Origin of the sequence: Aeromonas sp. 603757 (assembly GCF_049171255.1) — a bacterium.
GTDB classification, from domain to species: domain Bacteria; phylum Pseudomonadota; class Gammaproteobacteria; order Enterobacterales; family Aeromonadaceae; genus Aeromonas; species Aeromonas veronii_A.
In genome coordinates this window covers 171,503-228,501 of the sequence record NZ_JAAKOE010000006.1, presented here as the reverse complement: position 1 = coordinate 228,501, position 56,999 = coordinate 171,503, and the positions used below count along the sequence as shown (strand labels likewise).

50 protein-coding genes, 1 tRNA gene and 1 riboswitch (2 of these 52 running past the window's edge) are annotated in these 56,999 nt (G+C 60.7%); of the genes, 29 read left to right on the top strand and 22 right to left on the bottom strand.

What is annotated here, in order from left to right; genetic code table 11:
• Both G5332_RS08425 and G5332_RS08420 read right to left on the bottom strand, forming a co-directional pair.
• A protein-coding gene (locus G5332_RS08425) for a hypothetical protein (RefSeq protein ID WP_139406620.1) crosses the window boundary here: on the bottom strand, positions 1-120 show its start. It extends 300 nt beyond the left edge of the window; the window shows 120 of its 420 coding nt (coding positions 1-120); its start codon is at positions 118-120; its stop codon lies beyond the left edge, outside the window.
• Between the two features lie 99 nt (positions 121-219).
• On the bottom strand, positions 220-1,134 hold the full coding sequence (locus tag G5332_RS08420) for a LysR family transcriptional regulator (protein ID WP_043821788.1): 915 nt from the start codon (positions 1,132-1,134) through the stop codon (positions 220-222).
• Between the two features lie 258 nt (positions 1,135-1,392).
• Between G5332_RS08420 and G5332_RS08415 the strand changes: the two genes are divergently transcribed.
• From G5332_RS08415 to G5332_RS08380, 8 genes are all read left to right on the top strand, one after another.
• Entirely contained in the window at positions 1,393-1,725 is a 333-nt protein-coding gene (locus tag G5332_RS08415) for a hypothetical protein (RefSeq protein WP_013723379.1), read from the top strand.
• 30 nt (positions 1,726-1,755) lie between these two features.
• A complete protein-coding gene (locus G5332_RS08410) occupies positions 1,756-2,442 on the top strand; it encodes a pirin family protein (RefSeq protein WP_108541868.1) in 687 nt (228 codons plus the stop codon).
• A 39-nt stretch (positions 2,443-2,481) separates the two neighbouring features.
• Entirely contained in the window at positions 2,482-2,874 is a 393-nt protein-coding gene (locus tag G5332_RS08405) for a DoxX family protein (RefSeq protein WP_005336513.1), read from the top strand.
• A gap of 258 nt (positions 2,875-3,132) precedes the next feature.
• A complete protein-coding gene (gene recC / locus G5332_RS08400; RefSeq protein ID WP_421311222.1) occupies positions 3,133-6,486 on the top strand; it encodes an exodeoxyribonuclease V subunit gamma in 3,354 nt (1,117 codons plus the stop codon).
• Complete coding sequence (gene recB / locus G5332_RS08395; RefSeq protein ID WP_421311221.1) at positions 6,486-10,094, top strand: exodeoxyribonuclease V subunit beta; 3,609 nt, start codon at positions 6,486-6,488, stop codon at positions 10,092-10,094. Before recC ends, recB begins: the two co-directional genes overlap by 1 nt.
• Positions 10,091-12,154 (top strand): exodeoxyribonuclease V subunit alpha, encoded by a 2,064-nt coding sequence (gene recD, locus G5332_RS08390; protein WP_421311220.1) that lies wholly within the window; start codon positions 10,091-10,093, stop codon positions 12,152-12,154. Before recB ends, recD begins: the two co-directional genes overlap by 4 nt.
• A gap of 89 nt (positions 12,155-12,243) precedes the next feature.
• A complete protein-coding gene (locus G5332_RS08385; RefSeq protein ID WP_139734584.1) occupies positions 12,244-12,609 on the top strand; it encodes a hypothetical protein in 366 nt (121 codons plus the stop codon).
• Positions 12,606-13,748 carry a PcfJ domain-containing protein gene (locus G5332_RS08380; RefSeq protein ID WP_216979686.1) on the top strand — a complete coding sequence of 381 codons (1,143 nt, stop codon included), beginning with the start codon at positions 12,606-12,608 and terminating at the stop codon, positions 13,746-13,748. Before G5332_RS08385 ends, G5332_RS08380 begins: the two co-directional genes overlap by 4 nt.
• A gap of 280 nt (positions 13,749-14,028) precedes the next feature.
• Here the strand turns inward: G5332_RS08380 and G5332_RS08375 are convergent, their stop codons facing one another.
• Positions 14,029-14,427, bottom strand: coding sequence for a VOC family protein (locus G5332_RS08375; protein ID WP_016352226.1), 399 nt, complete (start codon positions 14,425-14,427; stop codon positions 14,029-14,031).
• 75 nt (positions 14,428-14,502) lie between these two features.
• On the opposite strand from G5332_RS08375, the gene G5332_RS08370 reads away from it, so the two are divergent.
• Positions 14,503-15,399: a helix-turn-helix transcriptional regulator gene (locus G5332_RS08370; RefSeq protein WP_266135480.1), complete on the top strand. Its 897-nt coding sequence runs from the start codon at positions 14,503-14,505 to the stop codon at positions 15,397-15,399.
• A 190-nt stretch (positions 15,400-15,589) separates the two neighbouring features.
• On the top strand, positions 15,590-16,588 hold the full coding sequence (locus G5332_RS08365) for a sensor domain-containing diguanylate cyclase (protein WP_216952682.1): 999 nt from the start codon (positions 15,590-15,592) through the stop codon (positions 16,586-16,588).
• Positions 16,589-16,663: 75 nt separating this feature from the next.
• Here G5332_RS08365 and G5332_RS08360 read toward each other — a convergent pair whose 3' ends face one another.
• A complete protein-coding gene (locus G5332_RS08360) occupies positions 16,664-17,290 on the bottom strand; it encodes a porin family protein (RefSeq protein ID WP_421172987.1) in 627 nt (208 codons plus the stop codon).
• Between the two features lie 1,276 nt (positions 17,291-18,566).
• On the opposite strand from G5332_RS08360, the gene G5332_RS08355 reads away from it, so the two are divergent.
• Entirely contained in the window at positions 18,567-19,331 is a 765-nt protein-coding gene (locus G5332_RS08355; RefSeq protein ID WP_005336490.1) for a helix-turn-helix domain-containing protein, read from the top strand.
• A 150-nt stretch (positions 19,332-19,481) separates the two neighbouring features.
• On the opposite strand, the gene G5332_RS08350 is transcribed toward G5332_RS08355, so the two are convergent.
• Positions 19,482-20,246, bottom strand: coding sequence for a UTRA domain-containing protein (locus G5332_RS08350; protein WP_394817999.1), 765 nt, complete (start codon positions 20,244-20,246; stop codon positions 19,482-19,484).
• Between the two features lie 264 nt (positions 20,247-20,510).
• On the opposite strand from G5332_RS08350, the gene G5332_RS08345 reads away from it, so the two are divergent.
• The 6 genes from G5332_RS08345 to G5332_RS08320 are packed head-to-tail and all read left to right on the top strand — an operon-like array spanning position 20,511 to position 25,790.
• Entirely contained in the window at positions 20,511-21,572 is a 1,062-nt protein-coding gene (locus G5332_RS08345; RefSeq protein ID WP_005355254.1) for an ABC transporter substrate-binding protein, read from the top strand.
• Positions 21,573-21,581: 9 nt separating this feature from the next.
• Positions 21,582-22,415: an alkaline phosphatase family protein gene (locus G5332_RS08340; RefSeq protein WP_421172986.1), complete on the top strand. Its 834-nt coding sequence runs from the start codon at positions 21,582-21,584 to the stop codon at positions 22,413-22,415.
• Positions 22,415-23,314, top strand: coding sequence for an ABC transporter permease (locus tag G5332_RS08335; RefSeq protein WP_216979680.1), 900 nt, complete (start codon positions 22,415-22,417; stop codon positions 23,312-23,314). The genes G5332_RS08340 and G5332_RS08335 overlap by 1 nt, the downstream gene beginning before the upstream one ends.
• Positions 23,307-24,083, top strand: a complete 777-nt coding sequence (locus G5332_RS08330) for an ABC transporter permease (protein ID WP_005355251.1) — start codon at positions 23,307-23,309, stop codon at positions 24,081-24,083. The genes G5332_RS08335 and G5332_RS08330 overlap by 8 nt, the downstream gene beginning before the upstream one ends.
• Before the next feature lie 6 nt (positions 24,084-24,089).
• Complete coding sequence (locus G5332_RS08325) at positions 24,090-25,097, top strand: ABC transporter ATP-binding protein (protein WP_421172985.1); 1,008 nt, start codon at positions 24,090-24,092, stop codon at positions 25,095-25,097.
• 39 nt (positions 25,098-25,136) lie between these two features.
• Entirely contained in the window at positions 25,137-25,790 is a 654-nt protein-coding gene (locus tag G5332_RS08320; protein WP_421172984.1) for an HAD family hydrolase, read from the top strand.
• Between the two features lie 98 nt (positions 25,791-25,888).
• Here the strand turns inward: G5332_RS08320 and G5332_RS08315 are convergent, their stop codons facing one another.
• Complete coding sequence (locus G5332_RS08315; RefSeq protein ID WP_421172983.1) at positions 25,889-27,529, bottom strand: sensor domain-containing diguanylate cyclase; 1,641 nt, start codon at positions 27,527-27,529, stop codon at positions 25,889-25,891.
• 83 nt (positions 27,530-27,612) lie between these two features.
• On the opposite strand from G5332_RS08315, the gene G5332_RS08310 reads away from it, so the two are divergent.
• Entirely contained in the window at positions 27,613-28,053 is a 441-nt protein-coding gene (locus G5332_RS08310) for a DUF2214 family protein (RefSeq protein WP_421172982.1), read from the top strand.
• Between the two features lie 72 nt (positions 28,054-28,125).
• On the top strand, positions 28,126-29,025 hold the full coding sequence (locus G5332_RS08305; protein WP_216952690.1) for a DMT family transporter: 900 nt from the start codon (positions 28,126-28,128) through the stop codon (positions 29,023-29,025).
• A 64-nt stretch (positions 29,026-29,089) separates the two neighbouring features.
• Here the strand turns inward: G5332_RS08305 and G5332_RS08300 are convergent, their stop codons facing one another.
• From G5332_RS08300 to G5332_RS08290, 3 genes are all read right to left on the bottom strand, one after another.
• Positions 29,090-29,716: a glutathione S-transferase family protein gene (locus G5332_RS08300; protein WP_216952691.1), complete on the bottom strand. Its 627-nt coding sequence runs from the start codon at positions 29,714-29,716 to the stop codon at positions 29,090-29,092.
• A 106-nt stretch (positions 29,717-29,822) separates the two neighbouring features.
• Positions 29,823-31,091: an O-acetylhomoserine aminocarboxypropyltransferase/cysteine synthase family protein gene (locus G5332_RS08295; RefSeq protein ID WP_042030177.1), complete on the bottom strand. Its 1,269-nt coding sequence runs from the start codon at positions 31,089-31,091 to the stop codon at positions 29,823-29,825.
• A gap of 150 nt (positions 31,092-31,241) precedes the next feature.
• Positions 31,242-31,418: a hypothetical protein gene (locus G5332_RS08290; RefSeq protein WP_421172981.1), complete on the bottom strand. Its 177-nt coding sequence runs from the start codon at positions 31,416-31,418 to the stop codon at positions 31,242-31,244.
• A 99-nt stretch (positions 31,419-31,517) separates the two neighbouring features.
• Between G5332_RS08290 and sgrR the strand changes: the two genes are divergently transcribed.
• Genes sgrR through G5332_RS08275 form a run of 3 tightly spaced genes read left to right on the top strand, consistent with a single transcriptional unit; the run spans position 31,518 to position 34,428 of the window.
• Positions 31,518-33,236, top strand: a complete 1,719-nt coding sequence (sgrR, locus tag G5332_RS08285; RefSeq protein ID WP_421172980.1) for an HTH-type transcriptional regulator SgrR — start codon at positions 31,518-31,520, stop codon at positions 33,234-33,236.
• A gap of 50 nt (positions 33,237-33,286) precedes the next feature.
• Positions 33,287-33,682: an acyl-CoA thioesterase gene (locus G5332_RS08280; protein WP_421172979.1), complete on the top strand. Its 396-nt coding sequence runs from the start codon at positions 33,287-33,289 to the stop codon at positions 33,680-33,682.
• 44 nt (positions 33,683-33,726) lie between these two features.
• Positions 33,727-34,428, top strand: a complete 702-nt coding sequence (locus G5332_RS08275; protein WP_421172995.1) for a hypothetical protein — start codon at positions 33,727-33,729, stop codon at positions 34,426-34,428.
• Positions 34,429-34,464: 36 nt separating this feature from the next.
• On the opposite strand, the gene G5332_RS08270 is transcribed toward G5332_RS08275, so the two are convergent.
• From G5332_RS08270 to tyrS, 3 genes are all read right to left on the bottom strand, one after another.
• The gene (locus G5332_RS08270; protein WP_421311219.1) at positions 34,465-35,214 is read right to left on the bottom strand and encodes a lipase secretion chaperone; all 750 of its coding nucleotides are present in this window, start codon (positions 35,212-35,214) and stop codon (positions 34,465-34,467) included.
• A complete protein-coding gene (locus G5332_RS08265; protein WP_216954489.1) occupies positions 35,211-36,122 on the bottom strand; it encodes a lipase family alpha/beta hydrolase in 912 nt (303 codons plus the stop codon). Before G5332_RS08265 ends, G5332_RS08270 begins: the two co-directional genes overlap by 4 nt.
• Positions 36,123-36,290: 168 nt before the next feature.
• Complete coding sequence (tyrS, locus tag G5332_RS08260; RefSeq protein WP_421172977.1) at positions 36,291-37,556, bottom strand: tyrosine--tRNA ligase; 1,266 nt, start codon at positions 37,554-37,556, stop codon at positions 36,291-36,293.
• A 145-nt stretch (positions 37,557-37,701) separates the two neighbouring features.
• Between tyrS and G5332_RS08255 the strand changes: the two genes are divergently transcribed.
• A complete protein-coding gene (locus G5332_RS08255) occupies positions 37,702-38,511 on the top strand; it encodes a helix-turn-helix transcriptional regulator (RefSeq protein ID WP_421249428.1) in 810 nt (269 codons plus the stop codon).
• Between the two features lie 7 nt (positions 38,512-38,518).
• On the opposite strand, the gene G5332_RS08250 is transcribed toward G5332_RS08255, so the two are convergent.
• Together G5332_RS08250 and G5332_RS08245 are read right to left on the bottom strand one after the other, a co-directional pair.
• Positions 38,519-39,298 (bottom strand): substrate-binding periplasmic protein, encoded by a 780-nt coding sequence (locus G5332_RS08250; protein ID WP_216952698.1) that lies wholly within the window; start codon positions 39,296-39,298, stop codon positions 38,519-38,521.
• Between the two features lie 109 nt (positions 39,299-39,407).
• The gene (locus G5332_RS08245; RefSeq protein ID WP_421249429.1) at positions 39,408-40,571 is read right to left on the bottom strand and encodes a hypothetical protein; all 1,164 of its coding nucleotides are present in this window, start codon (positions 40,569-40,571) and stop codon (positions 39,408-39,410) included.
• A 644-nt stretch (positions 40,572-41,215) separates the two neighbouring features.
• Between G5332_RS08245 and G5332_RS08240 the strand changes: the two genes are divergently transcribed.
• Together G5332_RS08240 and G5332_RS08235 are read left to right on the top strand one after the other, a co-directional pair.
• Positions 41,216-41,713 (top strand): GNAT family N-acetyltransferase, encoded by a 498-nt coding sequence (locus G5332_RS08240; RefSeq protein WP_216952700.1) that lies wholly within the window; start codon positions 41,216-41,218, stop codon positions 41,711-41,713.
• A gap of 4 nt (positions 41,714-41,717) precedes the next feature.
• Positions 41,718-42,572 (top strand): AraC family transcriptional regulator, encoded by an 855-nt coding sequence (locus tag G5332_RS08235; protein ID WP_216954490.1) that lies wholly within the window; start codon positions 41,718-41,720, stop codon positions 42,570-42,572.
• Between the two features lie 96 nt (positions 42,573-42,668).
• Here the strand turns inward: G5332_RS08235 and G5332_RS08230 are convergent, their stop codons facing one another.
• Positions 42,669-43,256, bottom strand: a complete 588-nt coding sequence (locus G5332_RS08230; protein WP_216952701.1) for a superinfection exclusion B family protein — start codon at positions 43,254-43,256, stop codon at positions 42,669-42,671.
• Between the two features lie 169 nt (positions 43,257-43,425).
• Positions 43,426-43,532, top strand: a riboswitch (yybP-ykoY riboswitch).
• Between the two features lie 88 nt (positions 43,533-43,620).
• Between G5332_RS08230 and G5332_RS08225 the strand changes: the two genes are divergently transcribed.
• Entirely contained in the window at positions 43,621-44,607 is a 987-nt protein-coding gene (locus tag G5332_RS08225; RefSeq protein WP_421311218.1) for a sodium:calcium antiporter, read from the top strand.
• A 67-nt stretch (positions 44,608-44,674) separates the two neighbouring features.
• Here G5332_RS08225 and G5332_RS08220 read toward each other — a convergent pair whose 3' ends face one another.
• The 3 genes from G5332_RS08220 to pepA all read right to left on the bottom strand — a co-directional run bounded on the left by G5332_RS08220 (position 44,675) and on the right by pepA (position 49,731).
• Positions 44,675-47,527 (bottom strand): valine--tRNA ligase, encoded by a 2,853-nt coding sequence (locus G5332_RS08220; RefSeq protein ID WP_421249431.1) that lies wholly within the window; start codon positions 47,525-47,527, stop codon positions 44,675-44,677.
• Positions 47,528-47,591: 64 nt separating this feature from the next.
• Positions 47,592-48,047, bottom strand: a complete 456-nt coding sequence (locus tag G5332_RS08215; RefSeq protein WP_005336425.1) for a DNA polymerase III subunit chi — start codon at positions 48,045-48,047, stop codon at positions 47,592-47,594.
• A gap of 175 nt (positions 48,048-48,222) precedes the next feature.
• On the bottom strand, positions 48,223-49,731 hold the full coding sequence (gene pepA, locus G5332_RS08210; RefSeq protein ID WP_005336423.1) for a leucyl aminopeptidase: 1,509 nt from the start codon (positions 49,729-49,731) through the stop codon (positions 48,223-48,225).
• 172 nt (positions 49,732-49,903) lie between these two features.
• On the opposite strand from pepA, the gene lptF reads away from it, so the two are divergent.
• Both lptF and lptG read left to right on the top strand, forming a co-directional pair.
• The gene (gene lptF, locus G5332_RS08205) at positions 49,904-51,016 is read left to right on the top strand and encodes an LPS export ABC transporter permease LptF (RefSeq protein WP_005342794.1); all 1,113 of its coding nucleotides are present in this window, start codon (positions 49,904-49,906) and stop codon (positions 51,014-51,016) included.
• 25 nt (positions 51,017-51,041) lie between these two features.
• The gene (gene lptG, locus G5332_RS08200) at positions 51,042-52,112 is read left to right on the top strand and encodes an LPS export ABC transporter permease LptG (protein ID WP_421249432.1); all 1,071 of its coding nucleotides are present in this window, start codon (positions 51,042-51,044) and stop codon (positions 52,110-52,112) included.
• A gap of 66 nt (positions 52,113-52,178) precedes the next feature.
• On the opposite strand, the gene G5332_RS08195 is transcribed toward lptG, so the two are convergent.
• Positions 52,179-52,712 carry an RDD family protein gene (locus G5332_RS08195; RefSeq protein WP_421172973.1) on the bottom strand — a complete coding sequence of 178 codons (534 nt, stop codon included), beginning with the start codon at positions 52,710-52,712 and terminating at the stop codon, positions 52,179-52,181.
• A 143-nt stretch (positions 52,713-52,855) separates the two neighbouring features.
• Between G5332_RS08195 and G5332_RS08190 the strand changes: the two genes are divergently transcribed.
• A tRNA-Leu gene (locus G5332_RS08190) sits at positions 52,856-52,941 on the top strand.
• 237 nt (positions 52,942-53,178) lie between these two features.
• Here G5332_RS08190 and G5332_RS08185 read toward each other — a convergent pair.
• The 3 genes from G5332_RS08185 to G5332_RS08175 all read right to left on the bottom strand — a co-directional run.
• Entirely contained in the window at positions 53,179-53,802 is a 624-nt protein-coding gene (locus tag G5332_RS08185; RefSeq protein ID WP_421249433.1) for a PepSY-associated TM helix domain-containing protein, read from the bottom strand.
• Between the two features lie 64 nt (positions 53,803-53,866).
• Positions 53,867-55,909, bottom strand: a complete 2,043-nt coding sequence (locus tag G5332_RS08180; protein WP_421249434.1) for a TonB-dependent receptor — start codon at positions 55,907-55,909, stop codon at positions 53,867-53,869.
• A gap of 293 nt (positions 55,910-56,202) precedes the next feature.
• Positions 56,203-56,999, bottom strand: the 3' portion of a protein-coding gene (locus G5332_RS08175) for an acyltransferase (protein ID WP_421311217.1). Its footprint extends 241 nt past the window's final position; only the last 797 of its 1,038 coding nucleotides appear in the window; its start codon lies off the right edge, out of view; it ends in the stop codon at positions 56,203-56,205.

Genomic DNA, 56,999 nt, shown 5'->3' with positions numbered 1-56,999 from the left:
TACGGCAGTGCTGGCCGCATCCTTGACGCTGCTGGTGACGCTGTCGGTCAGCGAATCCATCAGGCCGGCATTGGCAAACAGGGGCAGGGTGGTGAGGGCAACCAGCAAACTCTTTTTCATTTTCTACAGCTTCCATGGGTTCAATGAGGCGGCTATGAAATCAGCAAAGATATTGGGCGTCAAGTGAGGCATGCAATTAACATTTCTGTTAACTGGATCTCATTTCTCACCAGTTGCAAATAGTTTTGGTATCTCCCGCACCAGCCAGCTTTTGGCCTTGCCCATGGTGTCTCGCCGCCAGGCCAGCACCACCTGCAATTGATGGCGATATTCGGGGCTGATCACCTTGAGCCGACCGGCCCGGATGTCTTCCTCAATCCAGCTCTGTGGCATGGTGCCGACGCCGATCCCTGCCAGCAGGGCATCCCGTTTCTCCGTCATGGTGCTGACAGTGAGGCGCGGCTGCTTGTCCAGCAGGCGGTAGGTGAGAACCGGTTTGCGCAGGGCTGTGTCGGCCACCGCGATGGCGCGGTAGCGGCGCAGGGTCTCGTCGGCCAAGGGTTCGGGCTCCTGATGCAGCGGGTGATCGGGATGGGCGACGTAGAGCATCACCTCGTCCTTGATCACCTGATGCTTGATGCCGGTCATCATGATGTCGGGGTTGATGGAAGAGATAAGCAGGTCGGCGCGACCATCTTCCAGACACTCCCAGCTACCCGCCAGCACCTCGGCCCGCAGCCGCAGTCGGGTATCGGTCTGTTCGGCCAGCTTCTCCACCAAGGGGTAGAGGGCCTGCACCGGGACCAGCGCATCGACGGCGACTGTGATGTCGGTCTCCCAGCCACGGGCCAATGCCCGGGTCTCTCCCACCAGATGCTCGGCTGCCTCCAGCAGGACCCGGCCGCGCTCCAGCAGCATGCGCCCCGCCGGGGTGAACTTGGTGCGGTGGCCGCTGCGGTCAAACAGCATGGCATCCAGTTCGTCTTCCAGCTTCTGCACCGTATAGCTCAATGCCGAGGGCACCTTGCCCAGCTCGTCGGCCGCCGCCGCAAAGCTACCGCGGCGGTCGATGGCATCCAGCACCCGGATTGCCTCCAGGGTCAGCGCCCGCTCCTTGTTCGATTCCTTGGCCATTCCTCACCTTCAATTTTTTTGAATATGTTTGCCAGTTTATCTCGCTAACAAGTTAGGTCATGTCACTTTAATATTCAATCAACGCTTAGGCAGGAACGTCGAGCGGCCAAATATGCGGGTAGTTCCGCACTGTGACACACCAAATCGGTCTGTCTGACGTCGGTGAAAGAACAACACACTATTTGAATAACCTCTTGCATGGATGCATTGATTCTGGCCGAAAAGGCCTTGGCAATGACATATAAAACAAGAGAGTGAATGAACATGAAAAACGTAATCAAGATGCTGGCCGTTGCAGGCCTGATGACCACTGGTTTCGCCCAGGCTTCCGTACCGGCTGACTTCAATGCCATGCCCGGTGTGCTGTTTGTGAACTGGAACGCCACTGCCGCAATGGATGGCAAAGCCAATCCGATGCTTGAAGTGCGTGACGAGTCTGGCGATCTGCTGGCATCGGTCCACGCCAACCTGACAGGCACCCAGCAGGTGCGGATCCCGAGCCGTACCCAGGGCAACCTGACCGTCAGCCTGGCTGACCAGAGCAGCGAATACCGTATTCCGTTCGGTATCGGTAGCGGCAAACAGCGTTAATCAACCGTCCCGGTAGATGAGGAGCACACCATGATGCAATTGAGAGCCGCAGAAGCGCGGGGCAAGGCCAACTTTGGCTGGCTGGACGCGCGCCACAGTTTCTCCTTCGGTCACTACTATGACCCGGAGTGGATGGGGCACTCGGTACTGCGGGTGATCAATCAGGATCTGGTTGCGCCGGGTGGCGGATTCGCCACCCACCCTCACGCCAACATGGAGATCCTCACCTGCGTGCTGCAAGGCACCATAGAGCACAAGGACAGCCTCGGCCATGCCGAGCAGATCCCGGCAGGGGATTTCCAGCTGATGAGCGCAGGCAGCGGGATCCGCCACAGCGAGTACAACCCCTCGCAGACGGATCCTCTCTCCCTGTTGCAGATCTGGATCGAGCCGAACGAGTTCGGCACGCCACCCGGGTATCAGCAGAAGAAGATCGAGTCCAGACCGGGCATGACGCTGGTGGCGTCACCGGATGGCGAGGCGGGATCGCTGCGGATCCGCCAACAGGCCCGCGTATGGCGGCTGGAACTGGCCCCGGGCGAGGCGCTCGAATGGGCACTGGCTGGCCGACACGGTTACCTGCAGATGATTTCAGGGGAGTTGACCGCCAACGGTCTGGCTGCCCGACCCGGCGACGGGGTACTCAGTCGTGATGAATACCGGTGGGAGCTGGTTGCGACCAGTGCCAGCCAAGCTCTGTTATTTGACCTACCCTGAAGCAGTCAGCGGTGATGTGACACAAACGAGGAATATGAAATGGACAAGATGAAAGATGTAGCGCTGCTGGCGGGTCGTGTACTGCTGGCGCTGATGTTCGTAATGGCGGGCTGGAGCAAGATCGGCGGCTATGCCGGTACTCAGGGCTATATGGAAGCGATGGGCGTGCCGGGCTTTATGTTGCCGCTGGTGATCCTGCTTGAGCTGGGTGGTGGCCTTGCCGTCGTGCTGGGTCTCTTTACCCGCAGCCTCTCCGTGCTGCTGGCCGGTTTCACCCTGATGGCTGCCTTTATTTTCCACTATCAGCCTGCCGAACAGATGCAGATGCTGATGTTTATGAAGAACGTCTCAGTGGCCGGTGGTTTCCTGGCGCTGGCGGCGGCCGGAGCAGGGGCTTTCAGTGTGGATGCCCGTCTCGGCAAAAACTGGTAATGCCCTGAAGAGTCAAGTTTTCCAATGCCTTTTGGCCGGTGCAACTGCACCGGCTTTTTTCTGTCTGCGTTTTCCGGATAGGTGAGGCGGTGCGTCAAATCTGCGGCGCCCCTCATGGTTCAGCGGTTTACCCGCCTGCTGGCCACAAGAGCCTTTTGCATCTTCCCCCCCGATCCCTGACAATTCCCTCTCTTGTGAAGTGATGGAAATGGCTCGCCTTTTCCCTCGCCCCCTCTCATCCACAGGCGGGAATTGCTCATGTTTACCCTCTACCACTCCAATCAGCTGGATCTGCTCAAAGAGCTGCTGGTGAGCCGCATCCGGCAGGCCCCTCTCTCTCACCCCTTAGATCGGGAGCAGATCCTGGTGCAGAGTCCGGGCATGGCCCAGTGGCTCAAGCTGGAGCTGGCCAAAGCGTTCGGCATCGCAGCCAATATCGACTTTCCGCTGCCCGCCAGCTTTATCTGGGAGATGTTCACCCGGGTGCTGGCGGATGTACCGCGCCAGAGCCCCTACAACAAGGGCTCAATGAGCTGGCAGCTGATGACCATTCTGCCCGCCTTGCTGGATCGCCCCGCCTTTGCCCCGCTCGCCGCCTATCTGGGCGGGGGAGATGAGGAGGAGCCTGCCAAGGAGCCCGAGCAGGTGCGGTTGTGGCAGCTCTGCCAGAAGGTAGCGGATCTCTTTGACCAATATCTGGTCTACCGGCCGGACTGGATCGCCCGTTGGGAAGAGGGGGAAGGATTGAGTCAGGAGCTGGCCGGGGTGAGCGGTCAGGATTGGCAGCCGGAGCTGTGGCGCGAGCTGGTGGCACGCACGTTGGCGCTCTCTCCGAGTGGCTACCACCGCGCCAACCTCTACGAGGAGTTTATCCACGAGCTGGAGCGCACCGCCGATCTGCCGGGCAAGCTGCCGCAACGGGTCTTTGTGTTCGGCATCTCGGCGCTGCCGCCGCGCTATGTGGAGGCGCTGCTGGCCCTCGGCAGCCGACCGGAGGTGGAGGTGCACCTGTTCGTCACCAACCCCTGTCGCTACTACTGGGGGGATCTGCTGGATCGCAAGACGTTGGCGCGCCTCGAAAACAAGCTTAAACCCGGCACCGACATCGAGACACTGCAGGGCCCCGCCAACCCGCTGCTCGCCTCCATGGGCAAGCTGGGGCGCGACTACCTGCATCAGCTGATGGAGCTGGAGGTGCCGCAAATCGAGGCCTTCGTCGATATCGACGAGGTGGATAGCAAAGGCAATGTTAGCCTGCTGCGCGCCATCCAGAAGGATGTGCTGGAGCTGGCAGAACGGGGCGCCGGTCAGTTCGATCTCGACAGCAGCCGCCACAAGAGCCCCATCGATCCGGCGGATGGATCCTTGCAGATCCACGCCTGCCACGGCCCGATGCGCGAACTCGAGGTGCTGCACGACCGGCTGCTGGCGCTGTTCGAACAGGATCCCACCCTCACCCCGAAAGATGTGGTGGTGATGATGCCGGATGTGAACAGCTACGGCCCCTACATTCAGGCGGTGTTTGGGGCGCGCGGCCAGATCCCCTTTGCGGTTTCGGATCGGGCGGCGAGTCAGGAGAGCCCGCTCCTGCAAAGCTTCCTCGCCCTGCTCAGGCTGCCCAACGCCCGTTTCGGGGCCGGGGAGCTGCTCGCCATTCTCGAGGTGCCCGCCATGCTGCGCCGTTTCGAGCTGGATGACGACGAGTTCAACCAGCTGCGGGTCTGGGTGCAGGAGACCGGCATCCGCTGGGGGCTGGATGACGGCTATCCCGTCCGTTTCGATCTGCCGCCCATGTCCGGCAACAGCTGGCTGTTCGGCCTGCGCCGCATGCTGCTCGGCTTTGCCATGGGGGATGGCGAACCGGTGGCGGGCATTCTGCCCTACGCCGATATCGAGGGGCAACAGGGGCTGGCACTCGGCAAGCTCGCCTGGTTCGTCGACTCGCTGGCCGAATTCCTGCCCCGCCTGCAACAGGCGCAGCCGCTGGCCGAGTGGAATGCCTGCCTGCTGGCGCTGCTGGAGCGCTTCTATCTGGCCGACGAAGATGAAGAGCGTCAGCTCCAGCTGATTCGCAGCCAACTGGCCGAGTGGCAGACCCGGCTTGGTGAAGCCCGTTTCGAGCAGCCCATTACCGCTGACCTGTTGCAGGATTACCTCGGCAGCGTGCTGGGGGAGTCCCGCTCCAGCCAGCGCTTCCTCGCCGGTCAGGTCAACTTCTGTACCCTGATGCCGATGCGCTCCATCCCCTTCAAGCAGGTCTGCCTGCTCGGCATGAACGACGGCGTCTACCCGCGCACCCTGGCTCCCATGGGGTTCGATCTGATGGCGGTGGCGTCGCGGCGGGGGGATCGCTCCCGACGCGATGATGACCGTTACCTCTTCCTCGAGGCGCTGCTCAGTGCCCAGCAGGGGCTCTATATCAGTTATCAGGGCTTCAGCGCCCAGGACAACAGCGACAAGGTGCCGTCGGTGCTGCTGGCGGAGCTGATCGACTATGTACGACAGGGCTTTGTGCTGGCGGGGGATGAGGATCTCGACGACGAAACCTCCGGCAAGCGGCTGCTCAACCACCTGATGGTGGCGCACCCGCTCACCCCCTACAGCCGCAGCTACTTCTACCCGGAGGCGGGTTCGCGCCTCTTTACCTATGCCGCCGACTGGCTACCCGCCCTCAATCCGGTGCGCGGCGCGGCCAACTTCCAGAGCGGCGAGCTGCCGCTGCCCCCCGAATGGGGCAAGGAGCAGGGGCTGGAGCTGGCGGAGCTGCTGCGCTTCTATCGCCAGCCCACCAAATATTTCCTCAACCGTCGCCTCAAGGTGTGGTTTGAACTGAACGATGCCAACATCGAGGACAGCGAGCCGTTCGAGCTGGATGGCCTGCAACATTATCAGCTGAAAGATCTGCTGCTCGATGCCCATCTGGCGGAAGGGGATAGTACCGAGCGTCGCGAGCGATTGCAGCTCACCGGCCTGCTGCCGCAAGGGTGGTTCGGCAGCCTGCTGCTGGACGATCTGGATGCCGAGATGGGCAAGCTGGCGGATCGGCTGCGGCCATGGGTTGCTGCCAGTGAGTCAGAAAAGCAGGCGGTGGAGATCGATATCTCCCTCACTCAGGGTCAGCTGCAAGGGTGGATCGACACCCAGAAGGGGCGCTTGCTGGTGGTCAAACCCGGCAGCTTCAACGGCAAGGATCTGCTGCTGGGCTGGATCCAGCACCTCTGCCTCTCATTGAGCGGCGCTCCCGGCGACACCCTGCTGTTCGATGCCAAACAGAGTCTGCGGTTAGCCAAGCTCTCGGCTGACGAGGCACGCCCCAAGCTGGCGGCGCTGGTGGCGTGCTGGGCGCAGGGGATGAAGCGGCCGCTGCCCTTCTTCCCCAATACCGCCTGGGATTGGCTCAAGGCGGTCGAGAAGGATCCCGACAAGCCGGAGGCGGCCGACAAGGCGGCTCTCACCCGTTTCAACGGCGGCTGGATGATCAATGGGGAGGGGCAAGACGTTTACGTCGCCCGCTGCTTCCCCGAACTCGATGACGAGGTGCTGGGGCAGTTGCAGGCGCTGGCCCGTGAACACCTGACCCCGCTGCTCAAGACCCTGGAGGAGCTGAAATAATGGCTAACCCGCTCAATACCCTGCGTTTTCCCCTCCATGGTGAACGATTGATCGAAGCCTCCGCCGGTACCGGCAAGACCTACACCATCGCCGGTCTCTATCTGCGTCTGCTGCTGGGCCATGGCCCGCTCATCGAAGAGGGGGCTGATGCCGGTCAGCCGAGTGCACACGAGCGGCCGCTCTCGGTGACCGAAATTCTGGTGGTGACCTTTACCGAAGCGGCCACCGCCGAGCTGCGCGGGCGGATCCGCGGTCGCATTCACGAGGCGCGGCTCGCCTTTATGCGCGGCCATAGCAGTGACACCCTGCTGGCCCAACTGCTGGACGAGGTGGCGGATCACGAGTTGGCGGCCCGCCGCCTGCTGGCCGCCGAGCGGCAGATGGACGAGGCGGCGGTCTTTACCATCCACGGCTTCTGCCAGCGGATGCTCAAGCAGAACGCCTTCGAGTCAGGCGCCCTCTTCGAGACCGAATTTCTCACCGACGACAGCCAGCTCAGGCTGCAGGCGGTGAGCGACTACTGGCGTGCCGAGTTCTATCCGGTGGATAAAGCCCTCGCCAGCGCCGTGCGCGCGCTCTGGCCGAGCCCCGCCGCCCTGCTGCGGGAGATGGGCAGCTGGCTCGACAACAGCGAGCTGGAGATCCATCCCGCGCTGGGGGATGAGACCCTCGCCGCCCGCCATCAGGCGGCCATGAGCCGCATCGCTGCGGTGAAGAGCGAGTGGCTGGCGCAGACGGACGAGATCCGCCGCCAGACGGATGGGCAAGTAAGCCGCTATACCGGCAAGAACTACGAAGGCTGGCTTGCCAAGATAGCCGACTGGGCGCAAGACGAGGCCAGTGGCTATGCCATCCCCAAGGAGCTGGAGCGCTTTGGCCAGACGGTGCTGGAGGAGAACCTCAAGAAGGGGGGCGCTGTGCCGACCCAGCCGCTGTTCAGTCAGATAGACGAGCTTCTGGCCAGCCGCCCCGGTATTCGGGATCTGATCCTGCAACGGGCCGCCAAGGTAGTGCGCAGCCGGATGCAGGCCAGCAAGCGGCAGGCCCATCAGCTCTCGTTCGATGACCTGCTCAAAGATCTCGACGGGGCGCTCGGCTCCAGCCTTGGCGAGCGGCTCTGCGAGCGGATTCGCGCCACCTACCGGGTGGCGATGATCGATGAATTTCAGGATACCGACCCCCAGCAGTACCGCATCTTCCATCGCCTCTACGGCGGCCACACCGACACGGCGCTCTTGATGATCGGTGACCCCAAGCAGGCCATCTATGGCTTTCGCGGCGCCGACATCTTTACCTACATTCAGGCGCGGCGAAATGTGAGCGCCCACTACACCCTCGGGCGCAACTGGCGCTCCAGCAGTGCGCTGGTAGGGGCGGTCAATGGCCTGTTCGAGCGGGCCAAGGATCCCTTTATCTACGAAGCGGATATCCCCTTCTTGCCGGTGGAGGCGCAGGGCAAGAGCAAGGCGCTGCTGCTCGATGGCGTCACCGCCCCCGTGCTCCACTGCTGGCAGCTGACCGGCCAGCCCACCTTCAATCGGGGGGATTACCAGAGCAAGATGGCCCGCGCCACCGCCGCCGAGATCCACCGCCTGCTGACCCTGGCCCGCGAGGGCAAGGCATTGATCGGTGACAAGGCGGTGAAGGCCGGGGATATCGCCGTGCTGGTGCGAACCGGCGCCGAGGGCAAGCTGGTGCAGCAGGAGCTGGCGCGGCTCGCCATCGCCTCCGTCTATCTGTCGAACCGCGAGAGCGTGCTGGAGCAGACGGAGGCGCGGGAGATCCTGCTGATCCTGCATGCCTGCCAGAACCCGAGCGAAGAGCGCAGCCTGCGGGCGGCGCTTGCCACCGGCCTGTTTGACCTCGATGCCAAGGCGCTCGATGGATTGGCCAGCGACGAGCGGGCGTGGGAGAGCGCGGTGCAGGAGTTTATGGAGTATCGCAAGATCTGGCACCGCCGCGGCGTGCTGGCGATGTTGCGGGCCCTGTTGCACCGGCGCAATCTCGCCTCTTCGCTTTTGGCGAGCCCCTATGGCGAGCGGCGGCTGACCAACTTCCTCCATCTTGGCGAGCTGCTGCAACAGGTGAGCAGCGAGCTGGACGGGGAGTACGCCCTGCTGCGCTGGCTGGGGGAGGCGGTGAGCCGCCCCAACGGCCAGGATGCGGAGCAGGTACTGCGCCTCGAATCCGAGCGCAAATTGGTGCAGATAGTCACCATCCACAAATCCAAGGGGCTGGAGTATCCGCTGGTGTTCCTGCCCTTTATCTGCAGCCACAGAACTGCCGAGACCCCGCTCTATCACGAGGCGGATGAGGCGGGCAATCGCACCATTCTCGATCTGACCGGCGCCGAAGGGTCTTTGGCGGAGGCAGACCGCGAGCGCCTTGCCGAAGATTTGCGGCTGCTCTATGTGGCGCTGACCCGGGGCGTCTATGCCACCTGGCTGGGGTTGGCGCCGGTGCGGGCGGGGGCTGGCAAGTCGGAGAAGACCGACCTGCACCACACCGCCATCGGCTACCTGCTGCAAAAGGGCGAGGAGGGGGATGCGCAGACGCTGGCCACCGCGCTGACCGAGCTGGCACAGGCGCTGCCCGGGGTGGCCGTCGGTGAGCCCTCGCTCACCCGTCCGGCCCCGCTGCCGCCAGAGGAGGAGCAGTTGGGCGAGCCGCAGGTGCGCCACTTTAGCGGTTCCCTTGAGCGGGACTGGTGGATCAGCTCCTACTCTGGGCTGGCGGCGCAGGGCCACGGTCACAGCAAGGGGGTCTTGGCCAATCCCGGCTTCGATGACGAGGTAGTGACCGAGGCGGCCGCATTGGCTTCCGAGCAGCCGGAAGAGGCGCCCCAGCCCTCCATCTTCACCTTCCCGAAAGGGGCGCGCCCCGGCACCTTGCTGCACAGCCTGTTCGAGACCATCGACTTTCAAAGCGCCGCGGGCGAGCCGCTGGCAGAGCATATCGCCAGTCTGTTGCTGCAAGACGGCTTCGACGAGAGTTGGGCCCAAGTGCTGCAACAGCAGGTGGAGGCGGTGCTGGATACCCCGCTGGAAACGGGCTTTGGCGAGCCGGTGCGGCTGCGGGATCTGGCCCCCGAGCGCAAACAGGTGGAGCTGGAGTTCTTCCTGCCCATGGGGCGGGTGACGGCTCCGGCGCTGACGGCCCTCTGCCAGCAGCACGACCCGCTGTCGCGGGGCAACAAACCGCTCAGCTTTGCCACCGTGCAGGGGATGCTCAAGGGCTTTATCGATCTGGTGTTCGAGTGGCAGGGGCGCTGGTATCTGCTCGACTACAAATCGAACCACCTCGGCATGAGCCCCGCCGATTACAGCCGTCCGGCGCTGGAGCGGGCGATGGCCGAGCACCGCTACGACCTGCAATACCAGCTCTACTCGCTGGCGCTGCACCGGCTGCTCACCCTGCGCCTGCCGGACTACGACTTCGAGCAGCACTTTGGCGGCGTCTTCTATCTGTTCCTGCGCGGTATGCCGCAGGGGGGCATTTTCCATACCCGCCCGAGCCGTGAACTGGTGTCGGGGCTGGATAAGTTGTTTAGCGAAGGTTGTGAGACACCCACAGCAGGATCTCATCCATTGAACGAGGTAGAGGCATGAGCGGCACCATGATCAGCACCGCAGCCAGCGCAATGATGGTTGAACGGTTGAAAACACTGGCGCTGGCTGGCCGCATCCGCCAGCTGGATCTGCAATTTGCCAGGCTGGTGGCCGACCTTGGCGGCAGCCCCGAGCTGGTGCTGGGGGCGGCGCTCACCTGCTTCGAGCTGGGGCGCGGCCATGTCTGTCTGCCGCTGGAGATGCTCGCTGCCGGATCCCTGCGCCCGTTCGGACTGGATCCCCAGCAGAGCCGGGATCTGTTGCTGGATCTGGCGGATCCTGCCCGCTGGCCCGCCCTGTTTGCGGCCAGCCCCTTGGTCGGCTGTGAGCAGGATGACGGGCTCGTCCCGCGCTGGCCGCTGCGGCTGTGGCACGGGCGGCTCTACCTCACCCGCTACCACGATTTTGAACTGGGGGTGGCCCGCCATCTGCGTGCTTTGAGCGAGCGAGCCGAATGGCCGGAGATTGCCCCGGCCCTGTCGCGGCTGTTTGCCCGCGACTACGCTCTGGTGTTCCGGGCTCTGCTCAAAGCCCGCCTCTCCCCCGACTTCTCGGCCCGCCACTTTATCGAGAAGTATCTCGATCTGGTGTTCCCGAGCGAGGTGGATTGGCCCGCCATCGAGGGGCTGCTGGCCAGCGCCCAGGCGGCGAGCGACTTGAGCAAGCTGGATACGCTGGTGCCCGAGGCGCTCTGCTGCAACGGCCAGAAGCTGGCGGCGGCCACCGCGGCGGCGCGCCCCTTTGCGGTGATCTCCGGCGGCCCCGGCACCGGCAAGACCACCACGGTCGCCAAACTGCTCGCCATTCTGGTGGAGACCGGCCTGCAAACAGGCAAGGCCCCGGCGATCCGGCTGGTGGCCCCCACCGGCAAGGCGGCGGCGCGCCTCACCGAGAGTATCGGGTCTGCCCTGCAGGCCCTCGATCTGCCCCCCGAATGGGTGGAAGCGATCCCCACCGAAGCGGGCACCTTGCACCGGCTGCTCGGGGTCATTCCGGGGCGCAGCCAGTTCCGCCACCACAAAGGCAACCCGCTGCACCTCGACTTGCTGGTGGTGGATGAGGCCTCCATGGTCGATTTGCCGATGATGGCGCGCCTGCTTGATGCGCTGCCAAGCCACGCCCGCCTGATCCTGCTCGGCGACAAGGATCAGCTCGCCTCGGTGGAGGCGGGGGCCGTGCTCGGCGATATCTGCAGCTTTATCGAACAGGGCATCAGCCCGGCGCAGGCGGATTGGCTATCCCGCCAGACCGGCTACCGCCTGCAGGGCACGCCCGCGGGGGCACCGGTGCGCGACAGCCTCTGTTTGCTGGCCAAGAGCTGGCGCTTTGATCAGCATTCCGGCATCGGTCAGCTGGCGCGCGCCTGCAACAGCGGCGATGCCGCGGCGGTGGAATCGGTCTGGGGCATGGGCTTTAGCGATATCAGCCTGCACCCCTGGGCCGGAGAGGCTTACGACGCCCTGATTGCCCAGGGGGTAGCCGGTTACGGTAGCTATCTGAAGGCGGCCCGCGCGGGGGAAGCGCCCGCCGCCGTGTTCAAGGCATTCAACAGCTTCCAGATCCTCTGTGCCCTGCGAGATGGCCCGTTCGGGGTGCTGGGTCTTAACGAGCGGCTCGAACTGGCCCTGTCACGGGCTGGCCTGATTGCCCGCGACGGCGACTGGTATGCCGGTCGCCCGGTGATGGTGGTGCGCAACGACCACGGGGTCGGTCTCTACAACGGCGATATGGGGCTCTGCCTGCCCGACGAAAGTGGCCGGCTCAAGGTCTGGTTTGAGCAGCCGGACGGCACCTTGCGGGCGCTGTTGCCCAGCCGTCTGCCACCCCACGAGACGGTCTACGCCATGACCATCCACAAATCCCAAGGCTCCGAGTTTGCCCATACCGTGCTGGTGCTGCCCGACAGCCCGAGCCCGCTGCTGACCCGCGAGCTGGTCTATACCGGCATCACCCGCGCCAAGGCGAAACTCGATCTCTACGGCGATCGCGCCCTGCTGGCACAAGCGGTTCGGAAAAAGACCGAGCGTTATTCTGGATTGGCGGAGAGGTTGGGGGAGTGATGGATTGGACGGCGGTAAGGGGAGATTGCCGCAGAATGTAATGAGTTACGAGTTTTTATTGCCAATGCTTTAAATAAAGAGGAATGTTTATGCAAACAGAGTATATAGATGTTCTTAAATTAATATTGTCATGGCCAACTATAGTGCTAATCGCAATTCTTGTACTAAGAAAACCAATATTGGATATCGCATCGAGGTTAACTTCCAGTGATAATGCGAAAATAAAACTAGGTGTAATTGAGGCAGATCTAGGCACGCTGACTAAAAAAGGAAATGAGGTCATAGATAATTTGAATAGGCTAAATGTGGTGATGGCAGAAAGTAGGTTGTTTGAGCTAAATGTAACTTGTGATAAATTAAAAACTATGTTTAGTGAAGAAGAACACGAAAGAATGCAACAGCATATATCTGCTCTACAAGAGCTACTGTCTCGCGTCAATAAGGTTGAAAAATGAAAGTGTTATCATTTTCAAATCGAGTGGTAATATCTTTTTATCCTTTATTGAAAATGGTAATGGATATTAGATTTTTGGATAAAGACCATCAAGTAAAATTGTATGATGAAAACATGGAATTCGAGGCTAGTTATAACGTTGGTCTCCCGGTCTTATCTATGTTTCCTGATGTAATCAAGAAAAATGAATTCTTCACTAATTTGATAAATAATGACTTTATTAAGTCGCTTACTCATAAACAGTCTCTTTTTTCAAACGCACTTGCTATTTACCCTGAATTAATGGATGTATTTAGAACTTCACCGACATTAGCATGGCTGATTTGTGTCAAGTTATATGATGAGTCATCTGCACATGTTATGCATCACTATGCAAGACTTAAGAGAAAGGAAATTTTAACAAAAATAGTCGGCTCAGAGGTGGGTGAGCGGCATGTTAAGTTTGTCGGTAAAATTAGAATATTAAATGGCAGTGAACATGAGGCTGATGAAATAATTAAGGCTATAAAAAAGGATGATCTTGTCGATTCATTTAAGCACGAAGAGAAAGTATTTGTTTCTGATATATATGTGCTTAATAGTTATCCATCTTTGATAGGCTCTAAAATAATACATGGTTTTAATAAAGGTATAGATAATAGACTTGGAACCTATAAAATTGGTGTCAATAAAATCAATGAATTATATATGGACACTATAAATATCGGTGCTCATATTGGGATAAAAAATAGCTCGCATATCGTCAGGTCATGCAAGTCTGCGCAAGAATTGCTTAAAGTTCATGATGGTTGGGTTGATATTTTAAACAAGAACAAAATGTTTTTGGAGCATGATGAGCCTCTTCCAATTTTAGATATTGAACATCCAGATTTTATGTCCCAGATCTGCTCTATCAATCAACTTATTCAAGAAGGAATTGAAATGGAGCATTGTGTTTTTACATATTTAGATAAGTTGAGAGATAGAACCTCATTCATCTATAAGGTTATGGCGGGAGAGCGGGTGACAATGGAGGTTGGACTTAGAGGAAAAGAGGTTTATATCAAGCAGATTAAGCTACGGAAAAACAAAGACCCATCGTTAAAAACAACTAATATGTTGTTCGAATTAGTAAAAGAGATAAATAAAAGAACAATATAATAGCAACTTAATTTGACATTTTCTGAAGTCATATCTTCGCGTAGAGCTTTCTTATGTTGGGCTTCGCAGGCTCAGCACCAACCTACCGATCGTGTAGGTTGGTGCTGAGCGCAGTGAAGCCCAACGTTTACCGCGAAATCTCTTTTTCCTTTCCCTTATCCCCAGCCCTTCTCCTCCTTTTTTAATAAACGGGAGAAGGGAGCAATGCCGTTACCGTTGTCCGATTACGCTTCGCTAATCGAACTTACGAGAGGGCCAGGGTGAGGGGAGCATTCAGGGATTAGATGGTCAGCTCCAGCCGATTGCCTTCAGGGTCGAGGAAGGTGCTCTCGTAATAGCCGTCGCCGGTCCAGCGGGGGCCGTCCAGGTGTTTCACCTCGGCGCCCTTGAGCAGCTTGAGGCGGGCGGTCATCTTGTCCACTTCCTCCACGCTGCCGAGGGAGAAGGCGAGGTGGGCCAGCCCCTGCAGCGGGTGCGGCAGGTGCAGATCCGCCGGAAACAGTATGGGGGTGTGCATCAGCTCCAGGCTGGCGCCCCCTTCGAAACGCACGAAGTAAGAGCTGAACTGTTTGCTCGGGTTGTGATAGCGCTCATTGGCCTGCCCGCCAAACAGGGTGCAGTAGAATGCCTTGAGTGCCTCCAGATCCTGCGCCCAGATGGCGACGTGATGGATATGCATGGCTGGTCTCCTGTGACTCGATGCCCTTGATGCTATGCTGGGGCCTGTCCCTTCGACATGGCTGAGCCCGTCCTGATGATGTCTGAAACTGCCAACACCGAGATTATCGATGTCTCCCCCGACTGCCGCGAGCAGATCTGCTGTGACAGCCTGTTGCCGGCCCTCGCACAGGAGCAGGTGTGGCTGGCGGGCTATTCCCGTCTCAAGAGCCGCTACCGCATCGCGCGCCGCTTTGCCGATATGCACTGTTTTCTGCTGACCCTGGGCGGTGAGGGGGAGGTGCAGGTGGGCGATCGCCGCGAGCGGTTGCAGGTCGGCGAGTGGGCGCTGATCCCGGCCGGGGAGCCAATCTGCTATCAGTTGAGTGAGCCGTTGAACCAGCAGGTGAATAAGGGGAGTGAGTGGGAGCTGGTGTGGCTGCTGCTGCACAAGGATTCCCCCTGGGATGCCTTCGCCAGCCACCCCCGGCTCGGTTGTACCTCCCAGCAGGCCACCGTACTGCGCACGATCGAGAACCTCTATGCGGAGCAGGAGCGCCATCAGGACCCGCTGCTCAGCGCCCTGCTGGTTGAGCAGCTCGGCTTTTACCTGCGCCGTCTGTTGCAAAAGGGGGAGGGGCAGCGGCGTGGCGAGCGGCTGGCGCTGCGCCTCGAATTGCTGCTCAAAGAGGCGCTGACCGAGCCGTGGGACATAGCGCGCATGGCCGGCGCCCTGCATCTCTCCGAGCGCCAGCTCTACCGGCTCTGCCAGCAGCACTTCGCGCTGGCGCCCATGGCGCTGCTGCAACGGCTGCGGCTGCAGCGGGCGGCGCTCTTGCTGGCCAGCCGGGCCGACCCGGTGAAGCTGCTGGCCGAGCAGTGCGGCTTCAAGAACGAGTACCATTTCTCCACCGCCTTCAAACGCCAGCATGGCCTGGCGCCCAGCCACTATCGCAACCTGCATCATCCTGCCTTTAAAACCGGACAAGGGTGAAATATTGAGCCACACTGGTTGCTAATGTTATTCAGACGAACCCGATGGCGGCCGATAACCGGAACAAGTAGTGGCGGTTTTCATCGATCAACGGATAGCGGACTGTGCAGCCGTCTGCCGCTATCATTTCTCAACATCAGGCTGGAATGCCCCGCGCCCCAGCGGGGCGGCAATACAAGGATGGTCTCCCATGCTGCAGGACAGCGACACGATCAGGATCTCGGATGTCAGCGAAGCCGTGGTACATGGCATTCTCGAGGTGATCAGCGATGGCATCTGGGACTGGAATGCCAACACCGGTTTCGTCTATCGCAACCCGGGCTGGTACCGGATGCTGGGCTACGAGCCCCATACTCTAGGCAACAATGTCTTCACCTGGGAGAGTGTGATCCACCCCGACGACATGGATCGGGTGATGGCGAGCTTCGATGCCTATCTGAGCGGCGCCGCCCCCGACTACCGTGTCGAGTATCGCTGCCGCAGTCGCGGCGGAGACTATATCTGGATCGAGGATTGCGGCCGCATCATAGAGCGCAATCCCGATGGGTCTGTGGCGCGGATGATCGGCGCCCATCGCAATATCCACGCCAGCAAGTTGCTGCTGGAGCAGCTGGAGCTGCGCAATCAGTCGCTGGAGCAACTGGTGGCGGAGCGCACCGCCGAGCTGGTGCGAGTCAACGAGGCACTGCAACAGAGGGTGGAGGAGAATCGTCAGCTGGCGGAGACTGATGCCCTGACCGGTGCCGCCAGCCGCTATCGGCTGGAGCGGGCGTTGCAGCTGGAGTGCGAACGGGCGCGCCGCTTTCACTTGCCTTTTACCGTGATTGCCATGGATGTGGACAACTTCAAGCAGATCAATGACAGCTATGGCCACAATATCGGGGATCAGACCCTGATCAACATAGTGGCGCTGGTGCGCGACCATATCCGCGAGATTGATCTGCTGGCTCGTTGGGGTGGCGACGAGTTTATGGTGCTGCTGCCCAATACCGGCCGTGAAGATGCGTTGGTGGTGGCGAACAAGTTTCAGGCGTTGATGGTGACGAACCCCATCTGTCCCCGCGGTGTCACCACCATGAGCTTCGGAGTGGCGGAGTATCAGCAGGGTGAGCAGAAGGAGAGTCTGATGGTGCGTGCCGATCGGGCGCTCTATCAGGCCAAGCAGCAGGGCAAGAATCAGATCTGCTGATGGCACATCAGCCAATAGAAGGGCCGCAGGCGTGAAACCTGTGGCCCTTTTGCATTGTTACTGACGCGGCGCGACTTAGAAGTGGTAGCGCAGACCCAGCTTGAGGGTATCCAGAGAGTAGTGCTCATCACCCAGGCTCAGGGCGTTGAACTGGCGCTCGTAACCGATACCGGCAGAGAAGCTGTCGTTGAAGGCGTAGTCCAGACCCACTTCCAGATTGGGGTGTACCTTGCTCTTGGTTTCGCTGCCACTTACCTGACCGCTCATACCGAGGATGGTGGCATTGCCGACAACTTCCACTTCGGTGCGAGTGTAAGCGATACCCGGTTTGGCATAGGCGCTGAAGCCCCAGGCCAGCGGATGGCTCAGCTTGGCGGCCAGGCTGATGCTGCGGGTGTCGATGGTGGTGTCGGCAAAGCCGGTTGCAATCGGGGAGGTCACCCAAGTCAGCTGATCCATCTGCTGGGCGTGCAAGCCACCTTCAATGGCCAGCCAGGGTTTGAAGCTGTAACCGACGATCAGGCTGCCGCCGTCGAGCTGGTCGTCGATCACTTTGGCGTCATAGGCGCGCTGGAGGTCACCGTCGAGATCCATCTTGGAGGTGGTCAGATCCAGACCTGCATACCAGCCTTCGGCATGGGCGCCGCCATTCATGGCCAGAGCAAGCAGGGAGAAAGCGGCAATTTTATTAAACTTGTTCATGGATAAATAACCTTGTGTTGCGTGAACTGCGTGTAATTTATATTGCTCAATCCATGAAGCTTTTTATATTTCCGTCATCGCTCAGCTTTCACAGAGGGGCCGCAGTATAGTCAGCACATTTCTGAATAACAAGAGAGTGGTTTCCCCATCATTATAAATATGACTGGCTGCAAGCAGGGCCATTTTGTTTAATAAATGGTGTTATTAGAGTTTTAGCTTTATTGAGGTTTAAATAATTAACTGGTGAGGCAAATGACCGGCTGCGAGTTCTATTTTGATTCTATGTGATTGATTTTTATCAGCATTGAATTTTCATTCGAGCGTGGCCATGATGAGCCGTCTAAAAATTGGCATCTCAGATGTCACTGATTGGCATCAGGTTCTTTTCGATGATTTTTTGAACGCATCACAAGGTGAAACCGTGAGAAAAAAATTTCTCTCTTTGCCTGTTTTTTGCTCTTTTTGAGGTTTGGGATTGTTCCCATTGTAACTTTTGGTGGTCTTTTGAGGCTGTTTTTGCGTGGGCTATGCTACCCACCAGATACGCGAATGGGCGCTTGTGGGTGGCTTTTCTCTTCACCCGGTAGCAGTTGTTGGGGTGGGCATGGGGTGTGATAAGCAGATATGGGGCGTGCGGCCCGATTAATTTTGTTTGCTTATATATGCAAGCCATTTAAAAGATAAGTTTTTGATGTTTTAAATTACTTGATTATATTTGTTTTTATATTGAGTGAAGCTTTCCAAGTAAGCCATTTAAATATATTTAATGGCAATGAGACGGTATTAAGGATCGTTTAGGATACCTTGCCAGAGAGGTCGTAGTGGCTGGCGCATCAGTGGGCGGCGGGTGGCCTGTGACACTTCCCCTTGCCGGGGCCCTTGACCTGACCTGCGAATTCAGGGAAAAGAAAAGGGCGGTGCTATCAGCGCCGCCCAATGCCAGGAAAGAGAAAAAACCTTGCGGTTTAAAAGATAAAAATTTGGAAGCAAACAATCGATTTCTCAACCAGGAAGGGTCTTGAATTCGATACGTTTCGATTATGCGCGATGTTCTATGCAGCACTAGCAAAATGTTTGCGGGTTGAAAGATATGCACTGTCTGGTGTCAGATTTTGCGACCTCATCGTTCAACTGGTCTGTCCTGATGGGCGTTGTAGGCGATTTTTTCTCTAGGCTGTTTTTTCGGTGTCAATATCTGAGCCTTGAAGGTAAAAACAGGTCAGAAGCTGACTCGGCATAACCATGCAATGAAAGTGCGATAACAAGGAAGAGTGGCATGACCTACAGCCAGACCCTGGCCAACAATATTCTCGACACCCTGAAGAAGACCCTGACCGACAAGGGGATCCGCTATCAGACCCTGGCAGAAGCCATGGGTGTCTCCATCGCGACCGTGAAACGGATGATGAACAAGCCCTCGCTGCCGTTTGATACTCTGCTGGAGATCTGCCATCTGGTGGGTCTCTCGTTCGAGGAGTTGCTGGATCGCACTCAGGACGCCCAGAGCCGCCGCGCCGTCTTTACCCAGGAGCAGGACGAGGCGTTTCACAATGAGCCGGGGCTCTACGCTTTTCTCGCCAATATCTTCTGGCGCGACAAGACGCTGATCGATCTCAAGCGGGAGTACGGCCTGACCGATGCCTCCTGCTACCTCTATCTGCGCAAGCTGGAGAAGCTCGGCATTTTGCAGCTTGGTATCGACAACAGTTACCACTTCCTGATCAGCGAGCGGATCAGCTTCGAGCAGCACAGCCGTTTCGCCCGCCAGCAGGCACGGCAGGCGATGTCGGTGCTGGGGGAGTATCTGGTGGAGAACATGCACAAGTCGAACAACTATATGGCGCTCTGCCAGTTGCACCTCAACGAGGGGGAGGCGATGGCGCTGATCGACCGGATGAAGGAGTACTGGCATCAGGAGATCAAGCTCAACCGCCCCGCCATCGGCCAGCAGGAGCACGCCAAGACCTACACCATGTCGCTGCAACTGGCCGACTGCGGCTACCAGAGCTTCGACGACATGATCCCCAATATCGACAACTGATCCCGGCGGATCCTGCGGGATCCGCCATGTTGGAGTTTGGTTATTCCGTGAGTTGAACGGTATGCGATCTGCTTGCGACCGGTTGCAGCACCCGGTTATCGAGGCAGATGCGGATCGCCACTGTGCTCGACAGTGCTCTGGATATTTTCCCTAATCGGCGACCCGGGTTTGTTGCAGCTTGCCTGCGAGCGGCTGCAATGCTCGCGTATCCAGACAAATGCGGATGGCATCCGGCCGCCAGTGCTCGATATCGCAATCCACCAGACCGCCTCGCTCGTCGTAGTTGACCCGCACCAGCCGCAGCACCGCGCTCCCCTCCGCCAGATTGAGGGCGCGGGCGATGGCGCCGCGCGCCGCCGAGGGGGTGATCTCGAGACTCGCCCCACCCTGGCCTATGCCATAGCGCTGCTGATAGAGCTCGGTGAGGGAGCTGGCCAGCGGCGCGCTGGCGATATCGGGAAAGCGGCTCGCCAGCAGGTGGTGGCTGACGTGGAGCACCGGGCGACCGTCGATCAGGCGCAGGCGGCGGATCTCATAAAGTGGAGTGAAGGGTTCCAGCCCCATCCAGCGGCACAGTTCGCTGCTGGCAAGTTCGCTGCCGTGGGCCAGCACCCGGGTTTCGGCGGTGCGTTGCTGCTCGCCGATCCACTGGTGAAAGTGGGTGTGGATGGCGGGATCGTAGGTGAGGCGGGGTGGCGCCACAAACCAGCCGCGCCGCTCGGCCCGGTAGATAAGGCCGTCCGCTTCGAGGCTGGAGAGCGCCTCCTTGATGGTGATGCGGGTGGTGGCGAAGCGTTCGCTCAGGGCCCGTTCGGCGGGCAGCTGCTGCCCGGCCCCCAATTGGCCGCTGCCGATATAGCGGCGTAGGGTCTGGCAAATCTGTTCGCACTTGGAGGAGGAGCGGCCATCGGCCATGCTCTGTTCGTTCACTCTCTGCTCGCTCAATCTCGGCTCGGTCACACTCTTGTCCCTGTTGCTTATTCAGAAGGCGGGTGGCTGGCCAATCCCTTACTGGAGTAGTCCAGCCTCACTCGGGTTCAGAGTTGTAACCGCTGTGGATGACAGCGCCATGACAGGGTGATTGTCATCAAACTGCCATCAAAGCGCCCCGCCACCGTCACAATTCCCCTCTAGCATCCCTCTCGAACCTTAACTGACCTAGTCCAGAGGGATGGGATGATGAAAAGCGTGATCGCAAGTGCACTGGCCATGGTGGCCATCAGCCAACCGTTGTTTGCCACAAATAGCTATGCAGCCGAAAATATCGCGGATCTCGAAAAGGCCGCCCGTGGCGAAGGCCAGCTCCACAGCATCGGCATGCCCGACAGCTGGGCCAACTGGAAGGATACCTGGCAGCAGCTCGGCAGCATCTACGGCATCAAGCATCAGGATACCGACATGAGCTCGGCGCAGGAGATCGCCAAGTTCGCCGCCGAGAAGGCCAATGCCACCGCCGATATCGGTGACGTGGGCGGCGCCTTCGGTCCGGTTGCGGTCAAGCAGGGGGTCACCCAGCCCTACAAACCCTCCACCTGGGCCGATATTCCCAACTGGGCCAAGGATGCGGACGGTCACTGGATGCTGGCCTATACCGGCACCATTGCCTTCCTGATCAACAAGGATCTGGTCAAGGCCGCCCCCACCAGCTGGCAGTCCCTGCTGGGTGGCGACTACAAGGTGACCCTGGGTGATGTGGGCGTAGCTTCTCAGGCCAACAACGGCGTGCTGGCGGCGGCCTATGCCACCGGCGGCAGCGAGAAGAACCTCAAGCCCGCGCTGGAGCTGTTCGGCCAGCTGGCCAAGCAGGGTCGTCTCTCCCTGAACGATCCGACCATCGCCAACATCGAGAAGGGTGAGGTGGAAGTGGGTGTGCTGTGGGACTTCAACGCCCTCAACTACCGCGACCAGATCGACCCCAAGAAGTTTGATGTGGTGATCCCGAGTGACGGCTCCGTCATCGCCGGTTACACCACCATCATCAACAAGTGGGCCAAGAACCCCAACGCCGCCAAGCTGGCCCGTGAATACATCCTCTCCGATGCCGGTCAAATCAACCTGGCCCGCGGCTATGCCCGCCCGATCCGCAGCAATGTGACCCTGCCGGATGACGTGAAGGCCAAGCTGCTGCCCGCCGAGCAGTACGCCAATGCCAAGCCGGTGCAGGATCACGCCGCCTGGGAGCAGAGCTCCAAAGCCCTGCCGCGCCAGTGGCAAGAAACCGTCATGATCAACATGCAGTAAGGGAATCCAGTGCAACACAAGGTGATAGTGGTACTTGTGGATGGTCTGGCAGCCGAGGTAGCCCACACCATGGGCTACCTCGGTGGCATGGTGGAGGCGGGGCGGGGCCTGCATACGACCCTGAATGCTGCCCTGCCGTCTCTCTCCCGACCCCTCTACGAGTGCATCCTGACCGGCGTGCCGCCGGTGGTGAGCGGCATCACCCACAACGGGGTGAGCCGTCTCAGTCTGCATGACTCCATCTTCCATCTGGCCCGCGCCGCGGGTAAACGCACCGCAGCGGCGGCCTACCATTGGGTGAGCGAGCTCTACAACAAGAGCCCCTGGCTGGCGGCCCGCGATCGCTTTACCCACGACGAGCAGCTGCCCATCCAGCACGGCAGCTTCTACTGGGATGACAACTATCCTGACAGCCATCTGCTGATGGATGGGGAATGGCTGCGCAGCCAGTACGATCCCGATTTTCTGCTGATCCACCCGATGGGGGTGGACGATGCAGGCCACAAGTTTGGCCTCGACTCCCGCCAGTACCGCAATCAGGCGCGCCGGATGGACAGCCTGCTGGCCGATCTGCTGCCCCAGTGGCTGGCGGAGGGGTATCAGGTGGTGATCACCTCGGATCACGGCATGAACAACGATCTGAGCCACGGCGGCACCCTGCCCGAAGAGCGCACCGTGCCGCTCTGGCTGTTTGGCGATGCCTTTATCGAACGCTGGCCGGATGGGGTAGTGATCGCCCAGACCCAGCTCTGCGCCCTGATGGCGGATCTGTTGGGCATTCCCCACGACAAGCCGGCAGCGCCACCGCTGCTCAAGGCCGCCTTTATGCGTGAGGTGCACTGATGATGCCTGCCACCACCGAGATCCTCGCGGATCAACCTGTGGCAACCAAGCAGAAGGTGCGCCGCCACTGGCTGCCCGCGCTGGTGCTGCTGCCGTTTATCCTCTTGATGATCCTGTTCCAGCTCGCTCCCATGGTGTGGGTGCTGGTGGGCAGCTTTCAGACCCCAGATGGTTGGGGCCTTGACTACTACCGGGAGATTTTGAGCTCCCCCTTCTACCTGCAATCGTTCGGCAACTCGTTGCGCATTGCCGGTATCGCCAGTCTGGCGGGGCTTGCCATCGGCACCCTCGGGGCGGCGGCGCTGCGCCACAGCGGCGAGCGGGTCAAGCGGGTACTGTTGGCCTTCGTCACCATGACTGGCAACTTCAGCGGGGTGCCGCTGGCATTCGCCTTTATCATCATTCTCGGCATCAACGGTGCGGTGACCCTGCTGCTGAAATCCTGGGGATTGATCGACGGCTTCAACCTCTACTCGGGTAGCGGCCTTATCCTCATCTACACCTACTTCCAGATCCCGCTCGCTCTGCTACTGCTCTATCCGGCGTTCGATGCGCTGCAGGATGAGTGGCCACAGGCTGCCGCGCTGCTCGGCGCGAGCAAGGGACAATATGTGTGGCACGTGGCACTGCCGGTGCTGACACCTGCGCTGCTCGGCACCCTGATCATCCTGTTTGCCAACGCGGTGGGGGCCTATGCCTCTGCCTACGCCCTCACCACCGGCAACTTCAATCTGGTGACCATCCGGGTGGCCAGTCTGGTCTCCGGCGATATCTTCCTCGAACCCAATATGGCGGCGGCGCTGGCGGTGATCCTGATGGTGCTGCTGGGGGTAGTGACGGCCGCCAACCAGTGGCTGCTGAAAAAGAGCTATGTGAACAAGGGGCAATCCCATGCATGATTTGACGCCGCGCTGGCCCAAGTGGGTGCTGGGTGGGCTGGTCGCCACCCTGCTGCTGCCGCTGCTGGCCACGTTTCTCTACTCCATCTCCACCCGCTGGGGGGCGACCCTGCTGCCGGATGGCTTCACCCTCGACTGGTATCTCAAGCTGTGGGGCGATCCGCGCTTTCTGGCGGCGTTTGGCCGCAGCCTCCTGGTCTGCTTCGCCACTCTGCTGCTGGGGACCCTGGTGCTGGTACCGACCGTGCTGGTGGTGGCTTACTACTTCCCAAAGCTGGATCCCTGGATGAACCTGTTGATCCTGCTCCCCTTCGCGGTGCCACCTGTGGTCTCGTCAGTGGGGCTGCTGCAGATCTACGCCGATGGCGTTCTGCCCATCATCGGCACGCCGTGGATCCTGATCGGCACCTGGTTCACCGTGGTGCTCCCCTTTATGTATCGGGCGCTGGCCAACAGCCTGCAAGGGGTACCGCTCAGGGATTTGATGGATGCCGCCCATCTGCTGGGGGCCAGTAGTCGGCGCGCCTTCCTGCTGGTGGTGATCCCTTGTCTGCGCAAGGGGCTGCTGGCGGCGCTGTTTCTCTCTCTCTCCTTCCTGCTCGGCGAGTTCGTGTTTGCCAACATGCTGGTGGGCACCCGTTACGAGACCCTGCAGGTCTACCTCTACAACATGCGCGCCACTTCTGGCCACTTCACCAGTGCGCTGGTGATGAGCTACTTCCTGCTGACCCTGCTGCTCACCTGGGCGGCCAATAGATTTCATCGGTGATCCAAGATGTTTCATTTAGAAGTCAATCAGTTGCATAAATCCTACGGCGATACGCCGGTGTTCGAGGGGATCGAATTCGGCATTCGCAAGGGGGAGCTGGTGACCCTGCTCGGCCCCTCCGGCTGTGGCAAGTCCACCTTGCTGAGGGCGCTGGCCGGGCTCACTCCGGTGGATGGCGGTCAGGTGCGGGTGGCCGGTGAAGATATCACCTGGCAGGAACCCCAGAAGCGGGGCATTGGCATGGTGTTCCAGAGTTATGCGCTGTTCCCCAACATGACGGTGTGGGACAACGTAGCCTTCGGCCTCAAGATGAAACCCCAGCCGGGGCGGGAGCTGGCGGCCAGCGTGAAAGAGGCGCTGGCGCTGGTGGAGCTGACCGGTTTCGAGCGCCGCTATCCGGCCGAGCTCTCCGGCGGCCAGCGCCAGCGGGTGGCGCTGGCCCGGGCTCTGGTGGTGCAGCCACGGATCCTGCTGCTGGACGAGCCGCTCTCGGCGCTGGATGCCCGCATCCGCCGCAGCCTGCGCCAGCAGATCCGCGAGATCCAGCAGCGCCTTGAGCTCACTACCATCTTCGTGACCCACGATCAGGAGGAGGCGCTCACCATGTCGGATCGGATCTTCCTGATGAACAAGGGCTCCATCGTGCAGAGCGGCACGCCAGAGCAGATCTACACCCGTCCCGCCAGCGAGTTCGTGGCGGGCTTTATCGGCAACTACAACCTGCTGGGTGGCGAGCAGGCCAAATCCCTGTTCGGCCCGCGCTTTCGCGGCAAGCTGGCGCTGCGGCCGGAGTCCATTACCCTGCTGCCCGCCGGGGCAACCAGCAGCGAACCCAGCCTGCCCGGCATCGTTCGCCAGCAACAGCTGCTCGGCAACGTGATCCGCTATCAGGTGGAGTGCGAGGCGGGGCTGTTGACGGTGGATTGCCTCAACCGCTCGGCTGGTGATCTGCTGGCCACCGGCAGTGCCGTGACCCTGGTGGTGGCCCGGGATCAACTCTGTGAGGTAGCATGAGGCCGCATTTCATTTCCATTTTCACTGCGAGGAGCGCCCATGGCACTGGCACTGTTTGATCTGGACGAGACCCTGATAGCGGGGGATTCTGCCAGCCTCTGGCTGGAGTACATGGTGGCCGAGGAGCTGGCCCCTGCCAGCATGATCGCCGAGGAGCAGGCCATGATGTCCCTCTACCATCAGGGCAAGATGGACATGCACCAGTACATGGCTTTCACCCTGCAACCGCTGGCGGGCAAGACGCGCCAGTGGCTCGACTCGCTCTGCCACCACTTCGCCGAACAGGTGCTGCGCGAGCGCCTCTACCCCGAGGGGTTGGCGCGCATCGAATGGCATCGGGAGCGGGGCGACGATCTGGTGCTGATCTCCGCCTCCGGTGAGCATCTGGTGGCGCCCATGGCGAAGATGCTGGGGATGGATCACTGCGTCGCCATCCTGCTCGATGAGGAGGAGGGGATGCTGACCGGTCAGACCCGCGGCACCCTCAGCTTTCGCGAGGGCAAGGTGGCCCGCATCAACCAGCTCTTTGCCGGCAGGGACCACCTCTGGCAGGGTAGCTTTGGCTACAGCGACTCCCACAACGATCTGCCCATGCTGCGGGCGGTGAGCCATCCCCATGCGGTCAATCCGGCCCCCGCGCTGCGCCAGCAAGCCGAGGAGCTGGGCTGGCCGGTGTGGGAGTGGCAGCGCTGAGTCGCGTGCTCAAACAGGCTTAAAGCACGGCAAGAATAGCGACATAAACAACAGAGAGAGGCAGTTGCCTCTCCCTTGTCTCCTTCCCCCGGTTGTGCTCACCCCCCCTCCGGCCGGGGGGGGCGTCGGGTAGAATCAAGGTTAGGGGAAGGATCCTCTTCCGTCACGTCGCAGGTGCGACGCTGGGGGAAGCAGATGCGATTTTTTCCCTCCCGCTTGGCCTGATAAACCCCGCTGTCGGCCAGTTCTATCAGCTCCTTGGTCGAGAGCCCTGAGTGGCTCAAGGCCACCCCGCCGCTGAGGGTAATGGTCAGTTCCGGCTCTCGCCACTCCAGTTGAGTGACCGCAAGTCTGAAGCTCTCCAGCAGCGAGGTGGCCTCACTCATTTGCATCTCCAGGCGCAAGATCAGCACCAGCTCCTCGCCACCGTAACGACAGAGCCAGCCCCACTGGTCAAACATTTTCATGCCCAGCTTGCTCACCCGTTTGAGCACTATATCCCCTGTTTGGTGGCCAAAGGTGTCGTTGACCTGTTTGAAGTTATCGAGATCGAACATCACTACTAGGAAGGGGGCACCGCTGCTGAGCTGTCTCTGCAGGCACTCGTCGAAGAAGCGGCGGTTGTAGAGACCGGTGAGTTTGTCCTGGTTGGCTTGCTGGCGGATCTGGGCAAAGTCCTGACTGGCGGCATCCATCTCTTCATAGACCTTGGCCAGCTCCAGCATGCGGCTGCCATGATAGGCAATCCCGCCAGAGCGGCTGGTGCGGATCAACAGGGTAATCTCCCCCAGCATGCGGCGGAAGTAGCGGGCCCAAAGCAGGGCTAGCAGCAGATAGAAAAAGCAGGCAACGGCAATCATCAGCTGCACGTTGATGGAGACGCTGTCGATCACCTGCTGCATGCTGGCGGTGGGCTCGACACTGAGCAGGAACCAGCGCTGCTCGGGGACACGGTAGTAGGAGACCATCATGCCGCTGGCATCGTCGAGGAAGAAACCTTGCGGCTGTTGCATGTGTGTCAGCCATTCAGGGTGGGTGAGCGGTTTGAATACCTGTTCGCGATCCGGGTGAGCCAGCACCAGCCCGTCATGGTTGATCAGGATCTGATAGCCCTTGCCCAGATGATGGCTCTGTTCATGCCGGTTGTTGAGCCAGTTGGCGAGGGGGGTGAGCTGGGTATCGAGGGAGAGCACCCCCACTCGCTTGCCGTCAGGGTCTTGAATTACCCGAGCCAGCGCCATGGTGAGGGTACCCAGAGTGTAGTCGTAATAGGGATCGGTCCAGACGATCCGGTTCGGGTGGCTGGCTGCCAGCAGATACCAGGGGCGAGTTCTGGGATCGAACTTCTCGTCCGCCTGCCAGGTGGGGTGGATCAGCATCTGGCGATGCTCGGTTCCTACATAGACGTAGTCGAGCTCCATCACCTCGTGATAGGCCTGCCACTGTTGCAGGTAGCGCTCGCCGTTACTGATCGCTGGGCCGCTGAAATCCTGATAATTTACCTGCTGATAAATAAGCGTAAACTGGCGTTTGAGGGTCTCCAGATAGGGTTCGAGCAGGGTATGGAGATATTGGGTGTTGCGGGCAATCAGGTTTTGTTGCTGCTCGAGGCGCAGGGTACGTTCCATATGCAGGTAGTAGATGCTGCCGAGCAACACTACGGGAATAAAGAGCAGGAGGAGGCCCAGCCGCATGCGGGTGATTAAAGACCAAGTGTGCTTGGGCTTGGCGGGGGACATGCACAGATCCTTTTCAGCTCGGGTGTCACCAGCATATATGATGCCGTCCCGCCCGTCTAAAGGCAGAAAATGAGATCCGTTCAATGCTGAACTCCACGTTGCTCCTGATGGCTCACTACGGCGGCATCATGCTGTTGATCCTGGCGCTCTGTGTCGAGTATCTGATCTTTCGTCGCGGCCTGAATATGTTGCGGGTGCACCGTCTGCTGCTGGCAGATGCGGTGGCTGCGCTGGCGCTCTTCTCCATCTTTGCCACCGGTTGTCTGCTGGCCCTCGAACACGCCAGCTCGGTGGCGCAGCTCTTTGCTCATCCTGCCCACGGTCTCAAAGTGGGGTTGTTTCTGCTGATTGTCGGCTCCCTCGACTATCCCAGTCGCCTCTTCTATCGCTGGCGTCGTGCCCTGCGTCTGGGCAAGGCGCCGATGATCTCGATCCAGCAGTACTTCCGGGTGGTGTGGATCCTGCGGGGCAATCTGGTAATGGTCGCCCTGCTGGCCGTGCTGACAAAACAGCTATCGCTCTAAAGACAAGAGGGTAGGGAGGCAGGTATCTTGGATTGGATAACCCGTCACGCGCCGATTTAAGGAAGAATCGCCATGCGCTCCAATCTGATGTTGCTGATGGCTGCCACCATCTGGGGTATGGGCTTTGTCGCCCAGCGCCTCGGGATGGATCATATGGGGCCCTATACCTTCAATGGCCTGCGCTTTCTGCTCGGTGCCTTCTCCCTGCTGCCGCTGCTCTGGTGGCTCAAATCCCGTCAACCAGTGGTCGCCACTGGCGACCATCGCCAATTGCTGACCGGTGGTGTGCTGGCCGGACTGGTGCTGTTCTGTGCCGCATCCCTGCAGCAGGTGGGGCTGCTCTATACCACTGCCGCCAAGGCCGGTTTCATCACCGGGCTCTACATCATTCTGGTGCCGGTACTGGGGCTGCTGCTGCGGCACAAGACGGGTACCAATACCTGGATTGGAGCCCTCATTGCCCTGAGCGGGCTCTATGTGTTGAGCGTGACCGACGAGTTCACCATCGGTTTTGGCGATCTGCTGCAGGTGATTGGCGCCCTGTTCTGGGCGATCCATCTGCTGCTGGTGGATCACTACTCCAACCGGGTGGCCCCCATCAAGCTGGCTTGTGTGCAGTTTGTGGTGTGCGGCCTGCTCAGTCTCGCCACCGCCTTTGTCATCGAAACTCCGACCGTGGCTGGCGCAGTAGCTGGCTGGCAGGCGCTGCTCTATGCCGGGCTGGTGTCGGTCGGGGTGGGTTATACCCTGCAGGTGCTGGGGCAGCGGGGCGCCCATCCGGCCCACGCCGCCATCATCCTCAGTCTGGAGACCGTCTTTGCCGCCGTGGGGGGCGTATTGCTGCTGGATGAAACGCTGGACGAGCGTGCCATTGCCGGTTGCGCCCTGATGCTGGCGGGGATGCTGATCTCCCAGATCCGGCTGCGCTGGTGGTGGAAGTCGCGCCGGGACAAGGTGCCTGCGACCAAGTAAACCGCGCTCGCTGCATAACAAAAACGCCCCGACTATCGGGGCGTTTTGCATGGCGGCTGTTCGGTCAGGGGCGCTGATCCAGCTCGTGCTCCAGCTCTACCGCCTTCTGACGGGCCGGATGGGTATTGAGGCGTTCCCAATAGGCTTGCAGATGCGGGAAGTGGGCCAGCTGGCCGCTTTGCGCCAGCAGATCCACCAGGAAGGAGTTCATGATGTCGGCGCCGGAGAGGCGATCCCCCACCAGATAGTGGCGATTCGCCAGTACCTCATTGAGGTAGCCCAGTACTTTGGCACACTCCGCCCTGGCGTAGTCCGGCAGGAAGCGCATCGGGCTGCCATCCTTGCGCACAAACATGTCGAGCAGCAGCGGCAGAATCCCCGAGCTCTCGGCAAAGTGGAGCCACTGCAGGTATTCGGGATACTCCGGGCTATCTGGTGCCGGAGCCAGCCGATCGGCGGCGTAGCGGGCGACCAGGTACTCGGTGATGGCGCCCGATTCTGCCAGTACCCGGCCGTCGAACTCGATGACCGGCGACTTGCCGAGGGGGTGGATGGCCTTGAGCTCGGGCGGCGCCAGAAAGGTGGTGGTGTCGCGCTGATACGCCTTGATCTCATAGGGCAGGCCCAGCTCTTCAAGCAGCCAGATGATGCGTTGGGAGCGGGATTTGTTCAGGTGGTGCAGGACTATCATAATGACCTCGATTCGGTGGCAGGATGGGGTATACGAGCGGGTGAGGAGGGCGGTTCACCGGCAGTAAAAAAAGAGCGGGCTGATGCCCGCTCGCTCAACACCAGACTCAGGCCTCCAGCGCCTGATCCAGATCTGCCAGAATGTCCTCGATCGCCTCGATCCCTACCGAGAGCCGGATCATCTCAGGTTTGACTCCAGCCTTGGCCTGCTCCTCTTCGCTCAACTGGCGATGGGTGGTGGAGGCGGGGTGGCAGGCCAGCGACTTGGCGTCACCGATATTGACCAGCCGCTTGAATATCTTCAGTGCATCGTAGAAACGCACGCCAGCCTCGTAACCATCCTTCAGGCCGAACGAGAGAATCGCCGAGGGGCGACCGGCCATGTATTTCTCTGCCAGCAAGTAGTGCGGGTGACCCGGCAGACCGGCGTAGCTGACCCATGCCACCTTGGGATGATGCTTGAGGTGGTTGGCGACCCGCAGGGCGTTGTCGACGTGGCGCTCCATACGCAGGCTCAGGGTCTCCAACCCCTGCAGCAGCAGGAAGGCGTTCATCGGCGCCAGCGCTGCGCCGGTATTGCGCAGCGGCACTGTGCGTACCCGCCCGATAAAGGCAGCCGGGCCAAAGGCCTCGGTATAGACCACTCCGTGGTAGGAGGGCTCGGGTTTGGTCAGCTGCGGGAAGCGCTCGGCGTGATCCGCCCAGGGGAACTTGCCCGAGTCGACGATGACGCCACCCAGCGAGTTGCCGTGGCCGCCGACATATTTGGTCAGGCTGTGGACGACTATGTCAGCGCCATGTTCGATCGGTTTGCAGAGCACCGGGGTGGCGACCGTGTTGTCGACGATAAGCGGCACGCCACGGGCGTGGGCTGCCTTGGCCAGCGCGGCCAGATCGACGATGTTGCCCGCCGGGTTGCCGATGCTCTCGCAGTAGACCGCCTTGGTCTTGTCGTCGATCAGGGCGGCGATGGCTTCGGCGCTGTCATCCTTGGCAAAGCGCACCTCGACCCCGAAACTCGGCAGCATGTGGGCGAACAAGGTGTAGGTGCCGCCATAGAGCTGGGGCGTGGAGACGATGTTGTCACCGGCTGCGGTCAGCGCCTGAATGGCGTAGGTGATGGCGGCGGAACCTGCCGAGACCACCAGTGCGGCGATCCCCCCTTCCAGCGCGGCCATCCGCTGCTCCAGCACATCATTGGTGGGGTTCATGATGCGGGTGTAGATATTGCCCGGCACCGCCAGATTGAACAGATCCGCCCCGTGCTGGGCGCTCTCGAACTCGTAGGCCACCGTCTGGTAGATGGGTACGGCAACGGCTTTGGTGGTGGGGTCGTTGGTAAAGCCATGGTGCAGGGCCAGGGTCGCATCTTTCATCACACACTCCTTGTTGGATGTTGCTTATGGCAGTTATAGATGGATAGACGTCCAATCTATCAGGCCCGTGGCCGATGTAAACAGCAAGATCCGGCAAAGCAATTGCTCCCGCAGGGGATGCGCGTCCCGAGTGGCGGGCACGGCTCGCACTCAGAGGCGGCGGCGATACTCCTTGTCGTCGATCTGGTTCATATCCCACTGCATCAGGCGGTTGAGCTGCTGCATGGGATCTTCGATAAGTGGCAGCGGGCGCGGCAGGATCCGCTTGAAGTAACGGTGCAGGATCTGCTGGATCCGGTTCGGTTTGGGCTCGATGTGATGGTTCATGGTGAGGCTCCTTATGTTGTTGCTCAGCGTCATCGTCAGTATTGAGTTAAAATGCGGAAGTAAAAACTGATGACTTTTGAATGAAGGATTTCCTCTTTTATGCCGACCGGTCGCCTCTACCAGCAATTTCAACGGCTCGCCCAGCAGCTTGGCTGCGATGAGCAGGAGATCAGTCTCGCCGAGGTGGCGGAGCTGCTCTGCTGCACCCCGCGCAACGCTCGTCTGCTGCTGCGACGGATGCAGGATCAGGGCTGGCTCAACTGGACGGCGGAAGCGGGGCGAGGGCGGCGCTCCCGGCTCACCCTGCTCGACAGTCAGGAGAGCCTGACCCGGCGCCGCTTGCGGGATCTGCTCAGTGAGGGCCAGCTGGCGCAGGCGGTGCGGCTGGCGGAGGATCGCCTCGATCTGCTCACCCCGCTGCTGCTCGAACAGCTCGGTCAGGCCACCCGCGAGGGGCGCCAGATCCTGCGGGTGCCCTACTACCGGCCGCTGCCGCAGCTGCTGCCTACCGGCCCGATGCGCCGCTCGGAGGTGCATCTCAGCCGCCAGATCTTCAACGGCCTCACCCGGCGAAATGAGGAAAATGGGGAAATAGAGGGCGATCTGGCTCACCACTGGGAACAGGTTGGCCCCTGCCACTGGCGCTTCTATCTGCGCCCGGCGGTGCGCTTTCACCACGGCCGCGAACTGGTGGTGGAGGATGTGATGGAGAGTCTGCTGGCCCTGCGGGATCGCCCGCTGTTCGCCCATCTGGCGCGGCTGGAGAGCCCCTGGCCGCGCACTCTGGATCTCTATCTCGACAGCCCGGATCCTCTGCTGCCCGACCTGCTGGCCGAGCCGGTAGCGGCTATTTTGCCGCGCGAGCTCAAGGGGGAGGCGGGCTTTGCCCTGCAACCGGTGGGCACCGGCCCCTATCGGGTGATCGCCAACGACCCGCTGCAGCTGCGCCTCGCCGCTTTTGACGACTACTTCGGCCTGCGCGCCCTGCTCGACGAGATCGACATCTGGATGTTGCCGGAGCTGGCGGAGCGGCTGGAGAGCCACCTGCAGCTGGGTCGTGATAGCCCCGAGCTTGGTACCATGCGTGGCGAGTCGGAGCTCGAATCGGGCTGCTACTTCCTGCTGCAGGACGAGCGCTCCCGCGCCTTGCAGGATCCTGCTCTGCGTTACTGGATCATTCAGCTGCTCAGTCCGGTGGCCCTGATGGCACGGGTTGCCCCCGAGCTGCAACGGGGCTGGACCAGCGCCCTCGGCATGCTGCCCCACTGGCGCGAGGCGCTGCCACCGCCGCCGCCCCGGCCACATAGCCTGCCACAGCGGCTGGTGCTCGCTTGCTTCAACCAGCATATCGAGTTCAACGAGTGTGCCGGTGCCATGGCCGACCTGCTCGGGTCGCAGGGAGTTGAGCTGGAGGTACGTACCCTCGACTACGGTCGCTGGGTGAGCGGCGAGGATGAGGATGTGGATCTCTGGCTTGGTACCCTCAACCTTGAGCATGAGGGACCTTTTGCCCCCTACGGCTGGTTGCAGGGCACTCCGCTGCTGCGCCGGGTGTGGGGCAGCCAGCTGCCGTTGTGGCAGGGGTTGACGCAGTGGCGCGCCAGCGGTGCCGAACCCGGCCCGCGCGCCCTGATGGCCCGCGTGCAGCAGCAGGGCTGGTTTGTACCGCTGTTTCACCACTGGCTTGAGCTGGAGAGCCGCACCGGCGTGCACGGGGTGCGGATGACGGCGCTCGGCTGGTTCGATTTTCGCAGCGCCTGGCTGCGACCCGAGCTGGTTGGTCAGGCACAGGGCGATGGCGGGGAGCTTGAGTCCTGATGCGGGGCGCGTTAGCCTGAGCGCGGTTCAACGACAAGGAGTCGCCAGCCATGCTGGAAATGCAGATCCAACCCCGCTTTCAGGAGACAGATGCCCTCGGTCACATCAACAATACGGTGCCGGCGGTCTGGTTTGAGTCGGCGCGGGATCCCCTGTTCCGGATCTTTTCGCCCGAGCTGGATGTGCATGACTGGCACCTGATCATCGCGGGCTACACGGTGCAGTTCAAACGGGAGCTGTTCTACGGCCAGCCGGTCACCATCAAGACCGGTGTGCGCCGCATTGGCAGCAGCTCCTTCACCATCTGGCAGGAAGCCTGGCAGCAGGGGGAGCTGGCCGTCACCGGCGAGACGACCCTGATCCATTTTGACTACCGGGCCCGCCAATCCCTGCCCCTGAGTGATGCTCACCGGGAAGGGCTGCGGGCCTGGCTGACAGAGAGTTAACCACGGGCCGGATGGCCCATCACAGGAGTGTTATGTACAACTCAATGCGCAACACAGCGATCGCGCTGACCCTGGGATTCTGCTCCCTTCCTTCTCTGGCCGCTTCTCTCGCCGAGCAGTTTACCCTGATGGAGAAGGGGGCCGAGAGTGCCCTCGATACCCGTCAATTCAGCCATGACGGCGTCGATATCAAGGCCTGGATCGATGGCGCCCCGGTCATCATCGCCGTGCCCATCATGAACGAGCTGGGCAAGCTGGAAGGGGAGAGCCGCTACTACTTCAAGGGCGGCAAGCTGTTCGGGGTCAAAGAGCCCGCCGCCCAGTTCGCCTTTGATGACAGCGGCAATCTGACCCAATGGTTGGATGAGAAGGGCCAGCCCGCCGAGTTCGTCAGCAAGATGAGCATGCAGCAGCGTCAGGAGTGGCTCACCAAGCGGGCTGCCGAGTTGAGCAAGCTGTTTGTGGTGAGCGCGGCCGAACAGAAGGCGGCCAAGGGGGGCGTCAAGCTGAAGGGGGCGGATCTCGCTCACTGGCTCTGCAACGGCAAGCTGATGGATCTCGCCCACGGCGACAAGGTGATCTTCGAGCAGGATAAGCTGAAGATTGGCGAGCAGGGGATCGAGGGGGAGGTCTCCCTGCGTCAGGATAAGGGGTGGCAGGAGCTGAGCCTCAAGTGCGAGGTGCAGGGCACCCAAGTGACCCGCCTCACCTGGCAGCCGCTGCCGGGTGCCAACAAGCCGCAATAAGCGCAGTAGCAAGGGGGCCCATCGCGGGCCCCCTTCTCATTCGGTGTGTGGCTCCCCCAGCTTGAGCCGGGTGAGTGCCTCGACCCGGCGCCACTGTCCGGGCTCGAACCAGCGTGCCAGCAGCTCCTGCTGCTGTTCGGCCCGGGCCTCGTTCGGTAGTTGCCTGAGCTCGGTCAGAAAACCGCTGAGCTGCTCCTCGAACCCTTGCCGGTTCTGCTCCAGCTGGCGCATCCGATCCACCGCTTCCGGCCCCCCTGTCTCCAGCAGCAGAGCCTCCCGTTTGGCCGGGTCCATCTGCGCCAGCCCTTGCAACTCCTCAAGCAGACGGCTGTTGGCCTCCGCGTCGCGAAACCAGCCCGGTTGCTCCGCCAGCCAGAGATCCAGCTCGCTGGCCAGCTGCGACTTGTCGCTGTCTCTTGCCTCCGCCAGCGCCCTGCGGCGCAGGGTCAGCTGCTCCATCAGTCGATCCTCGGCAAACAGCTGGGCCTGCTCGGCCGGGGTAAAGCTCTGCTGGCGCAGCTGCTCCCGCTCGTCAAACAGGATCTGCAGGCTGGCGAGGGAGATCTCGGTGGGCACCGTCAGGCTGCTCTGGGCGGAGACAAAGGTGCGATAGCGCGCCTGCAGGGCATCGGCGGTCTCCTGCTCGGGATCGTGCGGGTGGCTCTGTGCATGCTGATTGGTTTGAGCCTGTGATGAGTCTGCCGTCGGTGCTGTGGGCCAGAGCAACACCCCGCCAAGCAGCAGGGTGATGGCGCAGGGCACGACGAGCAGGGTGGCGATCTTCATAGTCCCAGCTCCTTGAGACGGTTGGCATGCTGGCGATAGAGGGTGACCGGATCGGTCTCGAACAGATGGTGGATGCCGAATGACTGGTTCACTTCGTCCAGATGGTTCATCCGGTAGTCGGTGCCGATCACCTTGCCGAGGTGACTGCTGCAGACTCCGACCAGCCCGTCATTGGGCTCCTTGAAGAAGGCGCCGGTCAGCGCCAGCGCAGGATCCACCGGATCCAGCAGATTGGTCAGGTTGCCGCGCCCGCTCCAGGAGAAGTAGTAGACGCCGTTGCTGGCCTGCATCGGCCCCTCGCCGCAATAGCGGCTGGGCAGCCCCTCCGGGTAGCGCTGGTTGAACTGGCTGGCCCCCTTGCTAGTGAGGGCATCGAGGGCGGCGACCGGATCTTGCGGCAGCTGGCTCCCGCCCGAGAGCAGCGAAATCATGTCGGAGAGGGCGTGGGCTGCGGCGGCCGCCAGCTTCTCAGCGGCCGAGCCGGGGGCGGCATTGGCCCGCACCAGATCGGCAATCTCGGAGCCGTAGTTGACCCCGCCGACGCTGGTGGCGGAGGCGACCAGCTCGGGGGCGACCGAAGCGACATAGCGGATGGTGGGGCCGCCATGGGAGTGGCCGATCAGGTTGACCTTCTCGGCGCCGGTGGCGGCCAGCAGCAGTTCAATCTGGGCGAGCAACTGCTCCCCCCGCTGCTCGGAGCTGGCGGTAGCAGATACCTGAGCCACGTAGACCTTGGCGCCATCGCGGCTCAGGGCTTGCGGAATGCCGTAGAAGTAATCGACCCCGAGCAGCTTGTCGAAGCCGAACAGGCCGTGCACCAGCACTATGGGGTAGCGGGTCTGGGTGTATCCGCTGGCGTGTGCCAGCATGGGCAGGGTGCAGAGCAGCACCAGAAGCCATCTCTTCATCATCAGCATCCTTGTTGAATCGTGAGGAACAGATTGTGTGGCGTACTCCATGTTCGCCGGTGCCAGTATGGTGGCTGCTGACGGGAGAGGCTGTGAGGGGGATCGCAACTCGGGATTCAAAAGGGATTCAGGGTGCGGGCGGGGAGGCTGTGCTCCCCGCCCTGTGGCTTATTGCCACTCCACCAGGTGATACTGCTTCTTGCCCCGGCGCAGCAGCAAGTAGCGACCAAACAGCCGATCAGTGGCGCTCAGCTGATCATCTTGCTTGAGCACACCATTGAGACTGATGGCGCCCGCCGCCAGCAGCTCACGGGCGATACGCCTGGAGTTCGCCAGACCGCAGCTGACCAGCAGGCTGACCAGATCCGTCTCGCCGCTGACGGTGCTACACGGCATGCCATCCTGCGCCAGCTGTGCCAGATCGCTCTCGCCGAGGCGGGTCACGTCGCCGCTAAACAGCAGCTCGCTGATGCGCTGCACCGCAGCCAGCGCCGCCTTGCCGTGCACCAGCTCGGTCAGCTCGTTCGCCAACACCTGCTGGGCCTGCTTGCGCCCCTGCCGCTTCGCGTCTTCCGCCTCCAGTGCATCAATCTCGCTCAGCGACATAAAGCTGTAGTAGCGCAGGAAGCGGTAGACATCCTCATCCGCGGTGCCGAGCCAGAACTGGTAGAAGGCGTAAGGGGAGGTGAGCGCCGGATCGAGCCAGACCGCGCCCCCTTCGGTCTTGCCGAACTTGGTGCCGTCTGCCTTGGTGATGAGGGGCAGGGTCATGCCGTGCACCTGCGCCTGATGGAGGCGACGGGTCAGATCCATGCCGCTGGTGATATTGCCCCACTGGTCGTTGCCGCCAATCTGCAGGGTGCAACCGAGCCGCTGGTGCAGCACCGCAAAGTCGTAGGATTGCAGCAGAGCGTAGGAGAACTCGGTGAACGAGATGCCCTGATCCGGGCGAGCCAGCCGCTGACGCACCGACTCCCGCGCCAGCATGGCGTTGACCGAGAAGTGCTTGCCGATATCCCGCAGAAAATCGAGGGCGGACATCTGCCCCATCCAGTCGCCATTGTTGACCAGTTGCGGGGCCGACAGGCCATCATCGGCGGGCAGCAGCGCCCTGATTTGGGCCGACAGGCTGGCGACCCAACCCTGCACGTTATCGGCACTGTTGAGGCTGCGCTCGGTCGCCTTGAAGCTGGGATCGCCGATAAGGCCGGTTGCCCCGCCCACCAGTGCCACCGGGGTGTGCCCAGCCAGCTGGAAGCGGCGCAGCATCAGCAGTGGCACCAGATGGCCGATATGCAGGCTGCCGGCAGTGGGATCGAACCCGCAATAGACGGTGCGCGGGGTGGCAAGATGATCGGCCAGGGCTGCCGGGTCGGAATTCTGGGCCACAAGGCCGCGCTCGGTCAGCTCATCGAGCAGGTGGGGGTTGATCATGGGTTCTCCAACAGCAGGGGGAAAGCCGTCATCCTCGCCGTTCTGGCTGGTGGCGGATATGTCCCCTCAGGGACAGTTTTGCCACTCTCGTGCTAGCATTCAGCCATAGCGGGGAATCGCTCCCCGTCACCGGAAACGTGCCACCATGACCCAGCCATTCACCACAGATGCCTTGACCCGCAGCATGACCGAGGTAGTCGATGCCCTGCACAGCAGCGCCTTTGCGGCGGCGCTGGTGCGGCTGATCCAGCAGCAGGTGGCGTTTGATTGTGCCCTGCTGCTCGGGGTGGGGCAGCGGCCCGTCTACCTCTACGACAACCTCAACCATCAGCGGGCTCTGCTGTTTGATCGCTACCTCACCAGCCACTTCAGTCAGGATCCCTTTATGCAGGCGCTGGAGCAGGGCTTGCCTGCCGGCGTCTGGACCCTGGCGCAGGTCTCCCAAGGGCGGCTCGATCCCGAATATCGCCACCACTTCTATCAGGCCACCGGCTGGCAGGAGGAGGTGGGGCTGATCCTGCCGGTGCGGGACGGACTGACACTGATGCTGTTTCTCGGGCGACTCGACAAGCGCAGTACCCTCAGCCGTGACGAGCAGGCAAGGCTGGAGCAGCTGTTCCCGCTGGTGCATTCGCTCTGTCGTCAGCAGTGGCGGCAGAGCCAGCCGCTGTTGGCCCAGAGCACTGCGCTGCCAGACAGCGCCAGCCTCCGGAATGCGGTGGAGCAGGCGATGGCGAGTGTCGGGGGGGATCTGCTCACCCGGCGCGAGCGGCAGGTGGCGGAGTTGCTGCTGCAGGGGCTGGATACGGAGGCGATTGCCGCGGAGCTCGGGATTGGCAGCGGCACGGTGAAGAATCACCGCAAGCATCTCTATGGCAAACTGCGGCTCGGCTCGCGGGCCGAGCTGTTTCATCTCTTCCTCAACCATCTGATCACCACAGAGGGAAGAGGATGAACCGGGGTTACTCGATCTTCGGTAGCGGCTTATCGCTTTGGGGAAGGTTACTGAGCCGCTGGTAGCGTTCCATCAACTGCCGGTATTCGCTACCGAGACGAACCTGATCGAGGGCTTGTTGCAACCGGGCGACCTGCTGCCGATCCGCCCGCGGGTTGAAAGCAAAGCAGTTGTCCTGTTCCTCCAGCACTGCGACAGAGATGAAATCTTCCGCGGCAAATCCCAGAGCTTTCAGTTGATGGAATAACATCACCTCGTTGCCTGCTACCAGATCTGTACGGGCCATGATGAGCTGGCGTACCACCTGCTCCATGCGCTCCACCGCCATCATGTTGCCCGGGCTGATGCCGCGGTTGAGCAGTAACTGCTCCCCCACGTCAGCCTGCATTACCCCTACCTGCAGTTTGGCCAGATCCCCCTTGCCGGTCACTCTGGGGGCATCCTGTTTTCGTCCGACCAGCGTCACTCGCGAGTGGCTGATGGGGCAAACCCATAGGAAATGGGGATCACGCTCTTTGGTTCTGGCGGTGGTAAAAAGAACGGCCTCCGGTTGCTGGGTCAGCAGATACCAACCGCGGGCCCATGGCAGAAATTGGATCGGTTGCTCCGGCTCCCCCAGCTCGCGCCACATCAGCCGCAGCAGCTCAACTGCCAGCCCGATGGGCTTGCCCTCCTTGTCCAGCCCGTTGAGGGGCATGTTCTGCTCCGAGTAATAGATAAAGGCGGACCGTGCGGGGAAGCTGGTCAGCAGGAGCAGGGCGATAAGGGCCGCGAGCAGGGATCGCATGGCGCACTCCTTGTGCAGGGAATTACCTATCAGTCTATGTGTCCTTGGCCGGAAGTTCATAGTCGGGTCGCGGATACCGCGACAGGCCACCTTGCGGTGACCTGTCGGTTTATTTTAGCAGGGCCTCCATCTCCGCCTCTGCCTTGGCGCGAGCCTCGGCTTCTGCTGCTATGGCGGCATCGGTGGCGCTCTCTCCGGCCGTATGGGGGGCGGTACTGACGGCCTGTTTGGCTGGCGCGGCAACAGCCTTGGTGGCTTCCTGTGTCACAGTAGCTGCGGCGGTGCTGACTGCCTGTTTGGCAGGAACGACAACAGCCTTGGTGGCCTCTTGCGTCGCGGTCGCAGCGGCGCTGCTGACGGCTTGCTTGGCAGGAGCGGCAACGGCCTTGGTGGCTTCTTGCGTCGCGGTCGCAGCTGCGCTGCTGACGGCTTGTTTGGCAGGAACGGCAACGGCCTTGGTCGCTTCCTGCGTCACGGTTGCGGCGGCGGTGCTGACGGCTTGTTTGGCAGGAGTGGCAACGGCCTTGGTGGCTTCTTGCGTTGCGGTCGCAGCGGTGCTGCTCACCGCCTGTTTGGCGGGTGCAGTGACTGCGGTGGTTGCACTACGGGTCAGATCGGTCGCGCTTTGGCTTACCGCTTGGGTGGCCTGCCCTGTGGCGTTGGCGGCTGCGCCGCTGATAGCCTGACTTGCACTGTTGGTCAGCGAGCCGGTGACGCCGCGGGTCACTGTGCCCAGAGCGCTGCCAAGGGAGAAGGGGGAGGCTCCACTCTGACTGGTTGCCGTACCGGTCAGGGCATTAGCCGCCGGGGTGAGCTGGTTGGTGGGGGTCTGCCAGCCCTGCATGGCGGTTGGCCAGGTCGGTGCCGTGCCCGCCAGATTTTCGCCGAAGGTCAGGGTGGTACCATCCCCTTTTTGCAGCAATACAGACATCTGGTTGGTTTGCGAGTTCCACACCATTCCCGCCTGCTTGGCGATATCCGGCACGGGCGCATACTCGGAGACCACATAGAAAAGCGGCCCCTCCTGCTGTAACTTGTCGGCCGTCTTGAGCAACTGCATGGTGCTTTCGTAGTTGGGGCCAAGGATAGCGGTCATCCGATCCTTGATCAGGGGTTGTTCGAACAGATTGACCTCGTTCGGGTCAAAGCCGACCAGCGGCTTGAGCAGGGCCCACATCAGCTGGCTGGTGGGGCTCATCATCAGCAATGGAGCAACGCAGGCGGACAACATCAGGCTCAGGCAGGCAGCCTTGAGCAACGGCATGATACGCATTGGGATAATATCCAAATAACGATTTGATAAATAAGGTTATATTTTGTCATGACGTGACAAATTCACCGGGAGTTTGCGCGTGGCAGCGAGAGACTGCCCGCAGGCGCTGGCAGGCTACCATATTGGTTCCACAATGCCAGCAGGCTGTATGATTATCCGTCAAGTAAACTCGGGGCCGGGTTGATTGCTGGAGTGGGCCTGAGAGTCTGGCGTTCCCCTGCGATGGTGCTGCCAGTGGCCACATGGCAGCAAAACCAGAAGAGGATTTCAGGGGGCCAGTGAGGCTTTTCTTGATCCAGCTAAAGACATGGACGTGATCCCTGTCGCATAATGCAGCTCCTTTCTACTCTTGGCTGGAACCTAAGAAATGGCTCGTCGCTCTTCCAATGCACAACGTCGTCGCAGTAGCTGGTGGTACAAACGCCTGTTGGCAAGGGAGCGGCAAGAGCGCGAAGCGCGTTCCGTCCGGGATTGATAAAGCATTGAAAAACGGAGCGTTTGCTCCGTTTTTTTTCACCTATGAAACTGGCTGAATGGCTCAGTGTGCAGCCCTGTCTGCCGACAATAAATCACTCTGACCGTGCCGGTTGTATGGACTGATGCGATGGATGATGCATGATGGACGTTTCGAGAAGGAGCCTCATATGCAGATTACCATCCGTCATGCCGAATCCGCCGATGCCCCCGCCTTGCGGGATCTCTATGCCATGCCCAATGCCCAGGCGGGCACTTTGCACTTGCCTATGTCTCCCCTTAGCCAGTGGCAGAAGCGGTTGGAGAGTGACAGCGTGGTGGCACTGGTCGCCGATGTTGACGGCTTGCTGGTAGGCCAGCTCTCGCTGCTGGTTGAGCCCAATCCGAGACGCAAGCATGTGGCCTGTATCGGTATGGGGGTACGGGATGACTGGGCAGGCAAGGGGGTGGGCTCTGCCCTGATGGCTGCGGCGCTGGATCTGGCCGATAACTGGCTCAACCTGCACCGGATTGAGCTGACCGTCTATACCGACAATGAGGCCGCACAGGCGCTCTATCGCAAGTTCGGTTTCACGCAGGAGGGGCTGGCTCGTGACTATGCCTTCCGGCAAGGGCGCTATGTGGATGTGTTCTATATGGCCAGAGTTGCGGGGGGCGTCAGTCGCTAACGGCATGGTCGATTATCAGGCCAGATTGCGCCCGGTGATCCGGGCGCTGGAGCAGAATCCCGAGCTCTGCCTCAGTGAGGCGGCCAGTCTTGCGGCGCTCTCCAGCTATCACTTTCATCGGGTCTTTACCGCCGTCACCGGTGAAACCCCGACCGAGATGCAGCGCCGCCTGCGGTTGGAGCGGGCTGCTCGCTCTCTCTGCTACAGTCGCGACCCGATCACCGAGATTGCCTTCTCGGCCGGTTTTGCCAGCTCACAGGCCTTTGCCAAGGCGTTTCGCAAGCAGTTTGCCATGGCACCGGGGATGTTGCGCCGCCAGCCGTCACTCTTGCAACTGAGCAAGAATGGACACGCGGCTGCCCGGGTCTCTGATTATGCTGAAGGCCGTTCCAGTGAAAGGAGGCTACAGATGAAAACCGAACAGATGGCTGCGCGCACTCTGGCCTATATCCGGGTCACCGGCCCTTACGGCATAGGCTATGAGCCGGTGTGTGACCAGCTCTATCAATGGGCTGTCGGGTTGGGCTTGGCCGAAGGGGAGTGGATCTTCATCTACCACGACAACCCCGAAGTGACGGCTCCCCAGCAGTGCCGCACCGATATTTGCGTCACCGTGCCGGCGGGCACCAGGGGAAGTGGCAATGTGGAGATCCAGCAGCTGGCGGGCGGCCGCTATGGCCAGTCACGTTTTACCGTGACCGACCCGGCCCAGTACCCCGCACTCTGGCAGCAACATATCGGTGAGGTGGTAGCGGCCGGTTTCGAATTTGATGATCGACCCTGTTTCGAGCTCTATCACAGCTTCGATCCGGTGACCAAGGTTGCGGATGTGAGCTTTTGCTCCAGCCTAAAGGGTTAGGGCACAACAAGACGTAAGGGATGGTACAGAGCATCGCGCAGAAATTAGAGAGCCGGACAGTGTCCGGCTCTTTTGCATCTGGCGGTTGGGCGGCGGTTAGCGCTGGAACCCCTTCTGGGCGAACTTGGGGCGGGCGTTCATGATCTGCTCCACCTGTTCGTCGCTCATCTTGCCACGCGACAGCCCCAGCACCTTGTAGGTGAGCAGCGGTCGGGCGGGCAGGGCGATCATCAGGGCGCGGATCTGGTTCTCGTCATCCTTATCTCGGGTCGGCTTGCCGTAGGCATAGGTGAGGACGCCGGCATCCATCAGGTTTTTGACGGCGGGCTCGGTGATCGGCAAGTTTATGACGCTTTTACGCTGTAGCACGAACTCGCGCAGCACCGCCTTTTCGTTGAAGTCGAGGAAGCCGATCATCTGGGCCAGCTGGTCCTGCTGACGGCGCGCCTGCCACTCTTCGCAAGCCCACTCCCAGGCGATCAGGAAGCCCTGACTGCAGAAGTAGGAGATGGCGATCAGCATGCCGACCCCCAGCCAGGCCGCATGATCCGCAGCCCACTGGCTGACGGCCCCTTTCATCAGCCCGGCCGGAAACAGCAAAATGATGCTGCAACAGAGCAACAACCAGACCATTAGCCAATTGAGGCGGCTGAGTTGATAGAAATGTTGGATCCACCGTTTCATTGTTCATCCTTCCCAAACTGTTGTGGATAGTGAACTACCTACAGCAATCGGTGTGCCAACAGCGTAATGGTGGCGGGGAGGGGAGGCTGGCGATACATTTCCTTACAACTTATTGAATGAGTTATCAGTAATTTGCCTTGTGAGGCGGCGGTCGAGTTGGTAAAACATCCCCTCAGTCATTGGGGAGTAGCAACCCGTCCGCATTCCGGGCCGGGCCCATGTCAACACTCTTGGATCCTCGTATCCATGGCATGGGCGGCGATAGGCACTATCGCTCTGCAAGACCTTTGGCCTCGATATGCACGCCAGCCGGGCGAGCCATGTCGGGTCCATCGGTTATTCTGCTCGCCTGGCGGTATCTATTATGTTGATTACCCTGCTGTTATTTCTCGTCTCTGCGGTCACTATCTACCTTGCCTGCGAATACTTCGTCAACGGCATTGAGTGGACCGGCCACCACTTCAAACTCTCCCAAAGCGCCACCGGCTCCCTGCTGGCGGCACTGGGTACGGCGCTGCCCGAGTGTATCGTCACCCTGACCGCTCTGCTGATGGGCAACACGACCGCCCAGCAGGAGATCGGCATCGGCGCAGCCCTTGGCGGGCCGCTGGTGCTGGCGACCATCGGCTATGCAGCGGTCGGCCTCACCCTGCTGCTTTGCATGGGGCGTACCGAGCGCGCCATTGATGGCGAGGTGCAGCGCGAGATTGGTCGGGATCAGCGCTGGTTTATGGGGATCTTTCTGGTGGCAACCGCGCTGGGGCTGGTCGCTTTCACCGGCAAGAGCTGGCTGGCCCCGCTCTTCCTGCTGGTCTACCTCGTCTATGTAAGGCGTGAGCTGAAACAGAGTGACAGCCACGAGGTCGAATTGCCGGAGCCCCTCAAGCTGGCTCCAAATGCCGGGATCCCGCCCCTTGGCAAGGTGTTGCTGCAGACGCTGGCTGCGTTGGTAGTGGTAGCGCTGGCGGCCCAGCTGTTTGTTCATCAGCTGGAGAGCATGGGCGAACTGTTTGGTCTCTCGCCGGTGCTGGCGGCCCTGCTGTTGAGTCCGGTGGCGACCGAGATGCCGGAGCTGATGAACGTGCTGATCTGGGTGCGGCAGGGCAAGAACCGGTTGGCGCTGGCCAATATCTCCGGGGCCATGATGATTCAGGGCACTATCCCCAAGGCGTTCTGTCTGCTCTTTACCCCCTGGCTGCTGGATGGCGCCATGATGGCCTCCTCGCTGGTGACGCTGTTGGCGGTCGGGTTGCTCTGGTGGGGGTTCAGAAAGGGAATCATGACCGCCGGGTGGTTGGCGCTGGTCGGTCTGCTCTATCTCGGTTTTTGCGGCTGGCTGCTGGTGAGCTGAAGCGGGAAGCGCGGATATGAAAAAGCCCCCTTGGCAGGGGGCTTTGTTGTATCGGTTGGGGCGTTGCTTACAGCGCGGCGATTTCGGCCTGCTGGGCTTCCAGCTTGGTCAGCTGGAGACGGTAATCTTCCAGCTTCTCGCGCTCTTTGGCGATGACCGCTTCCGGCGCCTTGGCGACGAAGGCTTCGTTGCCAAGCTTGCCTTCGATCCGGCCGCACTCGCCCACCAGACGGGCAACCTCTTTGGCCAGACGGGCCAGTTCGGCGTCCTTGTCGATGAGACCGGCCATCGGGATCATCAGCTCGGTCGCACCGATCAGCTTCTTCACTGACAGCGGGGCGGTTTCACCGTCCGCCAGTACGCGGATGGACTCCAGACGGGCCAGCGACTTGAGGAAGGCCTCGTTGTCAACGGCGCGCTGGGCATCCTTGGCATCGCACTGGAGCAGCACGTTGAGGGGCACGCTCGGCGCCACGTTCATCTCGGCGCGGATGTTGCGGATGCTGACGATGAACTCTTTCACCCACTCCTGATCCGCCATCGCGGCTTCGTCCACCTTGGCGGCGTCGAACTCCGGGAAGGCCTGAATCATGATGGTGTCGGCGTGTACACCGGCCAGCGGGGCGACCGATTTCCAGATGGTCTCGGTGATGAACGGGATGATCGGGTGTGCCAGACGCAGCAGGGTTTCCAGCACGGTCACCAGGGTGTGGCGGGCAGCGCGCTGCTCGGCCTCGGAACCCTTGGTCAGCACCGGCTTGGTCAGCTCCAGATACCAGTCACAGAACTGGTTCCAGATAAATTCGTACAGCACGCCAGCCGCGATGTCGAAGCGGTAGGTATCGAGGGCGGTACGGAAGTCACGGATGGCCACTTGCAGCTGGGACTGGATCCAGCGATCCGCCAGACTGAACTGCATTTCGCCACCGGCAAAACCGCAGTCCTGATCTTCGGTGTTCATAAGCACATAGCGGGAGGCGTTCCACAACTTGTTGCAGAAGTTGTTGTAGCCGTCCAGGCGCTTCATGTCCCAGTTGATGTCACGACCGGTAGAGGCCAGCGCCGCCAACGTGAAGCGCAGGGCGTCGGTACCGTGGGCATCGATCCCTTCCGGGAACTGCTTGGCGGTACGCTTGGCGATCTTCTCGGCCATCTGCGGCTGCATCATGTTGCCAGTGCGCTTCTCCAGCAGATCTTCCAGCGAGATACCGTCGATCATGTCGAGCGGGTCCAGCACGTTGCCCTTGGACTTGGACATCTTCTGGCCCTCTTCGTCACGGATAAGACCTGTGATGTAGACGGTCTTGAACGGGACTTGCGGCTGGCCGTTTTCGTCCTTGATGAAGTGCATGGTCATCATGATCATCCGGGCAATCCAGAAGAAGATGATGTCGAAGCCGCTCATCAGCACGTCGGTCGGGTGGAAGGTCTTGAGTGCCTCGGTGTTGTTCGGCCAGCCCAGAGTGGAGAAGGTCCACAGAGCGGAGCTGAACCAGGTGTCGAGCACGTCTTCGTCCTGACGCAGTACGGTCACGGCCGGGATGCTGTGCTTGGCGCGCACTTCATCTTCGCTGCGGCCAACGTAGACGTTGCCGGCGTCGTCATACCATGCCGGGATGCGGTGACCCCACCACAGTTGACGGGAGACGCACCAGTCCTGAATGTCGCGCATCCAGGAGAAGTACATGTTTTCGTACTGCTTCGGCACGAACTGGATGCGGCCATCTTCCACCGCCTCGATAGCGGTCTTGGCCATCGGTGCCACGCGCACGTACCACTGGTCGGTCAGCATCGGCTCGATGGGCACGCCACCGCGATCGCCGTAAGGTTGTTGCAGCACGTGATCCTTGATCTCGTCCAGCAGACCCAGCTCTTCCAGCTTGGCCAGAATCGCTTTACGGGCAGCGAAGCGCTCCAGACCGGCGAACTCGGCCGGCAGGGCGGCGTCGTAGGCGGTGCTCGGGTTGCCGTTGGTGTCGACCACTTCGGCCTCGGCACGCACATGGGCGTCCAGGGTGAAGATGTTGATCATCGGCAGGCTGTGGCGCTTGCCCACTTCGTTATCGTTGAAGTCGTGGGCCGGGGTGATCTTCACGCAACCGGTGCCCTTCTCCATGTCGGCGTGTTCGTCGGCAACGATGGGGATCAGACGGTTCACCAGCGGCAGCAGGATGTGCTGGCCGATCAGCGCCTTGTAGCGCGGGTCTTCCGGGTTCACGGCCACGGCGGTATCGCCCAGCATGGTCTCCGGACGGGTGGTGGCGACGATCAGGTAATCCTTGCCTTCAGCGGTCTTGGCGCCGTTGGCCAGCGGATAGCGCAGGTGCCACATGTGGCCCTTGATCTCGCGGTTCTCCACTTCCAGATCGGAAATGGCGGTGTTGAGTTTCGGATCCCAGTTCACCAGACGCTTGCCGCGGTACATCAGGCCATCTTCGTAGAGACGAACGAACACTTCCTGCACGGCGGCGGAGAGACCCTCATCCATGGTGAAGCGCTCGCGCTCCCAATCCACGGAGTCGCCCAGACGGCGCATCTGGCGGGTGATGGTGCCACCGGACTCTTCCTTCCACTGCCAAATCTTGTCGATGAAGGCATCACGGCCGTAATCGTGGCGAGTTTTGCCCTCTTCTGCGGCGATCTTGCGCTCAACCACCATCTGGGTGGCGATACCGGCGTGGTCGGTACCAGCCTGCCACAGGGTGTTCTTGCCCTGCATGCGGTTGTAGCGGATCAGGGTATCCATCAGGGTTTGCTGGAAGGCGTGACCCATGTGCAGGCTGCCGGTGACGTTCGGCGGCGGGATCATGATGCAGAAGGAGTCTTTGCTGGTGTCGCCGTGGGGCTTGAAGTAACCCTGGGCTTCCCAGTGCTGATAGAGCGCCTGTTCGATGGCGTTGTGATTAAAAGTCTTTTCCATGGTCTCGCCGTAATCTGGATGGATGGAGTCTGGTGTTGATTCTTTATGGATCAATTGGTTGCAGTCAGGGCTGCGCCGGATCCGGTGCGGCAAGGACGGGCTGGTCCCTCATTTCGAGGGTATGGCCTGCCTGGCGATAGTGCTTGTAGCGCTCGCGGGCTTGCTGCTTTTGTGTTTCGTCAGTGGGGACAAAATCTACCACTTGAGCGAAGTGTCCTGCAAACAAAGGTGTCGCAGTGGCCAGATTGATGAGGCGGGCGTAGCGCCGTTTCGGTGGCTGATAGCCGATCTCCACCGGGGCCATGCCGCTTTCGCCTTGCAGCTGGTGCGGCACGAAGCGCTCCGGCGGCAGCTGCCACAACAGCTCGTCGAGGCGCAGGGCCTGCGCTTCATCGTCGCAGAACAGGTAGATATGGCCCGCGCCCCACGACTCGGCCGCAAGAGTGCAGGCCAGTCGCTCGACCGCAGAGGCCTGCGCGTCATCCTGTTCGCTCATCAGATAAAAGGTCACTTGGCTCATCAGGTTGATCCCGTTTTGCGGTGACGGACTGTTGACCGCCTCATGAGGCTCGCGGGGTGTTTCTCCGCTCGCAGCTCACTGATTCAAGAATGAAACAAGGAAGAGGCGGGCCTCTTCCTTGTGGTTCAGGGTAACGCCAACCCTTCCGATGCAGCCATCGGCAGGGGCCGGAGAGTTACTCTTTCTCTTCGATATCCACGCCAGCCCGGTTCAGCAGGAACTGGGTCAGCAGGGGTACCGGACGACCGGTGGAGCCTTTATCCTTGCCACTCTTCCAGGCGGTCCCGGCGATATCCAGGTGGGCCCAGTTGTACTTCTTGGTGAAGCGTGACAGGAAGGCGGCCGCAGTGATGGTACCGGCCGGACGACCGCCGATGTTGGCCATGTCGGCGAACGGGCTGTCGATCTGCTCCTGATACTCGTCGAACAGCGGCAGACGCCATGCGCGATCACCCGCCTGCTCGGAGGCGTTGAGCAGCTCGTGGGCCAGCGGGTTGTGGTTAGCCAGCAGACCCGAGGTGTGATGGCCCAGCGCGATGACGCAGGCACCGGTCAGGGTCGCCACGTCGATGACGGTCTCCGGATCGAAGCGATCCACATAGGTCAGCGCATCACACAGCACCAGACGACCTTCCGCATCGGTGTTGAGCACTTCGATGGTCTGGCCTGACATGGAGGTGAGGATGTCACCCGGGCGATAGGCGTTGCCACCCGGCATATTCTCGCAGCCTGCCAGCACGCCGATGACGTTGATCGGCAGTTGCAGCTGGGCCAGCGCATGCATGGTACCGAGCACGGAGGCGGCGCCACCCATGTCGTACTTCATCTCGTCCATGCCGTCGGCCGGCTTGATGGAGATGCCGCCGGAGTCAAAGGTCAGACCCTTGCCGACCAGCACGATGGGCTTGGCATCCGGATGACCCTTGTATTCGATGATGGCCATCATGGCTTCGTTATCGGAGCCGCGGGCCACCGCCAGGTAGGAGTTCATGCCGAGCTCGGCCATCTCCTGCTCGCCCACCACCTTGGTGGTGATGTTGTCGTAGGCATCGGCCAGACGACGGGCCTGGGAGGCCAGATAGGCCGGGTTGCAGACGTTGGGCGGCATGTTCGCCACGTCGCGGCAGACCCGCACACCCTTGGCCACGGCCAGACCGTGAGCGATGGCTTTTTCACCAATGGTCAGTTCCCGACGCGTCGGCACGTTGAATACCAGCTTGCGCAGCGGGCGACGTGGCTCGGCCTTGTTGGTCTTGAACTGATCAAAGCTGTAGAGGCCCGCCTTGGTGGTTTCTACCGCCTGGCGCACCTTCCAATAGGTATCCCGACCCTTGACGTGCAGCTCGGTGAGGAAGCAGACCGCTTCCATGGAGCCGGTTTCGTTGAGGGTGGTGATGGTCTTGTTGATGATCTGCTTGTACTGGCGTTCGTCGAGTTCCCGCTCCTTGCCGCATCCGACCAGCAGTACGCGCTCGCTGAGCACGCCCGGTACTTGATGCAGCAGCAGCATCTGGCCTGGTTTCCCTTCCAGGTCGCCACGGCGCAGCAGCGAACTGATATAGCCATCGCTGATCTTGTCCAGTTGTTCGGCAACCGGAGAGAGGCGACGCGGCTCAAATACGCCGACTACGACGCAGGCGCTCCGTTGCTTCTCTGGACTGCCACTCTTTACACTGAACTCCATGGAATCTCCTACATCCTAAAGACAAAAGGCACCTTTTATTGAATAATGCGGTGCTTGTTGGGGTATCAGAGGCGGAGCGAACAGCCACAGGCTCCGCAGTTCAAACTGGTAAAAATCCAATATACGGCCCTATTTTTCAGGCATTCGACTAAAAACACAAGTTTACTTGGGAATGACTGTGATCGTTTTCCGATATTTGTTCAGGGAAACCCTGAAAACCCAGCTGGCAGTGTTATTCGTATTGCTGCTTATCTTTGTCAGCCAACAATTTATCAAGATCATCGGTGACGCCGCCGATGGCGAGGTGCCGACACGTCTGGTCTCCACCCTGCTGCTGCTCAACTTGCCCAATATGGCGCTGTTGATGCTGCCTATCAGTCTCTTTTTAGCCATTTTGTTTGCCCATGGTCGCCTCTACGCCGAAAGCGAGATGACGGTGATGCATGCGGTCGGCTTCAGCCACCGTTTCGTGATGCGCAGCGCCATGTTGCTAGCCTTGCTGACCGCCGCAGTCGCAGCGTTCAACACCGGCTGGATCGCCCCGCAGGCCAAGGAGCGAGAGTATCAGGTGATCGACGAGTTCAAGTCGGATCCGGGGATCTCTTTCCTGCAGGCGGGCCGCTTTATGGAGCTCGACAAGGGGCGCCTGGTTGCCTATATCCAGGATTTGAACGACAACGGCTCGAAGCTGCAGAAGATCTTCATCTTGCAGCGGGCCGAAGGCAGCAACCCCCCTTCGGTGGTGGTGGCCAGCGAAGGGGTGGTGACGATCGATGAGAATGGTCTGCAGTGGCTGACTCTGAAGGATGGTTCCCGCTATGAAGGCAACTTCTCCGGCAAGCAGTTCCAGATCTCCGATTTTCGCGAGTATGGTCTGGTGATCCGTCAGCAGGAGATGGAGCGCTCCAACCGCAAGGCGGCGGCCAAACCCACCATGGAGCTGCTGGGTACCCAGGAAAACGACATGATGGGTGAATTGCAATGGCGTATCTCGCTGCCCCTCTCCATTCCGGTGCTCACCCTGCTGGTAGTTCCGCTGGCGCGGGTCAACCCCCGTCAGGGGCGCTACGCCAAGCTGTTGCCGGCCATCATGCTCTATCTCTCCTACTTCCTGCTGCTCAGTGCTGCCCGCTCGGCTATCGACAGTGGCCGGTTGCCCTACTGGCCGGGGATGTTCCTGGTGCCGCTCGGTTATCTGCTGTTTATTGGCCTGCCCCTCAATTTGCAGGGCACCAGCTGGTGGAACGGGGTAAAGAGCAAATATTTCATAAACAAATCAAAATGATGAAGCCACATAGGAACTACCGCTGATGTTTGGCATTCTCGATAGATATATCGGCAGGGTCATTTTTATGTCGATCCTGCTGTGTGAGCTCACGCTCGTTGGTCTTGCTGCGCTCATCAAGTATGTGGAACAGCTCAAGTCTGTCGGAGAGGGCAACTACGACATGCTCAATGCTCTCTACTATGTGTTGCTCTCCATGCCCAAGGAGGCGGTGCTCTTCTTCCCGCTGGCGGCACTGCTGGGCGGTCTGATCGGTCTGGGCCAGCTGGCGACCAGCTCCGAGCTGGTGGTGATGCAGGCGGCGGGTCGCTCCAAGATCAGTATCGTGATGGCGGCGCTCAAGACGGCGATCCCGCTGATGATCCTGGTAGGACTGATGGGGGAGTATGTGGCCCCTGTCGCCAAACGGATGGCGGATGATATCCGTGCCGGTGCCATGTCGGAAGGGCGGCTTACCGTCTCGGCCTACGGGGTGTGGGCACGGGATGGCAACAACTTCGTCAATATCAACGGGGTGCGCAACGATGGCGCCCTGACCGGCATCACCCTCTATCGTTTCACCCCCGAGCGCAAGCTGATCGACGTGGTGCAGGCACGGGAGGGGGTATTTGAACGGCATCACTGGCTGCTCAAGCAGACCCAGGTTACCCGCTTCGACGACCCGGCGCAGATCCGCAGCGAACAGCATGACAAGATGGAGTGGAGCTCGGAGCTGACGCCCAAGCAGCTGGGGGTGGTGAGTATCGACCCCGAGAACCTCTCGGTCTCCGGTCTGCTCGACTACATCGGCTATCTCGATGCCAACAAGCAGGATGCCGGTCGCTACAAGCTGGAGATGTGGCGCAAACTGCTGTCACCGCTCTCGGTGGTGGCGATGATCCTGCTGGCCTCCTCCTTCATCTTCGGCCCACTACGCTCGGTGAGCATGGGCGCGCGGATGCTGATGGGGATCATGACCGGCTTTGCCGTCTATGTGAGTGATCGGGTGTTTGGCCCCATCAGTCTGGTCTATGCGGTACCGCCCATTCTGGCGGCTGTCGCGCCCAGCCTGCTGTTTGGCGGCATCTCCTTCTACATCCTCAGCCGCAAGCAGTAATTCACACGTGGTAATACAAAGAGGGCACCTGCTGGTGCCCTCTTTCGTTATTGCATTGATCCGGTATTACTTGTTCAACAATTCCAGATTTGCCTCTTTGCTCAGCACAATCACTTCGCATTCGGCCCAGATATCCTGGAACGCCCGTGGGCGCTTGCGGTTGAACAGGCACATCAGGTTGCCCAGACCAAAGGCGGCAGTGGCGAGACGGATCAGCGCCTGGGTAATACGGATATGGCTGCCATCTTCGTTCTGAATGCGCAGCCGCCAGGCGCGCATGCCGACGGTCTGGCCAGCGCGGGTCCAGAACCAGGTGTAGAAACCGCAGATGACGAAGGCGAGCCACAGGGTGTAGATCAGGCTCAGGGGGTGGCGGGTCAGCAACCAGACGGTATCTTCACCCGCCGGTACGCTGGCCATGCCGGTGACCAGCAGCAGCTTGGCGACCCCCATGCCGATAAAGCCGGCGATGATCAGCAGCGAAGTCACCACCAGCGCATCATAGATCAGGGCGCCGAGGCGACGCAGCAGACCCGCTGACGGGTATGGCTGAGTGGCGGGAGAGGGGGATTTTTGTTGGACTTTTTTAGGCTTGGCCATCGTTTTTATTCCATTAAGATGATGGCGGCATTCTATGTAACTGGCCCCGCATCGGCAAGGCGTTGAATAAATGAACAAACGGGAGTGTTCAATCGAAAAACACCTTGCATGGCATCGCGCCATTCGTATAATCCCTCGCAGTTGCCCGGGTGGCGAAATCGGTAGACGCAGCGGATTCAAAATCCGCCGGTGAATAACCGTGTCGGTTCGAGTCCGACCCCGGGCACCATAAAATTCATGACAAAAGGCCACCAGCAATGATGGCCTTTTGTTTTTTGGTGTTTCTGCGCTTTTGGGGCGTTACTGTTGAGCAGACAGTACTTCCCGTTACCTCTTGGTATCCCTTCTCTTTTCCCGCTCTCCGTTATTTCCTTTTCTTGATGTGGCCGCCGGCATCACCGCCAGCGGCCTGTTTCTATTGCTGTTTTCTTTCCAAACCTTGCTGCATCAGATCATGGTTGCTGCGTTACCCCAGCAGGGCAAACAGCAGGGTGCCGAGGCTGCCAGCGAGTGTCAGCACGATGATGGCTCTGGGAGTGCCGTGCAGCTTGGTCCACATAAACAGGCTGGTGAGGGCGAGCAGTAGCAGGGCCAGGGCGGCGATATCGCCAAACAGCTGCCAGCCGAGGCCGGTACCCATGCCGCGGTGCAGCCGGTTGAGGCTGGCGGCAAAGTTGGCTTGCTGCAGGTCGGTACGTACCAGCAGGGTACCCTCAACATAGCTGGCGGCCACGCTCTGGCTGAGGGTGACGCCGCGCATCTCCCACTTGGCGGGCAGGGTGAGCGGGCCGTTCGGGGTGGGCAGGGTCTGGGCCGGGGTGATCATGGTTCGCCCGTCGGCAAAGGTATCGGGATAGCGCTGTTGCAGCAGGCTTTTCAGCTGCTCCGGGCTGGCGAGCGGCGTCTCCAGCACTATCTCTTCACTCGATTTATCGGTGTGGGGGCCGGGGATGGGCAACACGGCACGGTGTTGCAGCCAGAGACCGGTGATGCCGTACATCAGCATCAGGGCGAGGGTAAAAAAACCGGCCCAGGCATGGAGGCGGCGTACCCATTTGTTGTTGTGAAGGGGAACTCTTCTGCGTTTCATCGTGGTTGCTTCATAAAAAAACTGGCCAGCAAGGGCTGGCCAGTCGGGGTGGTTGTCACAGAGATCAGAAGCGGTAGGTACCGGTCAGACTCAGCTGACGGGGTGTGCCCGGCATGATCTGGTTGGCACTGGTGGCGCTGACGAAGTACTCGTGGTCGGTCAGGTTTTCGGCGCTCAGCTCGGCTTCCCACTGTTGCCAGCGATAACCGACGCGCGCATCGAAGCGGGCGTAACCGGGCAGTGTGGTGGTGTTGGCGTTGTCGGCGAAGCGATCGCCCACCGCCGTTACGCCGGTTTCACCGAACCAGCCCTGCTCGCCACTCTTGTAGCCGAGATAGAGCTGGCCATTCTGACGGGAGACGTTCATCGGGCGCTTGCCCTGCAGATCCGCATCCGCCTTGACCTGCTCGGCATCCTGAATAGCGAAGCCGCCACGCAGGTAGATCTCTTCGGTCAGCTCGGCGCGCGCGCTCAGCTCGACACCCTCGGTGCGCTGCAGGCCGGTGAGGATCACCTTGGTGGGATCCAGCGGATCCTTGGTGCGCTTGTTGTACATCTCCAGTCGATAGAGGGAGAGGGTGGTCGCCAGCTTGCCGTTCAGCCAGTCACTCTTCACGCCACCTTCGTAGAGGCGGGTGTGCTGGGGTTCCAGCCCGTTGTTCTTGTCGCCCGGGGTGATGCCGATCAGCTCGCCGCCCACCGGGGTGAAGGTCTTGCTGTAGGAGGTATAGAAGGCGTGATCCTCGAGGGGATTCCACACCAGACCGAGGCGCGGGCTCAGGCTGTTGACCGAGACGCTCTCCTCCTTGTTGAGGTCGTAGCGGCGACTGGTGACGGTGAAGTCGTCACGGCGCAGCCCGCCAACCAGATGCCAGTCACCCAGGCTGAGCTGATCCTGCAGATAGAGGCCATTGCCGCGCACCTTGTGTTTGGCGTCGCTGGAGAGCTTCATGGCGCCATTGTAGGTAGGCAGTGAGCCCGGGTCGTAGAGGTTGCCGGACGGGATGGCGGTGGCGTTCTGGTAGAGCTTGGGTGTGCGCTCCTGCCAGTTCTGCTCGAAGCCGACCAGCAGGCGATGTTCCACCGGGCCGGTCTGGAACAGACCTTCGGCCTCGGTGTTGCTGATCAGGTTCTTCGCTTTGAGATCCTGCTGCCAGCGGGAGCGGGTCACCTGATCCCCTTTGACGCTGGTGACATAGGTGTTGTCAAACTGGCTGTCGAGGGTGGAGTAACCGAGCTGCTGGCGCAACTGCCACTGATCGTTGATATCCCAGGAGAGGCGTGAGCGGGTGGATTGTGCCACGTCATCGATGAAGTCGCGGCTGGTATCGCTGTAGACATACTCTCGCGGCACATCGGCCGGACGGCCATTGACCCCGGGAATGCCGCGATCCGGGGTGCGGTCATGTTCGTTGCGCTCGTACTGCACCAGCCAGTTGAGGTTGTCGCTGATCTCCCAGTTGGCGGTGGGGGCCAGCAGGGTGCGCTTGCTCTTCACGCCGTTGCGGAAGCTATCTTTGTCCTCTTGCGCCATGTTGAGGCGCAGTTGCACCTGCTCACTCGCCTCGCCATTGAGGTCGGCGGCCAGTCGCTGACTGTCAAAGCTGCCGACCCGGGCGGTGACGCTGGACTCCTGCCCTTTCTGTGGCTTCTTACTGATCCGGTTGACGATGCCCCCCGTGCTGCCACGGCCGTAGAGCACGGCAGCCGGGCCCTTGAGCACTTCCACCCGCTCGATGTTGCCGAGATCCCGGGTGTACTGCATGTCGTCGCGGAACCCGTCGAGATAGAAGTCGTTGCTGGCGCTGAAGCCGCGGATATTGACCCCATCGAAGCGGGTATCACCGCTGGCGTTGACCCCGGGAATGCCGCTCAGGGCTTCACTCAGCGTTGGTTGGCCGAAGGCGGTCAGCTCGCTGACCTTGACGCTGTCGATGGTCTGGGGAACCAGCTTGGCTGGTGTATTGGTACGGGTTGCGGTGGCAACTTCCTGATGCTGGGATCGTTTGCCAACCACAGTCATGGTTTCATCGGCGGCCTGGGCAGTGAAGCCGGTGCCCAACAGTGCCAGCGAGACCAGCGTTCTGCGAAAGTGAGGGTGCTGCATATTCAATATTGACTCTTTGGATGTCGACCTGACGGCTCGAACATATTGATTTAATTATAATTAGCCTGACCCGCCAAAGCGGGATGCCAATGATATTGATTTTCATTTGTCTGGCAAGATGAAAATGGAGAGGAGTATTGGAGGCGGGTTGTGCGGTTGGGGGAGCTCGGCTGAAAAGCAGAGCCATTGCAGCAAACCGCGAGAACGAAGAGAGGGAAAAAGGGCGTAGCGGAAGAGAAAGAGACGAAACGTGAAGAGGTATCTGGCCCGATAGGACGGGCCGGATATCGGACTCAGTGGGTGCGCAGCAGTCGGCGGGCGAGGGGCAGGGCCGCCAGCAGGCGATAGGCCAGCAGAGACGCTCCCAGCAGCAGCGGTACCTTGGCGATCTCCCACAGGATGGATGCGCCCTGCGGGCCGAACACGAAGAGCCAGACCACCAGCATCATGTGCAGGCAGTAGATCCCGAGCACTTTGGGTGCCTGGCGCTCAAGCCAGCTGCCCTTGCCCCACTCGGGGTTGGCCAGCAGCAGGCCAAACAGGCCGATAGCCCAGGGAAGGGAGCCAAGCAGGAAGTCGTGGCGGGTGAGCGGCACTGCGGCAAAGTGCTGCAGCGCCCAGGCTTCACAGCCATAGAGCGTCACCCCAGCCAGCAGCAGTTGCCAGCCGGTGCGGGCATCGGGCTGCCACTGACGCTGGCGCAGCAGGGCACCAAGCGCCACAAACAGCAGGGAGAAGAAGGGGCCGTTACGGGTGAGCAGTGGCCACTCGGCGCCCAGCAGCGGCTTGGCATAGGAGCCCCCCAGCAGCGCCAGCAGGTAGAGGCCAAGACCCAGCCAGAGGGCGAGCGCTGGTCTGCCAAGGCGGTAGCAGAGTGCCAGCAGGGTCACCGCCATGATCAGGGCTGGCAGGAACCAGAGGTGGATCATGCCGCCCACCAGCCAGCCATTGAGGGGGTCGCCGAGCTGGAATTGGCACTGCCCGCGCAGGGAGGCCAGATAGCCTTGCTGCACGGCAGCAAGCGGATTGAACGGCACTAGCAGGTAGACCAGACTCCACACCAGCCAGAGCATCAGCAAGGGGCGGCAGT

Bases quoted from the DNA above. Each gene is read 5' to 3' on its own strand.
- G5332_RS08325 (WP_421172985.1), top strand. From the start codon at position 24,090: ATGTTTCATTTAGAAGTCAATCAGTTGCATAAATCCTACGGCGATACG.
- G5332_RS08385 (WP_139734584.1), top strand. From the start codon at position 12,244: ATGCAAACAGAGTATATAGATGTTCTTAAATTAATATTGTCATGGCCA.
- lptF (WP_005342794.1), top strand. From the start codon at position 49,904: ATGACTGTGATCGTTTTCCGATATTTGTTCAGGGAAACCCTGAAAACC.
- G5332_RS08315 (WP_421172983.1), bottom strand. From the start codon at position 27,529: ATGTCCCCCGCCAAGCCCAAGCACACTTGGTCTTTAATCACCCGCATG.
- G5332_RS08410 (WP_108541868.1), top strand. From the start codon at position 1,756: ATGATGCAATTGAGAGCCGCAGAAGCGCGGGGCAAGGCCAACTTTGGC.
- G5332_RS08280 (WP_421172979.1), top strand. From the start codon at position 33,287: ATGCTGGAAATGCAGATCCAACCCCGCTTTCAGGAGACAGATGCCCTC.
- lptG (WP_421249432.1), top strand. From the start codon at position 51,042: ATGTTTGGCATTCTCGATAGATATATCGGCAGGGTCATTTTTATGTCG.
- G5332_RS08420 (WP_043821788.1), bottom strand. From the start codon at position 1,134: ATGGCCAAGGAATCGAACAAGGAGCGGGCGCTGACCCTGGAGGCAATC.
- G5332_RS08265 (WP_216954489.1), bottom strand. From the start codon at position 36,122: ATGAAGAGATGGCTTCTGGTGCTGCTCTGCACCCTGCCCATGCTGGCA.
- G5332_RS08240 (WP_216952700.1), top strand. From the start codon at position 41,216: ATGCAGATTACCATCCGTCATGCCGAATCCGCCGATGCCCCCGCCTTG.
- G5332_RS08295 (WP_042030177.1), bottom strand. From the start codon at position 31,091: ATGAAAGATGCGACCCTGGCCCTGCACCATGGCTTTACCAACGACCCC.
- G5332_RS08245 (WP_421249429.1), bottom strand. From the start codon at position 40,571: ATGCGTATCATGCCGTTGCTCAAGGCTGCCTGCCTGAGCCTGATGTTG.
- G5332_RS08195 (WP_421172973.1), bottom strand. From the start codon at position 52,712: ATGGCCAAGCCTAAAAAAGTCCAACAAAAATCCCCCTCTCCCGCCACT.
- G5332_RS08300 (WP_216952691.1), bottom strand. From the start codon at position 29,716: ATGATAGTCCTGCACCACCTGAACAAATCCCGCTCCCAACGCATCATC.
- G5332_RS08360 (WP_421172987.1), bottom strand. From the start codon at position 17,290: ATGAACAAGTTTAATAAAATTGCCGCTTTCTCCCTGCTTGCTCTGGCC.
- G5332_RS08320 (WP_421172984.1), top strand. From the start codon at position 25,137: ATGGCACTGGCACTGTTTGATCTGGACGAGACCCTGATAGCGGGGGAT.
- G5332_RS08355 (WP_005336490.1), top strand. From the start codon at position 18,567: ATGACCTACAGCCAGACCCTGGCCAACAATATTCTCGACACCCTGAAG.
- G5332_RS08375 (WP_016352226.1), bottom strand. From the start codon at position 14,427: ATGCATATCCATCACGTCGCCATCTGGGCGCAGGATCTGGAGGCACTC.
- G5332_RS08180 (WP_421249434.1), bottom strand. From the start codon at position 55,909: ATGCAGCACCCTCACTTTCGCAGAACGCTGGTCTCGCTGGCACTGTTG.
- G5332_RS08225 (WP_421311218.1), top strand. From the start codon at position 43,621: ATGTTGATTACCCTGCTGTTATTTCTCGTCTCTGCGGTCACTATCTAC.
- recC (WP_421311222.1), top strand. From the start codon at position 3,133: ATGTTTACCCTCTACCACTCCAATCAGCTGGATCTGCTCAAAGAGCTG.
- G5332_RS08235 (WP_216954490.1), top strand. From the start codon at position 41,718: ATGGTCGATTATCAGGCCAGATTGCGCCCGGTGATCCGGGCGCTGGAG.
- G5332_RS08250 (WP_216952698.1), bottom strand. From the start codon at position 39,298: ATGCGATCCCTGCTCGCGGCCCTTATCGCCCTGCTCCTGCTGACCAGC.
- G5332_RS08215 (WP_005336425.1), bottom strand. From the start codon at position 48,047: ATGAGCCAAGTGACCTTTTATCTGATGAGCGAACAGGATGACGCGCAG.
- recD (WP_421311220.1), top strand. From the start codon at position 10,091: ATGAGCGGCACCATGATCAGCACCGCAGCCAGCGCAATGATGGTTGAA.
- G5332_RS08405 (WP_005336513.1), top strand. From the start codon at position 2,482: ATGGACAAGATGAAAGATGTAGCGCTGCTGGCGGGTCGTGTACTGCTG.
- G5332_RS08290 (WP_421172981.1), bottom strand. From the start codon at position 31,418: ATGAACCATCACATCGAGCCCAAACCGAACCGGATCCAGCAGATCCTG.
- tyrS (WP_421172977.1), bottom strand. From the start codon at position 37,556: ATGATCAACCCCCACCTGCTCGATGAGCTGACCGAGCGCGGCCTTGTG.
- G5332_RS08335 (WP_216979680.1), top strand. From the start codon at position 22,415: ATGATGCCTGCCACCACCGAGATCCTCGCGGATCAACCTGTGGCAACC.
- G5332_RS08310 (WP_421172982.1), top strand. From the start codon at position 27,613: ATGCTGAACTCCACGTTGCTCCTGATGGCTCACTACGGCGGCATCATG.
- G5332_RS08380 (WP_216979686.1), top strand. From the start codon at position 12,606: ATGAAAGTGTTATCATTTTCAAATCGAGTGGTAATATCTTTTTATCCT.
- pepA (WP_005336423.1), bottom strand. From the start codon at position 49,731: ATGGAGTTCAGTGTAAAGAGTGGCAGTCCAGAGAAGCAACGGAGCGCC.
- sgrR (WP_421172980.1), top strand. From the start codon at position 31,518: ATGCCGACCGGTCGCCTCTACCAGCAATTTCAACGGCTCGCCCAGCAG.
- G5332_RS08275 (WP_421172995.1), top strand. From the start codon at position 33,727: ATGCGCAACACAGCGATCGCGCTGACCCTGGGATTCTGCTCCCTTCCT.
- G5332_RS08270 (WP_421311219.1), bottom strand. From the start codon at position 35,214: ATGAAGATCGCCACCCTGCTCGTCGTGCCCTGCGCCATCACCCTGCTG.
- G5332_RS08230 (WP_216952701.1), bottom strand. From the start codon at position 43,256: ATGAAACGGTGGATCCAACATTTCTATCAACTCAGCCGCCTCAATTGG.
- G5332_RS08255 (WP_421249428.1), top strand. From the start codon at position 37,702: ATGACCCAGCCATTCACCACAGATGCCTTGACCCGCAGCATGACCGAG.
- G5332_RS08345 (WP_005355254.1), top strand. From the start codon at position 20,511: ATGAAAAGCGTGATCGCAAGTGCACTGGCCATGGTGGCCATCAGCCAA.
- G5332_RS08185 (WP_421249433.1), bottom strand. From the start codon at position 53,802: ATGAAACGCAGAAGAGTTCCCCTTCACAACAACAAATGGGTACGCCGC.
- G5332_RS08370 (WP_266135480.1), top strand. From the start codon at position 14,503: ATGATGTCTGAAACTGCCAACACCGAGATTATCGATGTCTCCCCCGAC.
- G5332_RS08365 (WP_216952682.1), top strand. From the start codon at position 15,590: ATGCTGCAGGACAGCGACACGATCAGGATCTCGGATGTCAGCGAAGCC.
- G5332_RS08415 (WP_013723379.1), top strand. From the start codon at position 1,393: ATGAACATGAAAAACGTAATCAAGATGCTGGCCGTTGCAGGCCTGATG.
- G5332_RS08350 (WP_394817999.1), bottom strand. From the start codon at position 20,246: ATGGCCGATGGCCGCTCCTCCTCCAAGTGCGAACAGATTTGCCAGACC.
- G5332_RS08305 (WP_216952690.1), top strand. From the start codon at position 28,126: ATGCGCTCCAATCTGATGTTGCTGATGGCTGCCACCATCTGGGGTATG.
- G5332_RS08330 (WP_005355251.1), top strand. From the start codon at position 23,307: ATGCATGATTTGACGCCGCGCTGGCCCAAGTGGGTGCTGGGTGGGCTG.
- G5332_RS08220 (WP_421249431.1), bottom strand. From the start codon at position 47,527: ATGGAAAAGACTTTTAATCACAACGCCATCGAACAGGCGCTCTATCAG.
- recB (WP_421311221.1), top strand. From the start codon at position 6,486: ATGGCTAACCCGCTCAATACCCTGCGTTTTCCCCTCCATGGTGAACGA.